54 protein-coding genes and 1 other annotated feature (2 of these 55 cut by a window edge) are annotated in these 57,671 nt (G+C 42.7%); of the genes, 8 read left to right on the top strand and 46 right to left on the bottom strand.

Going from position 1 to position 57,671, the window contains the following annotated elements; all coding sequences use genetic code 11:
* The 18 genes from ruvA to A5886_RS01765 all read right to left on the bottom strand — a co-directional run.
* Positions 1-22, bottom strand: partial view of a Holliday junction branch migration protein RuvA gene (gene ruvA, locus A5886_RS01845; protein WP_086273363.1) — the beginning only. It extends 569 nt beyond the left edge of the window; only the first 22 of its 591 coding nucleotides appear in the window; the start codon lies at positions 20-22; its stop codon lies off the left edge, out of view.
* 148 nt (positions 23-170) lie between these two features.
* Positions 171-608: a peptide-methionine (R)-S-oxide reductase MsrB gene (msrB, locus tag A5886_RS01840; RefSeq protein WP_086275955.1), complete on the bottom strand. Its 438-nt coding sequence runs from the start codon at positions 606-608 to the stop codon at positions 171-173.
* 80 nt (positions 609-688) lie between these two features.
* On the bottom strand, positions 689-1,249 hold the full coding sequence (locus tag A5886_RS01835; RefSeq protein WP_086273362.1) for a Maf family protein: 561 nt from the start codon (positions 1,247-1,249) through the stop codon (positions 689-691).
* Positions 1,246-3,366 carry a DNA mismatch repair endonuclease MutL gene (mutL, locus tag A5886_RS01830; protein WP_086273361.1) on the bottom strand — a complete coding sequence of 707 codons (2,121 nt, stop codon included), beginning with the start codon at positions 3,364-3,366 and terminating at the stop codon, positions 1,246-1,248. The genes A5886_RS01835 and mutL overlap by 4 nt, the downstream gene beginning before the upstream one ends.
* Positions 3,367-3,381: 15 nt before the next feature.
* Positions 3,382-5,934 (bottom strand): DNA mismatch repair protein MutS, encoded by a 2,553-nt coding sequence (gene mutS / locus A5886_RS01825; RefSeq protein WP_086273360.1) that lies wholly within the window; start codon positions 5,932-5,934, stop codon positions 3,382-3,384.
* Positions 5,918-6,304, bottom strand: a complete 387-nt coding sequence (locus tag A5886_RS01820; protein ID WP_373404586.1) for a YlbF family regulator — start codon at positions 6,302-6,304, stop codon at positions 5,918-5,920. Before A5886_RS01820 ends, mutS begins: the two co-directional genes overlap by 17 nt.
* 4 nt (positions 6,305-6,308) lie before the next feature.
* On the bottom strand, positions 6,309-7,106 hold the full coding sequence (locus tag A5886_RS01815; RefSeq protein ID WP_086273359.1) for a TIGR00282 family metallophosphoesterase: 798 nt from the start codon (positions 7,104-7,106) through the stop codon (positions 6,309-6,311).
* 178 nt (positions 7,107-7,284) lie between these two features.
* Positions 7,285-8,505 carry a peptidase T gene (gene pepT, locus A5886_RS01810; protein ID WP_086273358.1) on the bottom strand — a complete coding sequence of 407 codons (1,221 nt, stop codon included), beginning with the start codon at positions 8,503-8,505 and terminating at the stop codon, positions 7,285-7,287.
* A 49-nt stretch (positions 8,506-8,554) separates the two neighbouring features.
* Complete coding sequence (gene mgsA / locus A5886_RS01805) at positions 8,555-8,977, bottom strand: methylglyoxal synthase (protein WP_086273357.1); 423 nt, start codon at positions 8,975-8,977, stop codon at positions 8,555-8,557.
* A 141-nt stretch (positions 8,978-9,118) separates the two neighbouring features.
* A complete protein-coding gene (locus A5886_RS01800) occupies positions 9,119-9,895 on the bottom strand; it encodes a Cof-type HAD-IIB family hydrolase (RefSeq protein ID WP_086273356.1) in 777 nt (258 codons plus the stop codon).
* 139 nt (positions 9,896-10,034) lie between these two features.
* Positions 10,035-10,901, bottom strand: a complete 867-nt coding sequence (locus tag A5886_RS01795; RefSeq protein ID WP_086273355.1) for a MetQ/NlpA family ABC transporter substrate-binding protein — start codon at positions 10,899-10,901, stop codon at positions 10,035-10,037.
* Positions 10,902-10,950: 49 nt separating this feature from the next.
* Positions 10,951-11,721, bottom strand: coding sequence for an SDR family oxidoreductase (locus A5886_RS01790; RefSeq protein WP_086273354.1), 771 nt, complete (start codon positions 11,719-11,721; stop codon positions 10,951-10,953).
* A gap of 9 nt (positions 11,722-11,730) precedes the next feature.
* Positions 11,731-12,204 (bottom strand): S-ribosylhomocysteine lyase, encoded by a 474-nt coding sequence (locus A5886_RS01785; RefSeq protein WP_086273353.1) that lies wholly within the window; start codon positions 12,202-12,204, stop codon positions 11,731-11,733.
* A 135-nt stretch (positions 12,205-12,339) separates the two neighbouring features.
* Positions 12,340-12,592, bottom strand: a binding site (T-box leader).
* 99 nt (positions 12,593-12,691) lie between these two features.
* Complete coding sequence (locus A5886_RS01780) at positions 12,692-14,854, bottom strand: peptidase domain-containing ABC transporter (RefSeq protein WP_256926117.1); 2,163 nt, start codon at positions 14,852-14,854, stop codon at positions 12,692-12,694.
* 9 nt (positions 14,855-14,863) lie between these two features.
* On the bottom strand, positions 14,864-15,016 hold the full coding sequence (locus tag A5886_RS15710) for a hypothetical protein (RefSeq protein ID WP_179189950.1): 153 nt from the start codon (positions 15,014-15,016) through the stop codon (positions 14,864-14,866).
* Positions 15,017-15,142: 126 nt separating this feature from the next.
* Positions 15,143-15,484 (bottom strand): hypothetical protein, encoded by a 342-nt coding sequence (locus A5886_RS01775; RefSeq protein ID WP_086273352.1) that lies wholly within the window; start codon positions 15,482-15,484, stop codon positions 15,143-15,145.
* 86 nt (positions 15,485-15,570) lie between these two features.
* Positions 15,571-15,861, bottom strand: a complete 291-nt coding sequence (locus A5886_RS01770) for a hypothetical protein (protein WP_086273351.1) — start codon at positions 15,859-15,861, stop codon at positions 15,571-15,573.
* 28 nt (positions 15,862-15,889) lie between these two features.
* Positions 15,890-16,195 carry a hypothetical protein gene (locus tag A5886_RS01765; RefSeq protein ID WP_086273350.1) on the bottom strand — a complete coding sequence of 102 codons (306 nt, stop codon included), beginning with the start codon at positions 16,193-16,195 and terminating at the stop codon, positions 15,890-15,892.
* A gap of 374 nt (positions 16,196-16,569) precedes the next feature.
* Between A5886_RS01765 and A5886_RS01760 the strand changes: the two genes are divergently transcribed.
* Positions 16,570-17,331, top strand: coding sequence for a response regulator transcription factor (locus tag A5886_RS01760; RefSeq protein WP_086273349.1), 762 nt, complete (start codon positions 16,570-16,572; stop codon positions 17,329-17,331).
* 108 nt (positions 17,332-17,439) lie between these two features.
* On the opposite strand, the gene A5886_RS01755 is transcribed toward A5886_RS01760, so the two are convergent.
* Positions 17,440-18,237, bottom strand: coding sequence for a formate/nitrite transporter family protein (locus A5886_RS01755; RefSeq protein ID WP_086273348.1), 798 nt, complete (start codon positions 18,235-18,237; stop codon positions 17,440-17,442).
* A 368-nt stretch (positions 18,238-18,605) separates the two neighbouring features.
* Here A5886_RS01755 and rpsD point away from each other — a divergent pair, with 368 nt between their 5' ends.
* Positions 18,606-19,217 (top strand): 30S ribosomal protein S4, encoded by a 612-nt coding sequence (gene rpsD / locus A5886_RS01750; protein WP_054115764.1) that lies wholly within the window; start codon positions 18,606-18,608, stop codon positions 19,215-19,217.
* A gap of 84 nt (positions 19,218-19,301) precedes the next feature.
* On the opposite strand, the gene spx is transcribed toward rpsD, so the two are convergent.
* The 9 genes from spx to A5886_RS01705 all read right to left on the bottom strand — a co-directional run bounded on the left by spx (position 19,302) and on the right by A5886_RS01705 (position 29,859).
* Positions 19,302-19,751: a transcriptional regulator Spx gene (spx, locus tag A5886_RS01745; RefSeq protein ID WP_086273347.1), complete on the bottom strand. Its 450-nt coding sequence runs from the start codon at positions 19,749-19,751 to the stop codon at positions 19,302-19,304.
* Positions 19,752-19,769: 18 nt separating this feature from the next.
* A complete protein-coding gene (locus tag A5886_RS01740; RefSeq protein ID WP_086273346.1) occupies positions 19,770-20,195 on the bottom strand; it encodes an Asp23/Gls24 family envelope stress response protein in 426 nt (141 codons plus the stop codon).
* 272 nt (positions 20,196-20,467) lie between these two features.
* Complete coding sequence (locus A5886_RS01735) at positions 20,468-22,750, bottom strand: glycoside hydrolase family 65 protein (RefSeq protein ID WP_086273345.1); 2,283 nt, start codon at positions 22,748-22,750, stop codon at positions 20,468-20,470.
* Between the two features lie 13 nt (positions 22,751-22,763).
* Positions 22,764-23,777: a LacI family DNA-binding transcriptional regulator gene (locus A5886_RS01730; protein ID WP_086273344.1), complete on the bottom strand. Its 1,014-nt coding sequence runs from the start codon at positions 23,775-23,777 to the stop codon at positions 22,764-22,766.
* Positions 23,778-23,962: 185 nt separating this feature from the next.
* Entirely contained in the window at positions 23,963-24,607 is a 645-nt protein-coding gene (locus tag A5886_RS01725) for a DUF624 domain-containing protein (RefSeq protein WP_086273343.1), read from the bottom strand.
* A gap of 80 nt (positions 24,608-24,687) precedes the next feature.
* Positions 24,688-26,256 carry a type 2 periplasmic-binding domain-containing protein gene (locus A5886_RS01720; protein WP_086273342.1) on the bottom strand — a complete coding sequence of 523 codons (1,569 nt, stop codon included), beginning with the start codon at positions 26,254-26,256 and terminating at the stop codon, positions 24,688-24,690.
* A gap of 14 nt (positions 26,257-26,270) precedes the next feature.
* Complete coding sequence (locus tag A5886_RS01715) at positions 26,271-27,170, bottom strand: carbohydrate ABC transporter permease (RefSeq protein WP_086273341.1); 900 nt, start codon at positions 27,168-27,170, stop codon at positions 26,271-26,273.
* A 9-nt stretch (positions 27,171-27,179) separates the two neighbouring features.
* Entirely contained in the window at positions 27,180-28,100 is a 921-nt protein-coding gene (locus A5886_RS01710; RefSeq protein ID WP_086273340.1) for an ABC transporter permease, read from the bottom strand.
* Positions 28,101-28,497: 397 nt separating this feature from the next.
* Positions 28,498-29,859 (bottom strand): citrate/2-methylcitrate synthase, encoded by a 1,362-nt coding sequence (locus A5886_RS01705; RefSeq protein ID WP_179189949.1) that lies wholly within the window; start codon positions 29,857-29,859, stop codon positions 28,498-28,500.
* Positions 29,860-30,093: 234 nt separating this feature from the next.
* Between A5886_RS01705 and acnA the strand changes: the two genes are divergently transcribed.
* The 3 genes from acnA (at position 30,094) to A5886_RS01690 (ending at position 34,721) form a co-directional block, all read left to right on the top strand.
* Positions 30,094-32,790: an aconitate hydratase AcnA gene (gene acnA / locus A5886_RS01700; RefSeq protein ID WP_086273339.1), complete on the top strand. Its 2,697-nt coding sequence runs from the start codon at positions 30,094-30,096 to the stop codon at positions 32,788-32,790.
* Entirely contained in the window at positions 32,783-34,024 is a 1,242-nt protein-coding gene (gene icd, locus A5886_RS01695) for an NADP-dependent isocitrate dehydrogenase (RefSeq protein ID WP_086273338.1), read from the top strand. The genes acnA and icd overlap by 8 nt, the downstream gene beginning before the upstream one ends.
* 157 nt (positions 34,025-34,181) lie before the next feature.
* A complete protein-coding gene (locus A5886_RS01690; protein WP_086273337.1) occupies positions 34,182-34,721 on the top strand; it encodes a biotin transporter BioY in 540 nt (179 codons plus the stop codon).
* Between the two features lie 131 nt (positions 34,722-34,852).
* Here A5886_RS01690 and A5886_RS01685 read toward each other — a convergent pair whose 3' ends face one another.
* From A5886_RS01685 to A5886_RS01665, 5 genes are read right to left on the bottom strand one after another with little or no spacing between them, the layout of a single operon-like run.
* A complete protein-coding gene (locus A5886_RS01685; protein ID WP_086273336.1) occupies positions 34,853-35,602 on the bottom strand; it encodes a 3-oxoacyl-ACP reductase in 750 nt (249 codons plus the stop codon).
* Positions 35,599-35,820 (bottom strand): DUF2829 domain-containing protein, encoded by a 222-nt coding sequence (locus A5886_RS01680; RefSeq protein ID WP_086273335.1) that lies wholly within the window; start codon positions 35,818-35,820, stop codon positions 35,599-35,601. The genes A5886_RS01685 and A5886_RS01680 overlap by 4 nt, the downstream gene beginning before the upstream one ends.
* Before the next feature lie 19 nt (positions 35,821-35,839).
* Positions 35,840-36,733: a metallophosphoesterase gene (locus A5886_RS01675; protein ID WP_086273334.1), complete on the bottom strand. Its 894-nt coding sequence runs from the start codon at positions 36,731-36,733 to the stop codon at positions 35,840-35,842.
* Complete coding sequence (locus A5886_RS01670; RefSeq protein ID WP_086273333.1) at positions 36,721-37,104, bottom strand: iron-sulfur cluster biosynthesis family protein; 384 nt, start codon at positions 37,102-37,104, stop codon at positions 36,721-36,723. Before A5886_RS01670 ends, A5886_RS01675 begins: the two co-directional genes overlap by 13 nt.
* A 12-nt stretch (positions 37,105-37,116) precedes the next feature.
* Positions 37,117-37,686, bottom strand: coding sequence for a GNAT family N-acetyltransferase (locus tag A5886_RS01665; RefSeq protein ID WP_086273332.1), 570 nt, complete (start codon positions 37,684-37,686; stop codon positions 37,117-37,119).
* Between the two features lie 106 nt (positions 37,687-37,792).
* On the opposite strand from A5886_RS01665, the gene A5886_RS01660 reads away from it, so the two are divergent.
* Both A5886_RS01660 and A5886_RS01655 read left to right on the top strand, forming a co-directional pair.
* Entirely contained in the window at positions 37,793-38,236 is a 444-nt protein-coding gene (locus A5886_RS01660) for a YueI family protein (RefSeq protein ID WP_086273331.1), read from the top strand.
* 11 nt (positions 38,237-38,247) lie between these two features.
* Complete coding sequence (locus A5886_RS01655; RefSeq protein ID WP_086273330.1) at positions 38,248-38,664, top strand: hypothetical protein; 417 nt, start codon at positions 38,248-38,250, stop codon at positions 38,662-38,664.
* 95 nt (positions 38,665-38,759) lie between these two features.
* Here the strand turns inward: A5886_RS01655 and gshAB are convergent, their stop codons facing one another.
* Positions 38,760-41,030, bottom strand: coding sequence for a bifunctional glutamate--cysteine ligase GshA/glutathione synthetase GshB (gene gshAB, locus A5886_RS01650; protein WP_086273329.1), 2,271 nt, complete (start codon positions 41,028-41,030; stop codon positions 38,760-38,762).
* Between the two features lie 348 nt (positions 41,031-41,378).
* Here gshAB and A5886_RS01645 point away from each other — a divergent pair, with 348 nt between their 5' ends.
* Positions 41,379-41,747, top strand: a complete 369-nt coding sequence (locus tag A5886_RS01645) for a BlaI/MecI/CopY family transcriptional regulator (RefSeq protein ID WP_086273328.1) — start codon at positions 41,379-41,381, stop codon at positions 41,745-41,747.
* A 219-nt stretch (positions 41,748-41,966) separates the two neighbouring features.
* On the opposite strand, the gene ftsY is transcribed toward A5886_RS01645, so the two are convergent.
* From ftsY to recG, 12 genes are all read right to left on the bottom strand, one after another.
* Positions 41,967-43,247 (bottom strand): signal recognition particle-docking protein FtsY, encoded by a 1,281-nt coding sequence (gene ftsY, locus A5886_RS01640; RefSeq protein ID WP_086273327.1) that lies wholly within the window; start codon positions 43,245-43,247, stop codon positions 41,967-41,969.
* A 1-nt stretch (position 43,248) separates the two neighbouring features.
* Positions 43,249-44,067, bottom strand: a complete 819-nt coding sequence (locus A5886_RS01635; RefSeq protein WP_086273326.1) for a Cof-type HAD-IIB family hydrolase — start codon at positions 44,065-44,067, stop codon at positions 43,249-43,251.
* 13 nt (positions 44,068-44,080) lie between these two features.
* Entirely contained in the window at positions 44,081-47,659 is a 3,579-nt protein-coding gene (gene smc / locus A5886_RS01630) for a chromosome segregation protein SMC (RefSeq protein WP_086273325.1), read from the bottom strand.
* Between the two features lie 15 nt (positions 47,660-47,674).
* On the bottom strand, positions 47,675-48,367 hold the full coding sequence (gene rnc / locus A5886_RS01625) for a ribonuclease III (protein WP_086273324.1): 693 nt from the start codon (positions 48,365-48,367) through the stop codon (positions 47,675-47,677).
* A 186-nt stretch (positions 48,368-48,553) separates the two neighbouring features.
* On the bottom strand, positions 48,554-50,338 hold the full coding sequence (locus tag A5886_RS01620; protein ID WP_086273323.1) for an oligopeptide ABC transporter substrate-binding protein: 1,785 nt from the start codon (positions 50,336-50,338) through the stop codon (positions 48,554-48,556).
* 17 nt (positions 50,339-50,355) lie between these two features.
* On the bottom strand, positions 50,356-51,273 hold the full coding sequence (locus A5886_RS01615) for an ABC transporter permease (RefSeq protein ID WP_086273322.1): 918 nt from the start codon (positions 51,271-51,273) through the stop codon (positions 50,356-50,358).
* Positions 51,274-51,288: 15 nt separating this feature from the next.
* Positions 51,289-52,245, bottom strand: a complete 957-nt coding sequence (gene opp4B / locus A5886_RS01610; protein WP_086273321.1) for an oligopeptide ABC transporter permease — start codon at positions 52,243-52,245, stop codon at positions 51,289-51,291.
* Positions 52,245-53,189 carry an ABC transporter ATP-binding protein gene (locus A5886_RS01605; protein ID WP_086273320.1) on the bottom strand — a complete coding sequence of 315 codons (945 nt, stop codon included), beginning with the start codon at positions 53,187-53,189 and terminating at the stop codon, positions 52,245-52,247. The genes opp4B and A5886_RS01605 overlap by 1 nt, the downstream gene beginning before the upstream one ends.
* Positions 53,190-54,197 carry an ABC transporter ATP-binding protein gene (locus tag A5886_RS01600; RefSeq protein WP_086273319.1) on the bottom strand — a complete coding sequence of 336 codons (1,008 nt, stop codon included), beginning with the start codon at positions 54,195-54,197 and terminating at the stop codon, positions 53,190-53,192.
* A gap of 319 nt (positions 54,198-54,516) precedes the next feature.
* On the bottom strand, positions 54,517-54,759 hold the full coding sequence (gene acpP / locus A5886_RS01595; RefSeq protein ID WP_005227129.1) for an acyl carrier protein: 243 nt from the start codon (positions 54,757-54,759) through the stop codon (positions 54,517-54,519).
* Positions 54,760-54,866: 107 nt separating this feature from the next.
* Entirely contained in the window at positions 54,867-55,886 is a 1,020-nt protein-coding gene (plsX, locus tag A5886_RS01590; protein WP_086273318.1) for a phosphate acyltransferase PlsX, read from the bottom strand.
* 46 nt (positions 55,887-55,932) lie between these two features.
* Positions 55,933-57,671 carry the 3' portion of an ATP-dependent DNA helicase RecG gene (gene recG, locus A5886_RS01585; protein WP_086273317.1) on the bottom strand. 292 nt of this gene lie beyond the right edge of the window, so only the last 1,739 of its 2,031 coding nucleotides appear in the window; its start codon lies off the right edge, out of view; the stop codon is at positions 55,933-55,935.

Here is a 57,671-nt window from a genome sequence, read left to right as displayed (position 1 = left end):
TGCCTATAATATATTCGTACATGTGCTTTCCTTTCTGTACATACGTTCCCTTTATTGTAGCATAGACTGAGGGTCAAAAAAAGGACTGCCCACAAAGACAGTCCTAAAGCTGCATGTTCCATTGCTGTCAAAACAATGGTACATCCTGCTGATTTCTCAAGTGAATGTTGTTATTCGACGACTGATTTGAATTCGCCGTAGCCTTTTTCATCCATGTCGGCCAGCGGGATGAATGTGAGCGCTGCTGAATTGATGCAATAGCGCAAACCACCTTTGTCTTGCGGACCGTCTGAAAAGACATGACCCAAATGGGAATCCGCTTCTTTGCTGCGCACTTCTACGCGATGCATCCCGTGGGAGAAATCGGCTTTCTCTTGGATATCTTGACGACTGATTGGTTTGGAGAAAGACGGCCAGCCGCAGCCTGCATCAAATTTATCTGTTGATGCAAATAATGGCGCGCCGCTGACGATATCAACATAGATACCTTTTTCATAGAAGTCATCGTATTCCCCAGTAAATGGGCGTTCTGTCGCATTTTCTTGCGTGACAGCATACTCGATCGGTGAAAGAGTTTCTTTCAATGTTTCTTTATTTTCTTTTGTCATGATGTCACCTGCTTTCAAATTTTGACTCATCCTGTTGCATTTATTCTGCCTCTTTTTGGCAGGATTGTAAACTGACATGCTTAGGGCTTATCCGAAAATTCAGCCAGCAAACGGCCTACAGTATTGACTGGAAAACCAACGATTGTATAAAAATCGCCATGGATCGATTCGACGAATACTTTTGCTGCTCCTTGGATACCATAGGCACCTGCTTTGTCCGCATATTCTTCTAAATCAAGATACTGTTGGATCATTTCATCTGTCAAGGGACTGAAGCTGACTTCCGCAGAGACAACTGCTTGCCGCTGTTGCTCGCCTTTTTGCAAATAGACAGCTGTATGGACCCAGTGCTTTCTGCCGCTCATGCGTTGCAGCATGTGCTGCGCATCTTGTCGATCGAGTGGCTTCCCGAAAATCTCATCATCAATGGCCACCGTTGTGTCGCTGGCGATCACTAAATCATCGGGGTAGATTGCCGCCACGACAGCCGCTTTTTCAGCCGCCATGCGTTTGACATAGGGAATGGGTGATTCCCCTGCATGGACACGCTCATCAATGTCTGCTGGTTGGATCGTAAATGCAGGCACCAATTCCGCCAGTAGTGCTTTTCTTCTAGGTGATTGTGATGCCAGAATAATCATTCGATTGCACTCCTTGCGCCATGAGGATCTTGGATTCGTTTGAACATCCGCTCCATATCACTATTGGTGAAATGAATCAGTACCGGACGACCATGGGGGCAATTAAAGGGATTTTCACACTGCGCCAAATCAATCAGCAACCTGCGGGCTTGCGCTTCGTTCAAGTAATGATTGGCTTTGATCGATCGTTTGCAACTCATCATGATCGCCACCGCTTCTCGGAACTTTTTGACACTGACACTGCCAGTAGTCAAAAGCATATCGATCATTTCTCGTACGATCGATTCTTCTTCTCCACTTGGATACCACGTCGGATGTGCCCGTAAAATAAAACTATTGGCCCCAAATGGCGCTAAATGGATACCCACTTCTGCCAGCTGCGGACTTTTTTCTTGAATCTGTAAGGCATCACTATTGGGATAATCCAAGACGATCGGTACCAGCAAGTTTTGGAGATCATTGGTGACATCACCGATTTTTTCACGAAAATATTCATATTTGATCCGCTCTTGCGCGGCATGTTGATCGACGATATAGAGACCTTGTTCACTCTGCGCAAATAAATACGTACCGTGCATTTGACCAAAATAATCTAAACGAGGAAAGCGCTCCTTGGCCGGTGCCTCTTCTAATAGACGATCCACCGTCTTCAAGTAGTTTTTGTCCCCACCATGGATTTCTGGATGCAAGTGGCTGATTGCAGCCTTTTCAACGGAAGTGTCTGTGATTGGCACCGATTGCGACTCATCCCTTTGCTCGATGGCTGGTTCATCAGGAAAAGATTCCTCAATAAAAGCTGGTTTAATGGGCTTATTCGGTAAAGATGCTGCTACATTCGTAAAGTCGTCAGGACGTTGTCCATTGCGTTCCATACTGTTTTCAACATTACTTTCAGTATAGCGCGTTTCGTCTTCAGGAAGTTTTCCACCTTCCTCCACAGGTTTTTCCACAGACTTATCCACAGTCTGTTGATAAGTCTGATCGAGTTCGAATTTCCCCGTTTGCCGATTGAAGTACAACCCGGCATTTTCTTGGGGATTTTCTAGCGCTAACCCCATCTGCTCTGCTTTGGGCTGGTCTGTGACTTTCTTTTTGAAGCGCAGATTATCCGCTGCATTGGGGATCAAATTGATTTCCCGTAGCGCTTCGTTGATTGCTGCACTAATCAATTTGGTCAATTCCGCTTCTTTAGATAAACGCACTTCCTGTTTGGTTGGATGTACATTGACATCTACCAATAAGGGATCCATTTGGATCTCAAGAACAGCAATCGGAAAACGACCGATCATCAATTTGGAGCCATAGCCCGCCACAATCGCTTTGTTCAAGGCAAAGTTGCGGATATAACGGCCATTGATGATCGTGGATAGGTAATTCCGGCTGGCACGTGTCACCTCCGGCAATGAAACAAAACCGGTGACTTTGAAATCTAAATCAGCAGTATCGATGGCCACCATTTTTTTGGCGGTGTCGACGCCGTAAATACCAGCAATCGTCTGCTTTAAGATGCCATTTCCTGTGGTTCTCAGCATTGGATTGCCTTCATGGATCAGACGAAAAGCAATTTCTGGATGACTAAGGGCGATGCGGTTCACGATGTCGCCAATATTTGCCAATTCAGTCTGCAGCGTTTTGACATATTTCAAGCGAGCCGGTGTATTGAAAAACAAGTTTTCAACAGTGATTTTGGTTCCTTGCCGTAAATTGGCTGGTTTGTGTTCTTCTACAGTTCCGCCTTTTAACCGGACAAAGGTCCCTTGCTCAGCTTCTTTAACTGCCGTTTCGATACTCAAGACAGATACAGAGGCAATACTCGGTAAAGCTTCCCCGCGAAATCCCAGCGTTCGAATACGAAACAGGTCATCACGGTTATGGATCTTGCTGGTGGCATGCCGTTTGAAGGCTGTTAACACGTCTTCTTCAACAATACCTTCCCCATTATCGATGACTTGAATCTTCCGCAATCCAGCTTCTTCTATAAAAATATCGATTTGTGTGCTGCCAGCATCGACGGCATTTTCGACTAATTCTTTGACCACCGATGCAGGGCGTTCCACCACTTCACCGGCAGCGATTTGGTTGGCAAGACGTTCGGATAATTCTTGGATCTTTCCCATCTGCTGCCCTTCTTTCTAGATTCGTTTTTGCAATGCGTATAACGTATTCAAGGCATCCATCGGCGTCATTTCTAATAGATTCAACTTTTTCAATTGATCGATGACACCAATTTCTTCTGTCGAGATTTCACTAAATAAAGACAGTTGCTGATTTTCTTCGATCTGGGGTTTCGGTTGGACTGTTGGTTCATGTTCTTCCAAGGCTTTCAGGATCGTTGCCGCTCTTTGCAGCAGCGGACTTGGTAGACCAGCGATTTTGGCAACATGGATCCCATAACTTTTGTCTGCCGCGCCTTCCATCATTTTGTGTAAGAACACGACTTCTCCATCTTTTTCAACAGCGCCTACATGAATGTTGCGTAACTTAGTGAGTGATTCATCTAAGACGGTCAATTCATGGTAGTGGGTAGAAAACAAAGTCTTGGCACGAACTTCTTTGTGGATATACTCAATGATCGCTTGTGCCAAGGCCATGCCATCATATGTTGCGGTCCCTCTTCCTAATTCATCAAAGAGAATCAAACTATTCGGTGTCGCATGACGAAGGGCTTGATTGGCTTCCATCATTTCTACCATAAAGGTACTTTGACCCGCAATCAGATCGTCACTGGCTCCAATCCGAGTGAAGATCCGATCAAATATCGGCATTTCCGCAGATTGCGCTGGTACAAAGCAGCCGATTTGGGCCATGATCACCAATAATGCAAACTGACGCATATAAGTACTTTTACCAGACATATTAGGCCCGGTGATCAACAATATCTCCGTATCCTCATTCATCACGATACTATTGGGGATATATTCTTGGTGACCCAAGACTTTTTCTACCACCGGATGCCGACCTTCAATGATTGATACCGCACGTTTTGCGGCAATCGTTGGCCGAACATACTGATACCGCTCTGAGATCGTCGCAAAGCTTTGCAAGACATCTACAGCACTGACCGCTTTGGCTAACTTTTGTAGGCGGGCGATGCTTTTTTTGACCTCTTCTCGCACTTCTAAAAACAAGCGGTATTCTAAATCAACCGATTTTTCTTCGGCTTCTAAAATCAACGTTTCTAGCCGTTTCAATTCAGGCGATATAAACCGTTCCGCATTGGCTAAGGTTTGTTTGCGTTCATAGCGAGAGGTATCAAGATTGACCAAATTGGCTTTGGTGATCTCAATATAATAGCCGAATACGCGGTTGAAGCCGACTTTCAATGTTTTGACACCCGTCGCTTGCCGCTCTTGGGCTTCCAGTTCAGCTAGCCATTGTTTGCCATCACGCATGGCGGTCCGATATTCATCCAATTGGGGATGAAAACCATCTTTGATGATATTGCCTTCCGTGATCAGCAATGGTGCATCTTCATCGATCGCTGCCTCAATCAACGCAACCAGATCATCCATCGGGGTCAATTCTAATAATAGATCATTCCATTCCCCACGATTGATACCTTCTAATAGATTGGCAATCAATGGTACTTGCATCAAGGAAGATTTCAATTGCAGCAGGTCACGTCCATTGACATTGCCAAACGCCACTCGACCAACCAAACGCTCCATATCATAAACTTTCGTCAACGCGTCTTGCAGATCCCCTCGTTCAAAGAAACTATCTAATAAAGATTGAACCATTTCTTGGCGGGCAACGATTTTCTTCGGCTGGATCAGCGGACGATCCAACCATTGTTTCAATAGTCGTCCACCCATAGCTGTATTGGTTTCATCCAGCAGCCACAACAAGGTGCCTTGCTTCTTCCCTGTCCGAATCGATTGGCTCAGTTCTAAATTAAATTTAGAATAATGGTCCATTTTCAATGCGTGGTCGGGCTGATAAGCGACTGCTTGTTGAATATGAGCCAAACTACGCTTTTGCGTCACGGATAAATAGGTCAGTAGTCGTCCGGTGACTTCTTTTGCAGCAGAATCCGTCAATTGACTTGTGAGAAATTGAAATTCAGCATTGTCATCATTGGTTTCTTGTGTAGAAAAAACAACTGCTAATCGAGTCGCCAACAAGTTATGTAGCGTCTCTGGAATTTCACTGCACAAGACGACTTCCTTTGTTTGCAACGCAGCTGCTTCGTTCAAAACTGCCTCCTCATCTTCTAAGAGAGCAGCTTTCAACTCACCAGTACTTAAATCAACATAGGCAAAGCCATATTGTTGATTTATTTGGGCGACAGCTGTTAAAAAGTTGTTTTCTTTTGCTGCCAACCCCTTGGTGTCCATGACCGTTCCCGGCGTGATCAATTGGACGACTTCCCGTTTGACCATCCCTTTGGTGGTCTTCGGATCTTCTACTTGCTCGCAAATGGCTACTTTATAGCCTTGATTAATCAAGGTATCGATATAATTGCTGGCCGCATGATAGGGAACACCACACATTGGAATCGGATCATCCGCGTTCTTGTTGCGGCTGGTCAATGTCAGTTCTAAAATTTGGGCTGCTTTGATCGCATCTTCATTGAATAACTCATAGAAATCTCCTAAACGATAGAACAAAAAAGCATCTTGGTATTGTGCCTTGATGCTTAAATACTGTTCCATCATCGGAGTGTTTTTAGTCTTCTGAGGCATGTTGTTCCTCCTCCTGAATGGTCATATTCACTTGCTTTTGGATTTCAATGGTCACATAGTGTAACAGGTCGTCTGCTTCTTGTAAAGCCACCCGATAGGCAACCACGATCGGGTGAGCATCATATTCTTTTGTCAATGTTTCATAGGTAAGACGGGCAGCATGAGCGGCCTCGGGTTTTTCGTAATGCTCGTATTGGACCATCTCTTTTTGTGCCTGTTTGATTGCTTCTTCCAACGCTTGCAGCTTTGGGTTCTCCAAAGCACGCTGTTGGATTTCTTGAAAGTCTCGGACGACAGAATGATCCGCCAAAAGCTGTTTGAGTGTCGCTAATGCACTGGCGATTTTTGGTTCTTTCTCTAGTTGGTCCATAATATTACTCCGTAAATGGTCGATCTTCGCTGATTTGGATTGGTTTGATCGATTTGGCTTTTCCAGTTGTTTCATCGATCTCGATCAAGCATGCGGATAGAATACTGCGCCCTTTTTCTACCACTTCAAAGCGCTGCGGCAATGCGGTCAAGAACTTTTCGATGACAGCTTCTCTTTTCATGCCCAAAATGCCATCGTATGGTCCAGTCATGCCGACATCTGATAAATACGCTGTCCCTTGAGGCAGGATACGAGCATCATTGGTTTGGACATGGGTATGTGTACCGACAACAGCCGAGACCCGGCCATCTAAATACCACCCCATTGCTTGTTTTTCACTGGTGGTTTCACCGTGGAAATCAACAAAGATATAGGGTGTCCGCTTGCGTGCGATAGCCAACAATTCATCCATTTTCCGAAACGGATCATCTAAATCGACCATAAATGAGCGGGCTTGCATATTGATCACCGCCAACTCGATCGTATTGACTTTGACAAACACCATTCCCACACCCGGCGTACCTTCTGGAAAATTGGCAGGTCTGATCATTTTTTTGGCATCGCCAATAAAGTCAAAAATATCTCGATTGTCCCACGTATGGTTCCCCAACGTAACTACATCGATACCATCTTGTAAAAACTTCTTATAAATTTTCCCAGTAATCCCGCGACCAGCTGCCGCATTCTCACCATTGGCGATCGTCACTTGCGGACGATACGCTTTCTTTAGCTTAGGCAAATACTCTGTAATCGTTTCTCTACCCAATGATCCAACAACATCTCCAATAAATAATACCCGCACTCGATTTCCTCTTCTCTTTTCACTTCTTTTCTATTATAAGGGTTTTGATCCAGAAAAAAAAGGTGCATTCCTCGATCAACGCTTGCACCTTTTTGACAAAAACACTTCATTCTGGGACAAACCGCAAAAAAGACGCGTCCTTTTTTTAGGTACGCGTCGCTATTTTACGCATCAAGATTTATTTGGTGCCCACATACGCTACGATTGCCACGATCAAATCGCGTGCCGTTTCCATTGCTTCCACTGTGATGAATTCATACTGTCCATGGAAGTTTTCACCACCGGTAAATAAATTTGGCGTTGGAATGCCTTTATACGTGATTTTGGAACCATCTGTCCCACCACGGAAAGGTTCTTCGATCGGTGTGATCCCGATCGCTTTCATCCCTGCTCTGGCGGCATCGATACTGCGGGGATCTTCTTTGATCAAATCACCCATATTATAGTATTGATCATATAGCTTATAGGTGATGCGTTCTTGCCCATACTGGCGGTTCAAGTCATCGATGATCGCTACAATGGTTGCTTTGCGTTGTTCAAATTGCTGATGATCATGATCACGTATGATATAGGAAACTTCGGCTTGCCCGATATGACCACTCAAATTGTGCAGCAAATAAAAGCCTTGATATGCTTTCGTTTGCTCAGGCACTTCATCTGCTGGCAGCGCAGCATCGATTTGCCCAGCGATTCTCAAGGCATTGACCAAGCGGCCATACGCCGTACCCGGGTGAACACTGGTCCCATGGATCGTGATATCGATGCGCGCAGCATTAAAGGTCTCAAACTCCATGTGGCCAATCCGTCCACTATCCATCGTATACGCGAAAGCGACAGGAAAGTCTGCCGGATCAAATCGATCTGCCCCAAGACCAATCTCCTCGTCCGGACCAAAGGCCACCCAGACATCTCCTCGCTGCTGCGGATCTTGTTCTTGCAATACACGAAGCGCATCAATGATTTCAGCGATACCTGCTTTATCATCTGCACCCAACAAGGTAGTCCCATCAGTGGTGATCAGTGTTTGTCCAATATAATCAGTTAAATTAGGAAATTCAACTACCCGCATCATCAACTGTTGTTCACGATTAAGCAGAACATCTTTGCCATCATAGTTTTCGTGGATCTGGGGTTGGATGTTCTCGGCCGCAAAGTCAGCGGTATCGACATGGGCGATAAACCCAATTGCTTCTTTCTCAGGGTTACCCGGCAATCGGCCAATCACAAAGCTATTTTTTTCGTGATAGGCGACATCCGACAACCCCATCGCCACGAGTTGCTCTTTCAACAGCAGCGCAAGTTCGACTTGTCCGGGTGTTGTTGGAATCGTTTGGCTAGTTGCATCAGAGCGGGTGTTCATTTTGGCATAGGTCAAAAAATCGTTCAAAATCTGTTTCATTTAGACACTTCTTTCTTGTTTCAATCATTCTTTACAGTGTTCTTTCTGGTTAAAAAGACAACGGACGATGATCCGTTTCATGGATGATCTCGCGAAAATCAGCAAACCCCGCTGCCAGTCCCCTCAGCAAGATTTCTGCGGTGCCCATATTGGTAGCTAAGGGAATCTCATAGACATCCGACAAGCGAATCAAGGCAGTCACATCGGGTTCATGGGGTTGCGCTGCTAAAGGATCTCGCAAAAAAATCACGAGGTCCAGGTCATCTTGGGAAATCATCGCCCCAATTTGCTGGTCTCCTCCTAGCGGTCCTGAGTTGAAACGGTGTACCGGCAATTTGGTTGCTTCTTGAATTTTTTGTCCAGTCGTCCCCGTCGCGAACAATTCATGTTGCGCCAAAATCTCGCGATACGCGGTGACCAGTTTGACCATGACCTCTTTTTTCCGATCATGGGCAATCAATGCAATTTTCATCTTAGCATCCTCCTTTTTTTCTATTGTACCAATAATCTGGCGTGATTGTCGCAAAAACAACGGCTGTTTACTGGTTCTCTTTCTTGGCTGGGTATGCAAAAAAACATAGCAGCGCCCGCAAAAGCCCCACTATGTTCTCAATCAAATCAGTTTTAATTCTTTCAATGCCAACCAAATACCATCTTCATCATTGCTGGCAGTCACTAGATCTGCGGCTTCAAGACTCGCTGGCACAGCATTGCCCATTGCAACACCCACACCGGCCGCCGCCAACATTTCCCGGTCATTTTGACCATCGCCAAAACAGATAACATCTGCTTGCCGAATACCTAATTGTTCTGCAACGTATAAAATCGTAGCCGCTTTGGACCCTTCTTTTGGTACCACATCAACACTGTTTTCATGCCAACGGACAAACCGCAGTTTGCTGTATTTGTCGTCAAAATAATGCTCATATGCTTGGTCATAAAACGCCAAAGCTTGGTAAACTTCTTTTTCTTCTGGAAAATCCATATCCAACTCAGGCAATTGTGCACCAAAGGAATGCATCGCTGCTTCCATCTTTTCAATATTCAAAGAAGACGCACGTTTGGCCGTATCCATACCCACAAAGGCCGTATCGATCCCTAAATCATGGGCTTCAGCGACAAAGGCATGCAATTGTTCTTCATCCAACAAATTCTTATATACTTGCTGATGGGCCAAAAAGGCGGCCGCACCGTTACATAAGATATAGTTGTCAAAGGCCAAGGAGCGAATCACATCTTGGGCGTGAAAACGACTGCGCCCAGTCGCAACAGTCACAAAATGACCTGCATCACGTAAGGTTTGCAACGCCTCCACTGTACTGTCCAAAGGCTGTTTGTTCGAGTCAAGCAGTGTTCCGTCAATATCAAAGGCAAAGAATTTCCGATTCATAAAAGGTTAAGGCTCTCTTTCTATAAGAAGTATCCATTTTTTTAGACATATTTTAGATATATATCGTTGAACAATGGGTTCATTCAACATCAATCTTATTTATATTCTTACATAAAAGAGGCTTGTTTTCAATCTATGATTATTGAACTTCTTGCCACAACGTCGTGATATCCTCTTGCACATCTACTTTGGTGCCGCCAAAGTTTTCGTCAATATAGTCTTTCACTTCATCACTATGATAAAGATCAGCTAGTTTTTGCAAGGCAGGATCATCTGCATTCTCTTCAGTCGTCACCAGCACATTGATACTCGTTTTGGTGTTTTGATCGATCTCTTCTTTGTACAGGGAATCAGTCAAGACATTCAATCCCCCTTCAAAAGCAACCGTATTACTGATTAATGCCAAATCGACATCTTGCAAGATTCTTGGGCCTGTTGTGTCATCGATCAGTTTGAACGACAGATTTTTGGGATTGTCCACGATATCAGAGGGCGTGCCTGTCCCATTGTCAAAATCATCTGCTAGTGTGATCAATCCCGCGGCTTCTAACAACCGCAACCCTCGTGCCGTGTTTGCTGGGTTATCTGCTAAAGCGACCACTGCGCCATCAGGAACATCTGCAATAGCGTCGATCGAGTCCGAATAGATACCCATTGGCTCCATATAGGTCGTCGCAATTGGGACTAAGTCTTTATCACTATCACTATTGAAACTCAATAAATAACCTAACGATTGAAAGGCATTGACATCCACTTCTCCATCAACTGTTGCCGTGTTCAACTGCGGACCACTATCGATTTCTTTGACTTCGATCGACAACCCTGCCTCTTTCGTTTCATCCAATCCGGCAATATAGTTCCAGATTTCTGCATCACTGCCGACAGAACCAATGATCACTTTTTCCGGCTCATCGGACTCGCCACTGGCCGCAGTATCTGTTTGCTGTCCACAACCTGCAAATAATAAAGCTGAAAATAATAAACCTGCACCTACATATTTTTTCATTCTCATCCATCCTTCTTTTTGACTTACTTCAACCTTTAATAAACGTGGCTTAGTGCATTGTCATCCCACCGGTCACATTGATTGCTTGACCGGTCAAATAGGCCGCTAAAGAACTGGCCAAGAACAAGACAACATTCGCCACATCTTGTGGTGTTCCTGTGCGCCCCAAAGGAACTTGAGATGCATCTTCCGCTTCAATATCCGTCACTGAAAGACCACGCAATCGAGCCCCATCGACTCTTTCCCGCTGCTTCATTGTTGTTTCGATGATCCCCGGACATACAGCATTCACAAGAATACCATCTGAGGCAACTTCTAAGGCTAAATTCTTGGTTAAGCCTATGACCGCATGCTTCGAAGCGACATAGGCACTCATACCGCGGTACGGATTCTTCCCGGCTTGAGAGGCAATGACGATGACTCGCCCCAACGTTTGCTCTTGTTTCATCGCTGAGACGATTTTTCTTAATACCAGATAAGCGCCTCTTGTATTGATTGCAAAGACATAGTCGAAATCTTCTGTGCGACTTGTTAAAAAAGCATCCATGATCGATAACCCAGCAACATGCACCAAGACATCAGGAACCAACTGATGTCTTTTTAACGTATCGACCAAATGATCAATTGATGCTTCTTGGCTAATATCGACATGGATTTGATAGGCACCATCTTCTGCTTGATCCCAGTCATTGCCATACTGAATATCTGCATCAACGATGCGTGCCCCTTCAGACAAAAATGTCTGGCGAACAGCCGCACCGATTCCTTGGGCACCACCAATAATTAGGACGACTTTTTGTTGCAGCTCAGAAAAAACCATTGGTCACCTCTACACGACTTGACGTACAAATGCGTCGTCACTAATGCCTTGTTCCAACACCAATTTTGCCCATTCTTTAGCAGAAAATAAGGAATGATCCTTGTAGTTGCCGCAACTTTTGGCGTCGGTGCCTTGAACATCCGACCACTCGATGTCTTCGACAATTTGCGTCAAGGTAGCTTTCAAAGCTGTCGCTACTTCAGCTGCTTCATATTTGCCCCAAACAATCAAATGGAAACCAGTTCGACAACCGAAGGGCGATACATCGATAATACCGTCTAGCCGATCCCTTAGTAACGCCGCCAACAAATGTTCCAATGTATGGATTGCGCCAGTTGGGATTTCGGCTTTGTTTGGTTGCGCAAACCGCAGATCATAATTGGTGATCGTGTCCCCTTTTGGACCAGTTTCTGTTGTGATGACTCTGACGTATGGTGCGATTACTTTGTTGTGATCAAGGGTAAAGCTTTCTACTTCTGCCATATGCTATTCCTGCTTTCTATGATTGATTGCCCTCTTTACGGGTAGGTGTTCTTCCTCTAATCTACATGCCCACATTATCAAGCATCTGTGCGCTATGCTTTTCGAGGTAAAAAAAAATCCTTAAGAGAGTATTCTCCTAAGGATGTAATAACTTACATGGTACCACCTTTGTGCGCATTCTTCTTGCAAAGAATGCCTCTGCGCCAATACAGCTACTGCGATATTGGGATCCATGATAACGGGGACAGTCGTGCACCTCTAAAAAAAAATTCTCGAAGTACCCACTCAAAAGCCATTTTCAGATTCGTTTTCTTCCACCCATTTTCAGCTGACAGGGCTCTCTGTTAGGAATACCACACAATCTTACTTTCTTCATCAACGTGTTTGTTGCTTGATTTTTATCAAGGATAGCAGATAGACCAATGACTGTCAATCAGATTTTTTGCGAAAATCAGCGTTCCTTTTTTTCATGTTCTATATTGTGATTTCACGTCGAGCCAGCTGCCCAGTCCACAAGATCCGTATTTCCCGAATAAATATAACTGTACAGTCCGTTTTGGGCCATAAGCGCTTCATGGGTACCGTCTTCTACAATTTCTCCTTTATCCATGACGAGAATGCGATCGAAGTGCTGGATCGTGTTCAGTCGATGAGAAACGATTACACAGGGACAATCATATGTTTTCAAACGCTTCATGATATAGTTTTCAGAGATATTGTCTAAGGCACTGGTCGGTTCATCCATTAACAACAGCTGTGGCTGTTTGACCAATGCGCGAGCTATGGCAATCCGCTGCAGTTGCCCACCGGATAGATTCATACCGCCTTCGGATATCAATGTATCCAGTCCCATAGGCAAGAGGCGAGTCATCTCATCTACACGGGCATCGGTGATTGCCTGCAATAACACTTCTTGTGTAGAATCAGGCGTATTGATCAACACATTGGCTTTTAAACTGCGTTGGAAAATCGTCGGATTTTGATTGACGACACTGATCATCTGCCGTAAAGAAGCCTGTGGGATCGTTGTCATATCTTTGCCATTGAGTAAGACCTCACCTTCAGTCGGCAAGTACAGACCCGAAATGACTTTTAACAACGTCGTTTTTCCCGATCCGCTGGGGCCAACGATGGCGATTTTCTCCGTCTTATCGATTTTCAAATCAATATTTTTTAATACTGGTTCTTCAAACTTGCTAAAATAAAACGCTACTTGTTTTAACTCGATCGATTCATAGGTGTCTATATGTTGTGCCGTCGCTTCCGCTCGCCGATTCTTTTGATCCAATATTTCCGCCAACTTTCCGAAATAGGAACGTAAGATCAAAAACTGCGTTGCTGAATTCATCACAGTCACGATCGGCACCACGAATGACAAAGAAATGGCATTGAAACTGATCAGCTCACCCATCGTGAAAGTTCCCTCATTCACACCGAACAAACCAACACCCGTGATCAATAAAGGCAGCACAAATTGCATACTGCTGGGAATCGTACCGATCCAGCCGGAAACCCGGCTTTTTTTCTTTCTTAGTGCTTGTTGCCGCATAAAGGCCGTTTCCCAATCTTGATAAAACGCTTCTTCAGCACCGATCGATTTGATTGTTTCGATTCCTTCGAAAAGCTCAACCAACGTTTGATGCACTTGGCCGTTTAATTGGATGTCTAGATCCGTACTGGAACGATAAGCTTTAGAGTAAATATAGGTCGATCCAACAATAATCATGATGCCCGTCATACTAATCACCGTTAGCTCAATAGAATAACTGATCATCAATGAGAAATAAGCAATCACCAGCACCAGATCAATGATTGTTGTAAGTAGCTGGGTACTGAGAATTTGCTGGATATAGGTCGTTAAGTTGCCCCGGAAAATCAAATCTCCCGTGGAACGATTGACAAAAAAATTCAGTGGCAATGACAACATCTTCTTCATGAATACGACCATCAGCTTTTCTTCAAAGTGGAGTTGAAACTTTGTGATCACAGTATTTCTCATCCCTTGCAGTAAGTAATAACAGAAGAAAACAATACACACACTGACAATCATCGATTGTGGGGTAAAGTCTACAGCAATCGCCAAATAATTATCAACGGCCCGCTGCGTCATCACAGGGATCCCCACGCCTAAGAATTGGATCACAACCGTCAACAGCACCAAACCCATAATCAGAAATCTCTCTTTGTATAACGTCTTCCATAATGTATCGTGACTTTTCTCCGAACGAACAGGCCCTTCCTTGGTTTCATCTATTGCACTGATCAACAAAGCGACATCCGAAAAATGTGCGCTGAACGCTTGGAGCGAATAACTTTTTCTGCCCAGTGCAGGATCGACGATCGTTATCTTGTTTCCTACGATTTTTTCAAATACAACATAATGCCTATGCTCCCAAAATAACAAACAAGGTGCATTGTTTTCGCGAAAGAAGCCAACAGTATCTGTAATCTTTACACCCACTGTCTCAAACCCGAAATCAGAGAAAATCTCCTTCAAGTGATACATGGTATTTCCGCCTTTAGGTACCCCATAATGATCCCGGACATCGTTCAACTTTACGGGCACACCATAATAATTAAGGAGCATAGTGACCGCTGCGATGCCGCATTCACTATGCTCACTTTGCTCAATAAATGCTACTTTTGCCACACAGCCCACCTACTTTACATATTTTGTGATGCGAGATGCTTTTGTCAGTGTTTTCGGGGGAATTCTTTTGGCATGCAGCTGGCCATGACCGATCAATTGCTGCAGCTCTTCTTTGTGCAGCAACCTGTATTTTGGTGTCTTTTGCACGTTGCTTGTCTTCATTTTCCTAGTCCTTCCTTGAGTGGTTGTCCCTGGTTAAACCCATTTGGCGTATAGCGGGTCTGCTGATTGCCGCTGCCATAGGTCTGCTTTAATTCATGGGTCTCCAAAATGGCGCATTGGGATGCTTTAAGAACGGGTGTCTTTCTTCGTTTTGTCTTCATGCTTGTTTGTCCTTTCTATGATTGGATCCAGATGTTGCGTGGCCATAGAAACAGTGGGTCTGCTATCTAGCCCTGCCCCACGAATCTGCCGCAAAAGCTGTTCATCCAGTTCTTCAAATTTTTTGTTGATCGTCTGATTGGTGTGGGTCGCCTGAACTTTCTCGTTGATTGCTTTGTAGCGCTCCGGCTGAGTGCGTTTAAAGCGCTTTAACTCATCGGTTGTACAAATCATTTCCCCTGTTTGCTGCTTTATCTCATCGATCAACTGGAAATAAAGCAAACGTTGCATCTGATAGATTGGATGCATCGATCATCACCTTTTGTTATGACGTTGTGGGCGTTCCCCTGATTATCTGCCGTAGCAATAGCATCCTCCCAGCAGAAATAAATAGCCTAAGACATAAGTTTTTCGTAAAACATAATACCAAAAAAGACAATACCGCCTAAAAGGTTTAAAAAAGACCAGTAGTAAAGACTCGTTTTCTCTTTATTGATTCTATTAAAGAGTTTCGCATTTGAAATCAACCAGAAAAAAGAAAAACCGACGATTGATTCAATGACCGCTACCCAGCCACTGTCATAGATATATCTTAATATGAACCCTGCAATGAGCAGTGTCGTTTGTACGATAAGTATCAATAAAACCCGTTTGTTTTCTTGCGTGATTGTTAATTGTTTTTCCATGTTCGATCCCCTCCTGTTGATTTAGTTATTACATCAGTTGATCAACTATAAACAAAATAAACCAAATAATTACCGCCCCTAATATAGCGCCACAAAGAATACTCACCCACAAAGGCGTATTCTTAGCCTTAAACAACGATTCAATCTTACTCGCTATAAATGCAAAGGAACCTATTAGTATGGCATGACAAATGACCTCGACTTTGTCATTTAAAAAGTAATATTTGGCTGAAAATCCAACGATCAATGTCACTACTTGAATGGCAAGTATTACATAGGTGAGTGTGCTTATCTTTTCATTTTTAGACGTAACGATTTCTTGTCTCGTATACATGCTCCCTCCTTTTGTTCTGCAAATAGTTAGTATTTGCTCTTCAAGTGTATGGCATTCCTGCAACAAAATGTTCCTAATGCAGTAAATGGTTCGATTTTGGCACTAATTGGTCACTTTGTGCAGCTGACACGCAGATTTTTACGGCTAAGTTTTTAGTTTTTTCACTTTCCACTTAGATAAACCATTTATCACTAAAATAATCACAATTACATAATTAAAATTGAAATAGTCAGATTATTTGGTATAATTAATCGAAAAAGAGGTGGGAATGATGATTACGCCGACCAACATTTCCGTCAAATGATCCTCATCCATGACCAGTAAGTTGCTGCTAGTGTCCAACCAATCCTCGTTAGTGATAGGAGTCGCGCCGAATGAATATCTTTATCTTAGAAGACGTATTGCCGCAGCAAATTCGTTTGGAATCTGCGGTAAGACACATATTGATCCAGAAGAACTGGGTACCCAAAAAAATCATTATCGAGAGCAAACCGCTGCCTTTTATTGAAGAAGTCAGCCGCTCCGTCGGCAACAACTTATATTTCCTTGATATTGAATTGGGTGCGCAAGAAAAACGCGGTCTTGAAGTGGCACAAGAAGTCCGTCAATTGGATCCATTTGGCTTGATCGTTTTTGTCACCAGTCACACTGAATTTGCTCGTTTGACCTTTGAATACAAAGTATCTGCCTATGATTTTATTGACAAGACCCTCGCCAAAGACGCTTTCGAAACCAAAGTCGCCGCTTGTTTGCAGGCTCATTTCAAAGCAGCAGAAGCGTTCCATAAGGAAGATACCTTTATTTTTGACAATGCCCAAAGCTATTTTGTTGTTCCCTTTCGTGATATTTTATTTTTCGAGACCACCGAAATTTCACGAAAAATCCAACTTGTAGCAAAAAACCGCACCATTCTTTTTTCTGCCACTTTGGATGAATTAACGGCGCTGGATGACCGTCTCTTCAAATGCCATCGCTCCTATGTGATCAACGTGACGAATATCCTCTCCATCGACAAAAAACAAAAACTGATCCATTTCTCTGATGATCTGACATGTCTGATCGCGCGCCGCAAGATCGGCGAATTGACCCGTAGAATCCGTAACTATCATTTCGCATTTGAGAAAAGAGTGAGGTGATATGCAGTTCAGTCAAGGTGTATTGGATACAAAAAAAGCGTTAGACTCCACCAAAAGGTAAAGTCCAACGCTCGTTTTTGCTTGATTTAATCAATGATCAGCAGATGATTAATCCACATAAGTTGATTTAGAATTATTCAACCATGCATAGCCTAAGCCCATCACAAGTCCGCCACCGATGTAGTTACCGATAAATGCAAAGACCAAGTTATGGATCACACTGCCGACAGTCATACCAGCTAAGTGACCGCCTGAAGCCCAGAATGCCAATGTGAAGGCTGGGAAGTTTGCGATAACGTGTTCGAAGCCTAAGAAGGCAAAGATGAAAATAATGAAAATGATTGCTGCCACTTTACCAGCATCATCTTTCATCCGCATGCTGACTAAAACAGCTGTGTTCACGACAATATTGGCAAACATCGCTTCAACTAAAATTTGGATCGTTGATTTATCCAATTTTGCAGTGATCGATGTCAGCATGAAGTTATCTGCCGTCAATCCTTGGAAAGGACCTGTCAAAGCTACGATCGAACCGAAAATCACGCCGCCGATCAAATTAAATAGGACACAGGTAAACAAAATCTTCAATGCCAAAGGAATACTTAGACGTTTGCGGTATACCCCGACAGTCATATACAACATGTTCGATGTACCAAGTTCAGCGTTCATATACAAAATCATCACCAACGACCAGCTAAACATAAAGGCGTACAAAATTTTCCCAAGACCATGGATCATTGCTTCACCTTTCATGGCAATTGCAAAGGCGATTGCTGTACCTAAAGTCAAGAATAGACAAGCCATCATGGCACGGACAGCGTAACGCAAATAACTACTTTTGATCAAATCGATTTTCTTTTCAATAGAGGAATCGATTTTCTCAAATAACGGGGATACTGGATTCATTTTTCTGCTCCTTTTTTTGTTGATTATCTTTATTCGTTATAAATTGCACAATACTTCCATATTTTAATGACGAAACACTGATTTGTAAAGTGATAATTGAAAATATAAGGAATTTATGAAAAATTTCAATGATAGCTTTCATTTTCACGCACAAGAGTGAGCCTTGACTTATCGTGCAATATTTCGTATACTATTCTTTGTGTAAAATAATGCAGCAGAAGAATAATAGCTCGTCCCCAGTTCGTTGCCCACAGGGTTCAATTGTGTAACCACGGCTGCAAAGGTGAAGATTGAAGAACGAACTGTACGAATATGAATTGTTCAACGGATTATTTTACTCCAAACTAATTTATTGGAGGAACCAAATTATGTCACGTTATACTGGACCATCATGGAAAATTTCTCGTCGTTTAGGTATTTCATTATCAGAAACTGGAAAAGAATTGGCACGTCGCCCTTACGCTCCAGGTCAACACGGACCAAACAGCCGTGGAAAGAAATCTGAATACGGCATGCAATTAACTGAAAAACAAAAACTACGTCATATGTACGGCGTCAACGAACGTCAATTCCGTACGTTGTTCGTGAAAGCTAGCAAAATCAAAGAAGGCAAACACGGTGTTAACTTCATGATCTTACTAGAACAACGCTTAGATAACGTTGTTTACCGTCTAGGCTTAGCAACTACACGTCGTCAAGCACGCCAATTGGTCAACCATGGCCACGTATTGGTAGACGGCAAACGTGTTGATATCCCTTCATACCACGTTGAAGTGGGTCAAGTGATCAGCGTTCGCGAAAAATCACAAAACATTTCTACAATCAAAGAAGCTGTTGAAGCAACAGCTGGCCGTTCTTCATTCGTCAGCTTTGACAGCGAAAAATTAGAAGGTTCATTGACTCGTTTACCTGAGCGTGATGAATTGACTGCAGAAGTTGACGAAGCATTAGTCGTTGAATTCTACAACCAAGTACTTTAATTTTTCAACCAACACGATCCTTTATTGGATCGTGTTTTTTTGTGCAAAAAAAGAGAAGCTGATCGCTTCTCTTGATCGACTTATTCATATGATATTCACGACTGACTTGCCTTCTGTTTTCTTTTGACGGTAATTGAACATCAATAGTTCCCGTTGCCGTCTTTTGAAAATGATTTTGCGCAGATTGCGAGGCACGAATTTACGAATATCTTCTTCGTTGTAACCCACTTGCAATTTATTATTATCTATGATGATCGGCCGTTTTAACAAATTCGGATACGTTTCGATCAACGAGAGCAGTTCCTCAAGTTTCAATTCTTCTAAATCAATAGCTAATTTTTGATAAACCTTAGAACGCGTAGAAATAATATCTTCCGTTCCATTTTTTGTCAAAGAAAGAATTTGCATTAATTCCTCACTATTCAATGGATCGCTAAACATGTTTCTTTCTTCAAAAGGCAACTCATTTTCAGTCAGCCACGCCCGTGCTTTGCGGCATGAGGTACAGCTGGGTGTTGTATATAGTGAGATCATGTGATCATTCTTCCTTTCTTACTGATTTTGATTGGACCCTTGATTTGCAGATAGATCTTCCATTTGTTCAAAGGTGTCTTGAGTCACAACATCTGCGATACGGATATTGATTTCTTTGACTGTTAATGTTGTCAAACGACTGACTTCTTGCAGGACGATTTCTTGGACCTGGCCAAATAGTTGGGGGATATCTTTCCCATAGAGAACCACGACTTCCAAATCGATGGCGACTTCTTCTTTCCCAATCTCAACATTGATGCCAGAAGCTACTTGTTCCTGTTTTTCAAGCACTTCTGTTTCATCGCGGATGAATCGCCCATTCACGCTGATTAAACCGTCAACAGCCGCCAATGCAGTACCAATCATCGTTTCAATGACTTTTTCTTCAAAGGACAATGGACTTGTTGTTTCTTGCTGATTTTCTGTTTGTTGATCGTATGTCATTTTTCTCACTCCTTGATTTGACGAATAAAGAATACGCCAGCAGCAAATCGAACCTTTTACACAACCTTGTTTAATCAACCTTTTTTCTAGGAAAAATACCCTACCCCATAAGCATAGTTTTTTTTCGCTTTTTTTACAAAGAAAAACACTTGTTACCGAAAAAATATTCTCCAGTTGCACAAAATAGGGAGGTTAAAAAAACAACAGTGATTTGTTCACTGTTGTTTTTAAGGCTATTGATCGTTTACATTTGACCATTCTCTCTTAGTATCCTATTTTCGCGTATCAATCACTAGTGGTATATTTGTGATTTCTTTTACTTCATGATAAATCTGCACCTTGATTGTATCCCCTCTCAAAAGGGAAATCTTAACCGCTTTCCGGTCAACTGTCACTTGGATCAATCGTTCTTGATAGGTGATTTTAAAAGTATAGCTCTCCCATTTTTCCGGAATCGTCGGCGAAAGCATTAGCTCCTTGCCATCAGTTCTTACACCACCAAATCCATAAACTATATTCATCCATGCGGAAGCAATTGACGTTGTATGAAGTCCCTCTCTGGTATTACGATTAAAGTTATCTAGGTCCATTCTTGTCGCAAATTCAAAAAATTGATAGGCTTCTTGATCTTTTCCTAGCTCAGAGGCCAATATAGAATGGATTGAAGGAGAGAGAGACGATTCATGAATCGTTTTTGGTTCATAAAACTCGTAGTTTACTTGTTTTTCAGCAAGTCCAAAAGATTGGTTGTATAAAAACAAAAACATTAACACATCAGGCTGCTTAATCATGTTGTTCCGGTAGATACGGTCATAAGACCAGTGATCATATAATGGAAATTCATCAATTGGAATCGAATGAATGTCAAGTTGCGGCAACTTAAAAAATCCATCATGTTGCTCGATCAAACCATTCTCATCTTTGAGTACGACCATCTTCTCCGCACACACTTGCCAACTTTGATATTCCTTTTCTAAGAGTCCACACTTTTCCAAAGCAGAATGAAAGTTTGTTCTATCTATAGCTTTCATTTCTTCTAACACTTCTATTGTATACTCAAGGGTTCTCTTAGCCATATAGTTCGTATACGCATTGTGATTGACCATCATTTGAAATTCATCTGGTCCCATCACCCCAAAAAAACCAAATTCTCCATTTGCAGACCATGCACCACGAGAAACTAAAAATCTTGAAATTTCAATTAACACTTCAATTCCGTGGGAATACAAAAACTCTTTATCATGTGACACATTTACGTAATGCCAAATGCCATAAGCAACGCCTGTACTCGGTTGGAATTGTAAGCTAGCATGTTGCCACAAATCACATGCTTCGTGACCATTTAAAGTAGCAATTGGATAACAGGCACCTTCACAGTCTAGTTGTTTTGCTCGTTCTTTCGCCTGAGACAATGTATAGTATCGAAACTCAAGTAAATTTTTTGCTGCTGCTAAATTTGTTAAAAGATAGAAAGGTAAACAACAAGTTTCAGTATCCCAAAAAGCAAGTCCTCCGTATGCTTCGCCGGTTAATCCTTTCGCACCAATATTGTGATTAGGATCTTGTCCATGATAGGTTTGGTGTAATTGAAAGATACAATATCGTATACCTTGTTGGTTTCGCGTATCTCCCTCAATTTGAATATCTTCCTTACTCCATACGTTTTCCCAATATTTCCTATTTCTTTCAAAAACTATATTGAAGGATACCTGTGATTTCAACGCTTGAGAACCTGTTTGATTTAGATTTTCTTCATTGATTCCTGTTTTGTTCACAATCATAGTTGCCTTACGCTCTACGCTAAATACTTCGCTCTCCTTAAGTTTAACGTTAAACTTAAGGCCGATAAATTTGTCCCTCTCCACAATTCGAGTGTCTAGGGACTTTGAAGCCACAATAGAAAAACCTGCATAAATTTTCTGTTTAGTAGTAATTGTTTCTGCAATCATTGTAGCACTATCATGATTGGCGCTTTTTACTTGCTCTTGCCAAAAATTTTGACCTTCGCCTTTGTGAAGCATGTTAAAATCTACACCCATTAGAATCGTTAGATTTGCTTCTCCTTCAAGAGCTTCTATCGAGATAGTTTGGTATCCTTGGGTCACTTCTTCCATGTTTAACATACGCTTAAAAATAAGTTTTACTTTTGTTTCTTTATTTGGTTTCCAATGAAAGCTGCGTATTAATATTCCAGTTCTTAAATCCAAATGTCGTTCAAAATTATCTATCTCCGCATTAGCAAGATCTAATGGAGTATTATCACACCAGATTCTAGTATACAACCAATCTACTGCGTTAACCATAAAATGACTTCTAGCAACAATCCCTTTGTATTTCACATGATTTTCTTTGGGACTGTTCTCATAAACCCCGTTGAAATAGCTTCCGATTAATGTTTCACCTGAATAACCTTCCTCAAAGTATCCTCGAATGCCCATATATTCATTTGCTAGCGAAAAAATAGATTCTGATACTTCGCTTCGACTCTTTTCAAAGCCCTTTTCCGAAACAATCCAGGGATTGACCATATAATACATATCTGCAATTTTCCCCATAGCACTAACCTTTCTAAAATGTTGTTTTTCTTACGATCAAAGTTCCATTCAATAAAGTAATTTGGTTTTCTTTCATGTGTTCATCAACAATATTAACTAACGTTTTCATTGCTATCTCGCCTTTTTTTGTTTGGTCTAACCTAATAGTTGTTAATGGTGGATCATTCAAGGCCGCATATCGAATATCATCAAAACTAATGATGGATAGTTTTCTTTCATAAAATGACTTTTCCTGTTTCAATTTGTGAATGAATTTTATTGCCAAATAATCGGCCGTTACAAGAATACCTTGGAAATCATCTAGATGATTCAGTATTTCTGATTGCTGCTCTTCTGTATATTCTAAATCTGTATCTGGTTTTATATGAAAGTCTTTAAGTGCATTATGATAACCAACATAGCGTTGTTGGATAACTGATGTTTTATTTTTGTCAAATTCATAAGAGTAAAAACCAATTTTGGTTAATCCTTTTTTTAGTAAATAAGTGGTGGCTTTGTAGCTTGCATCTTGATCATTTGTGTTAATAAAATAACTATTGGGATAATCTTCGATATGACTGTAGACTTCATCTTTCAAATGAGTATCAATGAAAATGATTGGTACTTGAATGATTTTATGAACTTCTTCAAATAGTTCCTGACTAAATCCAACAGCAATAAAACCATCGAATCGCCAATTCTTCTGGACTTCTTCTATATCTTCTGTTTTTGTGACACTATGAACTAAAGTAAAAAAATTATGTTCCTTTGCTACTCGTTGGATACCTTGCAGGATTTCATTCACAAAAGGATCCGCAAAGTCTAAATTCTTCTGATCTGAAAAATACAATAGTCCGATCAAACGTGAGGATGATTTCACTAGGGCTCGAGCATTCATATTTGGCGAGTAATTATATTTTTTTATAATTTCCTCGATCATATCGATTTTATCTTGGGACACGCGATGCGCTTTTTTATTAATAACATTTGAAACTGTTGTTACACTGACACCTGCTTCTTCAGCAATTTTTTTGATTGTGATTTTCATGCGCTTGGTCCTTTCGAACGTACTCATTTTCCCTTATTATACCGTATTCTATCTTTCCAGCAATTAGTTAGTCATTCTCTTGATAACACTTACGAATTCACATCCACTGGAAGGGGGATGTTTTGTTCATATCCTCATTCACTTTAATAGGTAATTTCTTCTAAATACTCTATGCTTTTATCCTTTCAGCCCTGCAATTGAAAAAAATTTTTTTCAACTTTAAGATAGATTTTTCTAAAGGTTAAATTATTGATTAATGATATGACAGAAAAACCGCCGAAAGTATAAAAATAAATCGATGTTAATAAACGTTCCGGACTACTCAAACTAAAATAGATGACAGCGATGTTAAAGGAAAGCAGAAAAAGTATTTGTTTTCCATTTTGGACAGCTATCAAAAAACAATTTTTCACGCTTCTTGCTATCGTATCTTCATATCGCCCTAAATAAGAGAATAGGAGCAGAAACAATAGTAAAAGCGCCAAGACAAATGGAAATAAGACACCTAATCCTATTGCCCTTATTTGCGCTGTCTGTTGTTCAAATAGATAGAAATCTATCAAAAAAAGAACAGTCATAAGGAGTATAACAAGCCAACTGATCGTGGCTTGAACAAAATTTTTTTTGAAGCAAGTAAAATAACTTCTTACAATCCCTTCATCATTGTCTTTCAAAATTTTTTGCCAGCTTGTATTCAAACTGACTAAAGATGCACCAATCGTGATAATAGGAATACTTGTAACCAAAAATAATATATTTAGCAAAAACAAATCCGTTGTTCTCCCAAGAATCTTGATTATTGGACTATTTAGATTCATTAATTCTTTCATTCTATCTCCTTCTATTTTCTTTCTGAAGAAAATTCATTTGATAAAGCTGAAGTAGTTGTTACTCCAGCTTTACCTATTTGCTAATTTAATGCTGCATTGTATCTATCAAAGGCCTCCTGTTGAATTTGCATAAATTCATCGATTCCCATTGCCTCAAGCTGTTTCAAATAGCCATCCCATTCTTCTTCCACACCACCTTCTACGATCCATTTAGCAGCTGTTTGAGAAGCATATGAACTAATATCCACGTACAATGCTGACAAACGCGTCAGCTCTTCTTGTGAATACATAACATTCGGAAATGCGGGCAAAGCGTATTCATTGATTTCACTATCCAGCGCCAATTTCAACCCGTCTCCTTGTGTTTCATCAATTGTTACTCGATCATTAAATCCTTCTTCCACATATTTAGGTCCAAAATCACGCAAAGAATTGATCCATGCCCACTCATCAGCAGAGGTGTCACCTTGAGGTGGCAACACAGTATATTGATCACCGTCTTTTTCAACGCCTATACCAAAAGATCCATAAAATGTCTGGATACTTGCATCATCAGTATAAAACTGGTCAGCCCACTTCAATAACTCAGCTGGATTTTCGCAGCTAGTCGTTACCATAAATTCGTTCCGACCATAATTGTAATGATCAGGATCAGAAATGACATAACGGTTGCCATCCGGTCCGACAAGGGGCGGCAAAGCCACGTATTCTTCAGCATGTAGTCCGAACGTAGCGTCTGCTGTCCATCCAGCAGCTACACCAACCAGAGAAACATCCTTGTTCATTCGTTTTGCATCACTCATAGAAGTATCAGCTGTAAACAATTCTGGGTCAATCAATCCTTTTTGATAAGCTTCACTCATCCACGCAATACCATCGCGATAGGACTCTTCGGTACGAAGATAAACGGGTTGCTCATCTTTCAAACTCATTTCATAGGTATTGTCTGCACCAAGACGATTATCAAATGGTAAAATAAAAGAAAAAGTTTCACTAAAATTCCCAACCCCATAAGGGATTTCATCATTCAAATTACCATTTCCATTAGCATCACCTTCATTAAATGCAACTAAAACATCTATAAATTCTTCATAAGTATCCGGCATATCTAGCCCAAGATTGTCTAACCAAGTCTGATTGATAAACATCTGGTTTGCTATCAATGGCCGCATTGGCAATTTTTTTGGCAAACTGTATATGTGTCCATCAGGTGAAGTAATCATAGCTTTGAGTTTGGGATCACTCTCCATGATTTTTGATAAATTCGGCATATTTTCTTCTATCAAATCTTCTAACGGAATAAAGACATCTTGATTTTGTGCAATTTCTGCATCTGTAAAGGTGATTGAGCCTAAAAAAGCATCCGGTAAATCGCCCCCGGCCATGAGCACAGATTTTCGATCTCCCCAATCAGCTGATAAGTGAATATCCCAATCGATTTGAATACCTGCGTTTTCCTCTGCCTCTTCTAGAAATCCTTTGGTAAAATCATCTCCCCAATCAGCCCAACGGACAGTCGAAATTTTGAAACTTGTATTATCACTTTCATTACTACTCTGGTCAGCATCTGGCTCTTCATTACCGCAAGCAGCTAATATTCCAAGTAACCCAACAGATAAAAGTAGTTTTGACCATTTTTTCTCTAACATTTTTATTCCCCCATTCATTCTTTTAAAGCGCCAATCATAACGCCTTGATTAAAGTATTTTTGTAACAGCGGATATAACATCATAATCGGTGCTGTTGACACAACAATTGCTGCATATTTCATCATATCAGCGGTTGCTCTTAACTCAGAAGCCAACTCTCCGGTTGCTTGTGTTTGCAGTAGTTGATTACTAATGAGTAATCTGCGGAGAATCAATTGCAATGGTTGGAGATTTTCATTTGTCAAATAAATCAACGCATTAAACCATGAATTCCAGATTCCTACTGCTGTCCATAAACCAATAACCGCCAATATCGCTTTGGACAGAGGTAAAACTATACTAATAAAATATCGAATCGTTCCGCATCCATCAATTTGAGCAGCTTCCCACAATCCTGCGGGAATACTATTATTAAAAAAAGTTCTAGCAACAATGATATTGTAGCTTGATACAGCAAATGGAATGACCATTACCCAAAAAGTATCCAAGAGACCTACATTTTTTATCGTTAAGTACGTAGGAATCAAACCACCAGAAACAAACATAGGAATAATGAATACGATCGCCACCCACTTTCGGCCGAACAAATCTTTTCTAGATAATGCATATCCTGCTGGGATATTCACCAATAACGCGACTAAAGTTCCAACAACGGTATACATGACAGTGTTCAAATAACTACGCCAAAAAAGTGATTGTTCGAACAATTTTACATATCCATCTAGTCGCCAATCATTAGGTAATAACCAAACTTGACCACTACCAACATCTGCTGGGTCACTAAATGACGCAATGATGACAAACCATAAAGGATAAATGATTAGGAGAATTAAAATGATTGCTACGCCATAGACAAAAAAATTAAAAACTTTTTCCGAACTATTCATATGTCTTCCTCTTTTTTTTGTTTTCATATTCCCCTCCTAAAATAAACCTGTTTTTGTGAGTCGACGGGACAATGAATTAACCATTATCAATATAATGACATTAACTACAGTATTAAATAGGCCAATAGCAGTAGAATAGCTGTATTGGAAATTAATCAACCCTACTTTGTAAACATAAGTAGATATAATTTCGCTTCCTGCTAAATTCAATGGATTTTGAAGCAAGAGTACTTTCTCAAACCCTACACTCAACAGTCCACCCGCGCGTAGAATAAGTAAAATCATTGCAGTTGGCAGAATCAGGGGTAAATCAATATGCCTAATTTTTTGTAGTTTAGAAGCACCATCCATCGTAGCCGCTTCGTAATAAGTTGGATCGATTGCTGAAAGTGCGGCCAAGAAGATAATACTGTCCCAACCGACGTGTTGCCAAACATCACTCCATACATATACACTTGCAAAGCTTGCAGGTTGCGATAGCAGAGCTGGTATATCAATGCCAAATAAACCCAGAAAATTTACAATCAATCCATTATTTGGTGAAAGAAATAAAATCAGCATGCCACACATAACCATAGTCGAAATAAAATGTGGTAGATATGTTGTAACTTGGAAAAACTTCTTGAATTTTTCTACTCGAATTTGATTACATAAAATTGCCAATGCTATGGGTAATGGAAATCCCACTACAATGCTGTAAATCGAAATTTTTAGTGTATTTCTAATTGTTACGCCAAACTGATATGAACTAAAAAACTGAGAAAAATGCTTAAATCCAACCCAAGGACTTCCAAATATCCCGGAAGAAGGTGTATAGTCTTTGAACGCAATCACTAATCCTGACATTGGTATATACGTAAATATCAGTAATAAGATAATCGCTGGTGCTAATAAAATATACAAAGAAAGACTGTTTTTTACTCTACTACTGTACAAACCTTTCGTGCTTTTCCCCACACTTGAATCCTCCCTTTTCACCAATCTGTTTGATTAAAACTGATTTCTATTACATTTGCCCTTCCATTCAAACTTTCAAATGAATGTCGCCTGAATCATCTGAGAAAATCTGGCACTAATAATTCCTATTAGCATATTAAAAGGTAAACATCATATAGCATTCAAAAGGCACCTCTTTCCTTAAACGGTTTAACGTTAAACCTAAAATTCACTTTCAGTTTAACGTTAAACTTTAAATATGTCAACGCTTTCATTAAATTAATTTATTTTCATTTTTCGCTTTCTAAAATTGGGTAAACTAAACAGATTCGTGTAACTTATCGTTATCTATTCTATTTAAATTCGATTTCTCATATTTACACACAAAAAAATAGCAGTGATTACTCACTGCTACATTTCACCTCAAATCCAAATCAACATACCCTCGATCCACTGACACCTCTTTATAAGCCGGGCGCATGATCTTTTGTGCATTCACCAACTCTTCGATCCGGTGCGCAGACCAGCCGACGATGCGGGCTACCGCAAACATTGGTGTGTAGAGTTCTTCGGGTAGATCAAGCATGTTATATACAAAGCCGCTGAAGAAATCAATGTTGGCACTCACGCCTTTATACATTTTCCGTTTTTCCTTGATGACTTCAGGAGCGATCCTTTCCACCATGGTGTAAAGTTGATATTCTTCCCACGCTTGGCTGCCTTTTTCTTTTGCCAATTTAGCCACATAGTTTTTAAAGATTGCTGCACGGGGATCATTGTCACTATATACCGCATGACCCATTCCGTAGATCAAGCCTTTTTGATCAAAGGCTTTTTTGTCCAAGACTTGTTCCAAATACCCCCGAACTGCTGCTTCATCAGTAGTATCTAACACGTGTTGTTTCAAGTCAGTCATCATCTCTGTCACTTTGATATTTGCCCCGCCGTGCTTTGGACCTTTTAATGAACCCAATGCTGCCGCGATTGTCGAATACGTATCGGTGCCACTGGATGTCACGACTCGGGTAGTAAAAGTGGAGTTATTCCCGCCACCATGTTCCATGTGCAACACCAATGCCATATCCAGCGTTTGGGCCTCTTGGAAACTATATTCTTTTGTTGGCCGTAGCATGGTCAAGATCGTTTCTGCAGTACTCAGATCTGCAGGTGGACGGTGAATGTACATGCTCTCGCCTTGACTATAGTGATTATAGGCATGATAGGCATAGATTGCCAGTAATGGAAAGACACTAATCAACATAAGACTTTGTTCCAACACATTTTCAATACTGATATCATCCGCTTTTGGATCATAACTTGCCAATGTCAGAATACTACGGGAAAGACTGTTCATAATATCTGAAGAAGAAGCTTTCATAATCACATCGCGGACAAAATTTGTCGGCAGCGTGCGTTTCTCTGCTAATAACAAACGAAACTCAGCTAATTCGCTTGCAGTTGGCAGTTCGCCAAATAGTAATAAATATGCAATTTCTTCAAAACCAAAACGGTCTTCATGGACAAACCCTGCCACCAATTCATTGATATCAATCCCGCGATAGCGCAATTCGCCGCATGCTGCAACTGGTTTTCCGTCGATAATTTTTTCGGGATAGATGGTTGAGATTGTCGTCAATCCAGCAACGACACCTGTCCCATTGACATCTCTTAGCCCTCGTTTGACATCATATTCTGTATAAAAATTCACATCGATTTGATTTGCATGCTGACATTGCGATGCAAGAAAGGACATCTTCTTACTCTTCTCTAATTTTTCCACAGCTATTTCTCCTCCAATCCAACTTGCTATATCCAACTGATTTGTTATTTAATCCTATAATCACGCACTTATATCAAGCTCACATTATTGTGCATGCTATTTTCCAAACTTTTACACATTATAGCACGATGATTTGAAAATGAAATATTTTTCATAATTTTAATTGATTTTTTAAATTATCATCGTATAATTATTCCTAATAAGTATCTATATTTCGTTATAAGGAGGATCTCTATGAAGTGGCAAACAAAAATTACGGTCAATCAATCTGAATACACGTACATTGACCTCGTGAAACTCGCTGCGCAATTTTCAGCTGACCTTCACCGCTTGCCGTACACCATCCGGGTATTACTTGAAAGTGTCGCACGTCATCAAGACGATGAAATTACCGAGGCGTATTTGCCTTATCTAGCCAATTGGTCCCCTGTTGCACCTGAAGGCGTAGTGCCTTTCAAGCCTGAACGGGTCGTATTGCAAGATTTTACTGGCGTACCAGCTGTGGTTGATTTGGCAGCAATGAGAGATGCCATCGTGTCTTTAGGCGGCGATGCAGCAGCCATCAATCCAGAAATCCCCGTGACGTTGGTTGTCGACCACTCCGTCCAAGTCGATTGCGCAGGTACCCCGCAAGCAGTGGCCTTCAATACGGAACGAGAATTTGAACGCAATCAAGAGCGCTATCAGTTCTTGAAGTGGGCGCAACAATCTTTTGCTAATTTTGAAGTCGTACCGCCAGAAACAGGCATCATTCATCAAGTAAATATTGAGTCTCTTTCAGATGTGATTTTACAGAAGCAAATTGGTGAGGATATCTATCTTTTTCCCGATACGCTCCAAGGAACCGATTCTCACACGACCATGATCAATGGTTTGGGTGTCCTAGGATGGGGTGTGGGCGGTATCGAAGCCGAAGCCGCTATTTTGGGGGAACCTTCTTTCTTTCCGACACCCGAAGTGATCGGCGTGCGCTTTGTTCATGAGATGCCGGCTGGCACAACTGCGACTGACTTGGCACTAAAAGTGACAGAAGTCTTGCGTTTGGAAAAAGTTGTCGGTAAATTCGTTGAGTATTTCGGCCCTGGTTATAGTCAATTGTCCCTTGCTGATCGGGCCACGTTGGCCAATATGGCGCCTGAATATGGTGCCACTTGCGGCTTTTGCCCAATTGATCAGGAAACACTAAATTATCTAGCAACTACTGGACGCCCTGCGGCATTGATCACATTGGTCGAAGCCTATGCAAAGGCCAATCATCTGTTTTATGATGCGCAGCAGTCTCCTGAATACAGCAAAGTAATCACCATTGACTTGGCGGAGATCCAACCTGCCCTTGCAGGACCAAAAAGACCGCAAGATCGCATCTTACTGCCAGCAGTCGGTACCGATTTTGACGACTCTGTAACAGCTGCAGTTGGACCGAAAGGATTTGGCTTAACAGCTGATGAATGGGATAAAGAAGCTCTGGTTCTCTGGCCAGATACAACGGAACGCTTAACGACTGGTGATCTGGTGTTGGCGGCGATTACCAGCTGCACCAATACCAGCAATCCTTTTGTCATGTTATCCGCGGGACTTTTAGCCAAAAACGCCGTAGAAAAAGGTTTAGTGGTCCCGAAATATGTCAAAACCTCATTGGCGCCCGGTTCACAGATTGTTACGACCTATTTGCAAAATAGTGGCCTGATGCCTTACCTGGAGAAGCTCGGCTTCTACTTGGTTGGGTATGGTTGTACAACTTGTATCGGCAATTCTGGACCGTTGGAAACACCGGTTGCTGAAGCCATCGAGGCAGAAAACTTACTGGTTGCATCTGTTTTGTCCGGCAACCGTAACTTTGAGGGACGGATCCATCCCCAGATCAAAGCCAACTACTTGGCTTCGCCACCTTTAGTTGTCGCTTATGCCATCGCCGGTACGATTCGTAAAGACTTGACGACGGAACCTTTAGCAATCGTTGATGGCGCCCCCGTTTATCTAGCGGATATTTGGCCGACAAATGAAGAAGTCAATGCCTATGTCCAAACATATGTGGGACCAGAAGCCTTCAGGGCTGCTTATGCCCATTTGTTCGATGCAAATGAACGTTGGAATGCGATTGATACTACAGCCAGCGCTGTCTATGACTGGCAAGAAGAATCGACGTATATTGCACACCCGCCCTACTTCCACACTTTGAGCAAAGAATTACCTCAGCAAGGGGCACTCAATGACTTGAAAGTATTGGCTAAACTAGGTGATTCAGTCACAACTGATCATATTTCACCTGCTGGCAGCATTGGTCTTGATTCTTCTGCTGGAAAATTTTTGACAGACCGCGGGGTTGCTTATCGAGAATTCAACTCATTTGGTTCCAGACGGGGCAATCATCATATTATGATGCGGGGCACATTCGGCAATATTCGCTTGCAAAATCAGCTGGTTCCTGGCAGCACAGGCAGCGTCACTCACTATTTCCCAACTGGGGAAACCTTATCGATCTTCGATGCCTCCATGCAGTACCAAGAAGCCGGAGACAGTTGTATTATCCTTGCCGGCAAAGACTACGGCATGGGTTCATCGAGAGACTGGGCCGCAAAAGGCACACAACTTTTGGGGATCAAAGTAGTATTAGCAGAAAGCTTCGAGCGAATCCATCGCAGCAATTTGGTGATGATGGGCGTGATTCCACTGGAATATGTATCTGGGCAAACTGCCGCCTCACTTGGCTTGGATGGAAGTGAATCCTTCTTTGTGGCTTTGCCCGAAGAACCACAAGTGGGGCAACGCATTGAGGTTACTGCCAAACGCAGTGACGGCACAGCGCTAACCTTCCCAACCCGTTTGCGCTTTGATGCCCCAGCAGATATCCGCTACTGGAAGAACCAAGGTATCCTACCTATGGTGATCCGCAAAAAAATCGCTGAAACAGGAGGAGCTCTACATGTCTAATCAACCACACACAACAACCACTATCCCTTACATCGCAGGGGATGGGATCGGGCCAGAAATTTGGCAAGCGGCGAGACCGGTGATTGACGCCGCTATCACCAAAGCGTACGGTCAATCAAAGCGGATTGACTGGGTTGAAGTTCTTGCCGGCGAAGCGGCCTATACACAAGCAGGTACGTGGTTGCCCGAAGCAACGATTGAGGCCATCAAGACCCACAAACTGGCTTTGAAGGGACCATTAACGACACCGATCGGCGAAGGGTTTCGCTCCCTGAACGTGACATTAAGACAAACACTAGATTTATATGCTTGTGTGCGCCCTGTTCGTTACTTCTCAGGGGTACCCTCCCCTTTAAAAGCACCTGAAAAAACCGATATGGTTATTTTTCGAGAAAACACGGAAGATGTTTATGCTGGCATCGAGTTTGCGGTAGATGATCCGCAGACAAAAACATTGGTCGAGCTATTGGCCAATCAATTTCAAGTGCACAACATCCGCTTTCCGGAAGATACTGCTTTAGGGATCAAACCGATCTCTATCTCAGGTAGCCAACGCTTGGTCAAAGCAGCCATCGATTATGCTTTGGCCCAAGGCCGACAAACCGTAACACTGGTGCATAAAGGCAACATCATGAAGTTTACTGAAGGGGGCTTCAAGAATTGGGGCTATCAGTTGGCAGAAAGTGCGTATGCAGATCAATGCTTTACCATGAATCAGTATGCACGTTTGCAGCAATCGGCTGGTGAAGCAGCTGCCCAAGCGGCCTTAACAAAAGCCAAGACGGCTGGCAAACTGATCATCAATGATGTGATTGCAGATAACTTTTTGCAGCAAATCTTGCTTTATCCTGAAAAATACGATGTCATCGCCACTTGTAATTTAAACGGCGACTACATCTCAGATGCCTTAGCGGCACAAGTCGGCGGTATCGGCATTGCCCCTGGTGCAAATATCAATTACAGCACAGGCGCAGCGATTTTCGAAGCCACTCACGGAACAGCGCCAGACATCGCAGGTCTAGGCAAAGCCAATCCTTGTTCTATGCTCTTATCAGCCGGAATGCTCTTGGAATACTTAGGTTGGCAAGAAGCAGCTGATTTGATCACAGGCGCCATCGAAGCAGCACTGACTGCGCAACAAGTAACGGCTGACTTTGCTGATTTGCTTCCTGAGGCTACCTGCTTATCTACACAAGCATTTGGTCAATGGTTAACGGACTCAATCTTAGATTAATAAACAAGCCTTGACCACGACGCATGACTATTCCGTGATCAAGGCTCTTTTTCAACTACAAAATATAAAAAAAGAGGCTTTACTTTTCGTTCACCCTGCTATATAATTTCGTTAACCAAATTAAACAAAAAAAGGTTAACGAAAGAAGAGGGATACCATGAAATTAACACTACGAGAACAAATCCAAGCAGCACTTTTTGCCATTATTATTGCCGGGCTCTCACAATTGACGATTCCTTTGGGTTTGATTCCCCTCACAGGACAAACATTTGCCGTTGGTTTGGCTGTTACTTTTCTAGGTATGCGTACGGGTACAATGGCTATTATCATCTATTTATTGTTAGGTTTGATTGGCTTGCCTGTATTTGCGGGATTCACCAGTGGTATCGGAATTTTACTTGGACCTACTGGCGGTTATCTCGTTGGGTTTATTTTTAATGGGTTGCTTACAGGCGCTATGATGTCCTACAAACCAACAAACTATTGGTGGGGAATCATCGCAAACATCGCGGGTGCGTTGGCTACTTTGGCTTTTGGTACATTGTGGTTGAAATGGAGTGCTGGAATGACTTGGTCAGCGGCTTTTAATGGCGGCTTTGTCTTGTTCATTCTGCCAGGCATCATCAAAGCCGTAGCAGCGGCAGTATTGGGGATTTTCTTACGCAAACGGTTAGGACGCAGATTGGCTTTGAACTAACCCATGTCAAATAACCAAAAAGCACGGCACTGCAGTCGTACTTTTTGGTTATTTATTTGTGTTCGCTCAAACATGTATTTTCTTCAGGCAGTGTCACCTTGTCAGTTCCTCTGCACGCTTTTCTTCGCTCGTTACTTCAACGTCCAACCACCATCGATCGGTACAATGGCCCCTTGCAGATAGCTTGCTTGCGGGCTGGCAAGAAAGAGTGTCAATGCAGCGACTTCTTCGGGTAATGCCCAGCGTTTGACAGGCGTCTCTTCTGCTACCCATCGCGCCATGGCCCCATCGCTGTCAAAGTCGGCTTGGTTCATCGGTGTTTTGATAGCTCCCGGTGCAATGGCTTTGACTGAGATACCTTGCCCTGCATGATCCAATGCCAATTGTTTAGTAAAGCCGACAATGGCATGTTTCGTCGCCGTATAGGCAATCCCGCCTCCACCAGCAACCATGCCGGCAATCGATGCCATGTTGATGATCGTCCCTTTTTCGGCAGCAAGCATTCCCGGTAAAATTGCTTTGGTCAGATAGAACATACTAGAAAGATTGGTGTTGATGATATCCAGCCACTGTGTAGTATCTGTCTCTAAAATCGTTTGATAGCTGTCTAGTTTGCCAGCGGTATTCAACAAAATGTCAATGCCGCCAAATTGCTCTTCACAAGCTGACACTGCTGCCGTACAATCCGTGTCTTGTGACACATCCCCCTTGTAACCGCAAAAAAGCGGCGCATTCATCAGAGCCGTTGGAAAAGGTTGGACATCGACACCAAACACCCGCGCCCCGTGCTGAAGAAATAACTGCGCTTGTGCAAGACCAATGCCTGAAGCAGCCCCAGTCACAAACACGCGGGTGTCCTCAGTGACCCATGTGTCCGTCATTCAACAATCTTCCAGTCATTAGCCAAAATGTCGCAAACAGTGGGTGCGAAACTTGAGAAACCTTCATCCGCAGTCTTGATCAAAAAATAAGGGGTCACAGGGCTGCCATCATACACTTCATCAGCAACCAACGTCACATATAATTCATAGCCGCCCCAACCTGCGCGAATAATTTTCGCACCAGCTTTTAGTTTTGGTAAAATTTCTTCAAATGTCATTTTCTTTCCTTCTTTCTATTTAATAGTCAATCAACGTGATACCTTGCTGCAGTTCTTCAATCAAGTGGGCTTGCTTATACGCCGCAAATGCGGCATCATGTTGGCGCAGCAAGCCTCTGATTTTTGTTGGCTGATACGCATCCGCCAACTGCTCTTCTTGCACGAAACGTCGCGTCATCCCCCATTCATAATAATAACCGAAAGGGCGACAATGATACAAAGTCCCTGCAATCAGTTTGGGCGCAAACCGACGATGCGTGTGTCCAAAAACGACATGCTTCACTTGGGGATATTCAGCGATTACCTGCCCGAAATTCGGTGAGCCCAAAAAAGCGTTCAAATGATTCCAGCGGGCATATTTTCCTGTATGATGAAGGATAAAATCCGGCTGCGGCACAAAATGTGTCGACAAGATCACTTGCTTGTCTGCTGGGATCGTTGCTAACACGCCTTGCAACCGCTGGTTAATGGCCTGGCTGATGGCAGGATCAGTACCCTGCCGCTGGATCATCCGATCATACCAAAATAGCCGTTTCAATCGCAGAATCTCTTTTTCACTCGTTATATCTGAATATTGATAATCATACCAGCCATTCACGCCTAATAACAGCTGCGTGTCAGAGAGGGGATATAGGCGGAAATTAAGAAAGGCTGGATCAGTAAAGGCCTCGATTTCCTCCTCTGTCAAATCGACCATCTCATGGTTGCCCCAGTGAAAGGTCACTGATAACCCTTGCGCTTGAAAAAAGTGAATGACAGCCATAGCTCGTTCTTTTTTGTTGGCGATGTCCCCAGCCAGATGCAAATGATGGACTTGCTGCTGTGTTAAATATTCGGTGATTTGTTGTAGATGCACATCTGATAAATGATTGATGTCCACGTGCAGGTCACTGATAATGGCTAATTTCCCCATGAAGCACCCCTCGCTGTGTGCTGTTCGATTCGCAGTAATTGCACGTCTTTCGTTGCTTGACCCGCTGTTTTCAGCTGCAGTCTGCCTTGTTCAGCAAGTGTTAACTGAATGGTCTTCGAATAAGTCTGATTCATTTCATCCGTTGTCCAGACTACACCAATCGACGTCTGACACTTGACTGTATAAGGTGACTTGTCGGATAACGGATAAGTGTCCGGTGCAACGATCAAGCGCAGATCCACATCCACCGATGCCGTCGTTGTCGCTGGAAAAGGATCCCAACCTTCTTCTCCTGCAAAATACAAGCGATCCGTTGCTTGCATCACCGCCTTGATTTTTTCACCAGCCTGTTGTGCTATCAAGATCTCCATAGGTTCACTCCCTTACATCACACGCTTGGTCCATTCTTCTTTGGTCATGCCCCGCATCACTTCATCTATTAATTGTCCCCGTAATAGCCGAGCAGACGGAATCGTGGCTTCAACTTTCATACCGATCTTTTCCATGACCCGACCTGACTGTGGGTTTCGGGCATCATGCAACGCATAGATCCGAACCAAGTCCAGTGTTTCAAATCCAAGATGCAGCAATGCCATAGCGGCTTCTGGCATCAGTCCTTGTCCCCAAAACATACGGCTGAGGGTATAACCGATCTCCGCAGTTTCTTTTGCCGATTCTACCCGCAAATCAATGGTACCGATCATTTGTCCGGATGTCTTATCTTGAATGGCAAATTTCCCTAATGGATCAGCCATAAAGTAAGTGGCAATACTGACCATCGTATCCTCGATGGATTGATGCTGCGGAAAAACAAATTTTGTCGTTTCCGCATCGCTTGCATAGGCATACATATCTGTTGCATCTGCCAGTGTCACTGGTCGCAACAGCAAACGGGGGGTGTCGATTATTTGATGCTTGGCCAACAACAGCTGATGCCGTTCATTGTTTTCCATACCTTTCCCTACTTTCTTTGATGATTTGTTTGCAGAAATCCTGTACCTTACACAATTTGTACTTGTGCTATAATAGTAATAAAGAAAACGCTTGAGGAGGCTATTTATGGCTGATGAACTAGAAAAACGCCTTGATACAGGGATGTATGGCACCCCTCGAATCAATCCCGATGAACAGCGCAAATACTTAGGTACATTTCGCGAACGTTGTTATCTTAGTATGACAGTAGCAGAAATGAAGAAGAAGGACAACCAAGAAATACTTATTTCTGCATTGCCCAACTATCCACAGCAATTGGTCTTGCTGAATGGCAAATTGCCCGAATCGATCCAAACAGCTTATCTCGCACTGCTGACGAAACATCAAATGGATTTTCGCGTGGTCTCTGATGCCCAAGATGCTGCGCCTGATAGCATTGGTTTGTTGATTGCAGCCAAAGAGGCGGTCAATGAAGCAGAGATCGATATCGAAAAAAAATATCCGAAAGCACCTGTTGCAGAGACCAAAGACACACCAAAAAAATCATTTTGGCACAATATTTTTCATTAGGAGGATACACAATGTCTACGACTGAACCTACCTTTTCCGAATTGAAACAAGAATTATTGAACGTGTTGGATCGTCATATCGATTTGCTGAAGACGGTGCCGTCAATCGAAATCGATCATTTAGACGGCGTGCTTTTCATGATGCGCAGTCTCGGTTTTATGTTGGATCGGGCACCCAAAGTATTGGCATTAGATGATCTGACTGAGATGCATTTCATGATGTTTCAATATTACAGCCTGCTCTCGGAATTAAAATACAATCTAGTATTGAATTTCCCTTATGCCTCTTTAGAAGGTGTTCCTCTATTAACGATCATGGAGGGGTTCCCAACGACCTACGAAGCAGCCATGAAACAATGGTGGGAAGACAGAACCGGGCTGGCTGTTGAAGAAACAAAGCAAACAATTGAGATTGCTGCTTTTCAGTAACCTCACACCATAGGCAATTTTCTATGCCTAATAGCTGAAAACGACCCACTGATCAAGCAACCATTGCCAGATCAGCGGGTCTTTTGTCATGGTTCCTATTTTGATGAAACAAATACTTCTGGGAACAATAAGCGTAAGACTGACATCGTCAGGCGTTGGCCAGCACCGCTATAAGGATAGACGTGCATGTGCATCGCAGGATTGAAATTGGCTTCAATGATTCCATATGCCCCTTCACTATCAGCAGGCTTTGTCTTATCAGGAATAATCAAATCAATACCGCAAATCGCTGCCCCTAATGCTTCGACCGCTGCTGCTGCAATGGCTTTATAATCCTCATTGAAATCATCTGTGACATCGATTGAATCACCGCCAGTACTGATGTTTGAATTTTCTCGCAAGTAGACGATTTGTCCTTCTGCTGGGATCGAAGCAATCGTATAGCCTTGTTCTTTGAGCATCAATTGTTCCAGATTGCCTAATTGGATCCATTCCAACGGCGACCGGTGATGAGACCCTCGCAAAGGATCCAGATTTTTTTCGTTGACCAATTCTTCAATCGTTTGTCGTCCATTCCCGACAACATTGGCGGGGATCCGCAATAAGATGGCATCCACACGACCATCAATGACGAAGAAGCGGTATTCCGTTCCTGCCAAGAAAGATTCCACGAGGATCGATTGATCTTCCGCAAAAGCAATCGCTACAGCCTCTTGGTAGTCAGCCAAAGATGCCCCCTCTTTAAAAATAGAGATACCCAAGCCATAATTGGTAGTTTTGGGTTTCACAACAAAGCCGCTTTTGGCAATGTGGGGGTAATAATCGATTGCATCAGCAGTCGTTGCAAATTCAGCGCCGCTGGGCACATGAAAGCCGTGATCAGCCAATACTTTCTTGGTCACTGTCTTATTGGCCATGATCAAAGGCACGACATATTGATCCTTGCTTGTCATATTGGCATTCTTGACATACTCTACATGGTCCCCTACTTGCAAGCGCAAGAATTGATCTGATTCATCTAACACTTCTACTTTGATTCCTTTTTGAATGGCATCAAACATCAAAATCTGCGTCGACAATTCCAGTCCGCGAAACCCGGCTAATTGATAGGGTCTGGCCCAAGCAGCGTGGTGGTAAGCCAACCCTAGGTCTTTAGCGACCGCAGCTTGATTTTCTGCTTGGCTTGCTTGAAAGAGTTTGCCGGCAAATGTCATTGCCGGATCAGCCAACATATCGGCTAATTGGGCCAAATAAGGGACCTCCGGCAATTGTAATTCAGCGGCAAAACGATGCAGCTCATCCACCAAATCGTTGGCTTCTTGAAGATAGGCGGTTTGAGCCAAAGGATGTTCTAATGCCACTTCGTCATTCAGTCGATCGCCTGTCTTGACCCAATCGTCTAGATCTGTGCCTTCTTCTTTGGTACTTAAAAATAACAAAAAGAAATGCAAGAACGCTACTTGTTCTTTTGAAATACCATATTCCGCATACGGATCAATGTCGATATTGCGCATTTCAATGTAGCGGATCCCGGCTTCAGCTAGATCTGCTACACGACGGCCGCCACGTAAACGAACAGGGGCATAAAATTCTTTCTCCTCAGAAAGTTTGCCAGTTTCCACAAGATGGGCAATATCCCCAAGATAATCCTGTAACGAGGCATAAGAAACTGTCACATCAGGATGATTGGTGTAGCCATAGCGGCTATTCCTGATACTGCGTACAGGTTCGGAAGGCCGTTGGTCATCTGTGAAATAATTGGCTTCTGAAACAGGTGTTGCACCAAAGAAATAGGTCAAAAACCAACGATAATGCAAATAATTGCGGGTCACTTTCAAGTATAACTCTGTCTTGAATCCTTGATAGTCGATCCCTTGCTCACTTTCTTCATACAACCGCTGAATAAAACTATCCGCAAATTCAAAATTAAAATGGATACCACTGACCATTTGCTTACGTTTGCCATAAGTCTTTGCCAAATAACGGCGATATAACACATCCTCAAATTGATCCAGTTTGGCAATCACGATCGCCGATTCTTCTTTAGGCAAAGCTGGCGGCATGCTTAATGGCCACAGCATTTCTTCCGGCGCCATTGAACGATAGGCCACATCATGGATCGCACTCAAATAGCGAAACAACTCATCCACAGAATCAGCGACCGGTGTGATCAATTCCAATTGGTTTTCAGCAAAATCGGTTTGGATATAAGGATGAAAACTGCGATTCCCTAATGATGCAGGATGATCGGTCCCTGCGAAATCTCCGCTTAACGTGACCCGTTGCGCCTCACGTTCGATTCCATAACGTCCCTTTAATAAATAGGGAAAAAGTGCTTTTTGCTTTAACATTGTTTTTATCTTCATTTGGTTACCCTCTAAATTCTCTGACTTGTTTTTTATTTTTTTCATATTCTCTTTTTCATTATAGACAAAAAATGCGAGAAGTGAACAAAATCGGCTCTTTTTTTACATTAAGTGCTGTCTCTTATACACATCTAGATGTGTATAAGAGACTTCTCTTTTTCATTATAGACAAAAAATGCGAGAAGTGAACAAAATCGGCTCTTTTTTTACATTAAGTGTTAACAAAATTACCAAGATTTCATAAAATACTTGAATAAATTTGATATTTACCTACAAAATAAAGTATACTGATTATATAACAGTAAATTATTATGTCTATATTACTCTTTTTGAAAGGAAGAATAGTGAATGAAACCACTTAACCTTACCAAACGCGAACGCCAAATCATGAATATTTTCTGGAATGCAGATAAACCTTTGTCTGCAAATGACATTGCTGTCCAACAGCAAGATCTAAGCAAGAATACGATTCAAGCTGTGGTACGCAAATTAAAAAACCATGATTTATTGAAAGTAGCCGATATCGGATACAGCGGTACCGTCTTGACGCGCCTGTATGCGCCAAACGTGACGCAAGAAGATTTTCTTGCTGCTGAATTATCTGAACAGTCGTTACTGAACTTGATCACCAACTTTATCGAGACCAATAAAGAGATCGATACATTGAACGAATTAGAAAAATTGATCAAAGACCGTCAAGGAGAACTAACAAAGTAATCGACTGGCCCTTGTCGCACTTGCAATCCACGTCTATCAAAGACCGCTTCCCGAAATACTCGGTCTGCATACACTTGCTTGTAAGGCATCTTTTATCTTCGCTGCACCAAACAATTTGTTGTCTGCAGTAGCGATGCGCTATTCTTCAATCAACCGTCACTGGTTTAAAGCAACAAATGAGAGCCATGTATTGGGAATTTCCCGACACACGGCTCTTTTTTAGTCCTTGATCAACCCTTTAAACAGCCCAACAACAAACTCATTCGGATCAAATGGTTCTAGGTCATCTATTCCTTCTCCTAGTCCAACCAATTTGACTGGCAAACGCAACTCGTTGCGGATCGCTAACACGATCCCACCTTTAGCCGTACCATCTAGCTTCGTTAAGACAAGACCGGAGACATCGGTTGTTTCTTTGAATTGTTTGGCTTGGTTCATGGCATTTTGGCCTGTTGTTGCATCCAATACCAACAAGACTTCGTGGGGTGCACTTGGATCGACCCGTTGAATGATTCGTTTGATTTTTTCCAATTCATTCATCAAATTGACTTTGTTTTGCAAGCGGCCAGCTGTATCTACCAGCAAAACATCTGCATCTTCGGCTTTGGCACGTTCCATCGCATCAAATACAACTGCAGCGGGATCACCGCCGGCATTGCCTCGTACCACTTCCACGCCAGCTCGTTCGCCCCAGACGACCAACTGATCAATGGCACCGGCCCGAAATGTATCGGCTGCAGCCAATAAGACTTTCTTGCCTTCTGCTTTGAATTGGTGGGCCAATTTGCCGATGCTTGTGGTTTTACCCACACCATTGACACCTACAAACAAGATCACCGTCAGATTCGGTTGCATATTCAATGTATTGACTTCATCGATACCCGCTTCTCCATATAGATCCACTAGTTTTTCAATGATCACATTTTGCACATCTGCAGTTTTTTTGACATTGCGCAATTTCACTTCTTGTCTTAATGCATCAGCGATTTTCATCGCTGCATCAAACCCAACATCAGCGCCGATCAATGTCTCTTCCACTTCTTCAAAGAAATCTTCATCTACTGTTCGGAAATTCGCAAATAATTCATTCATTCGTTGTCCAAAGGTTTTGCGAGATTTGCTCAACCCTTTGGTGTATTTGTCTTGCACAGTTTCTTTTGCTGTGTCCGTTGCAGTTGCTTCAGCACTTGGCACAGACGGCTGGGTCTTGACGAATGTAGTGCTGTCTGTGTCTGTCGGCGTCATAGATGCTTGTTTGGTTGTTCCATCCTCTGCGGGCTCTTGCGGCTCTATTGGTTCTTGGGTCGGTACAACAGTAGCATGAGTCTCGACATCGGACAAATCTGCGGCGGCATCATTGGCTTTGTGCACAGGTTCAGTTGAAGAGCCTTCGTTATCGGACGTTGCGGGGGTATCTACTGTTTCTGACGTTTCTGTTGTTTCTGTTGTTTCCGTCGTTTCTCCAATCAACGCTTTTTTGATTTTGTCAAAAAATCCCATATCAAGCACCTCCTGTTAGGACATATTTTTCAATCACTTTGGCTACGCCATCAGCTTCATTTGAATCAGTGACTACATCGGCGGCTTCTTTGATCATTGGCACTGCATTTTCCATCGCCACACCAATGCCTGCGTAACGAATCATTGGCAAATCATTTTCTTCGTCGCCGATCGCCATCACTTCAGATTGGTCAATTCCTAAGTCTTGGGCCAATAAACTGATGCCATAGGCTTTGGTGATCCCTTTCGGCATAAATTCCAACAAATTGTTGCGGCTTTTGATGATCTCAAACTTTTCACTGACTTCCGCTGGGATCTCTGGGATTTTGGGATCCAAAACCTCTTGGTGATAAGCAATCACAGCTTTATTATATAACTTCGTCTCATCTAATGCATCAATGGCAAATGGTCGGCAATCCAGTAATGGATTCAATGAACCATAGATCGACAAATGATCAGCCGAAGTCGGCAAAGTTAAGACGATTTCTTCTGATACGATGTCTAAAGGCATGTTCAACCCTTCAGCCACGGCAATCAATTCATGGACATCAGCCAACTGCAGCGCTGCTTTTTCGATGATTTCGCCAGTTTCGTTTTTTTGCACTAAACCGCCATTGAAGGTGATACTATAATCCCCTGCATCTTTAAGGGACAGTTCATCCAAATAAGGTCTGATGGCCCGCAATGGACGACCGGTACAAATGACGACTTTAACACCTTGGGCTTTTGCTTGGGCCAATGCTTGTTTGTTGCGGCTCGTCACTTCTTTTTTGCTATTCAATAATGTTCCATCTAGATCAATGGCAATCAATTTAATCATTGTTTTTACTCCTCTACTCTTGCACGGCTGCGAAACTCCCGCCTTCTCGGACCTCTTCTAAACGTACTGAGACGGTTTTGGACACGCCGGATTCTTGCATGGTCACGCCATATAGAACATCGGCTGCTTCCATGGTGCCTTTACGGTGGGTCACAACGATAAATTGGGTATCGTTTTGGAATGCGCTGAGGTAATGGCCAAATCTAGAGACATTGGCTTCATCCAAAGCTGCTTCTACTTCATCCAGCACACAAAATGGCACAGGGCGTACTTGAATAATCGAAAACAATAGCGCAATGGCTGTCAACGCCCGTTCTCCACCAGAAAGCAGACTTAAATTCTGCAATTTTTTGCCTGGCGGTTGTGCTTCGATCTCGATACCGGTATTCAACAGATCAGTTGGATCCGTCAACACGAGTTCTGCATGACCGCCTCCGAACATGTTCGGAAAGACTTGTTTGAATTGCAAACGGATAGCATCAAACACTTCGCCGAATCGCGTCTTGACTTCCTCATCCATTTCGGACATGGTATCAAAAAGCTGTGCCTTGGCCGTCAATAAGTCATCCCGCTGTCCTGTCAGGAACAGGTGCCGTTGATTGACTTGTTCAAATTGCTCGATGGCATTCAAGTTGACCGGTCCAATCTCATCGATGGCCGTTTTTAATGTCTGGATTTCTTCTTTTGCTGCCACAGCATCTGTGATCGCATTGAAATCTTGCGCAGCTTTTTCATAGGTCATATTGTATTCTTCTTGCAGATATAACAGACGATTGTCCATGACCAATTCACTACGATTTTTTTCGATTTCAACTGCTGTTTTTTGCGACAACTGCTCTTTTTGTTCTAGATTGGCACTGCTCAATGCTTCATCCAACGATCCGATTTTCAATTGGACCGCTTGCCGTTTGGTACGGATATCCGTCAATTCTGCCGTCAAAGAATCTTTTGCTGCTGCATATTCTTTGATTTGTTGCACAAGGGCTTCTTCGGAGAATTCATGGTGACTGACATTGCTGGAAAGTGCTTGTATCTGGCGGGTCAAGACGCCTTGACGCTCTTCATTTTCTGCAACAGCTTGTGCGTTGGTAGCGATTTTTTGCTGCAAGTGCGCTGTTTGTTCTTTTTGAACAGCAAAATCTGCTTGCAATCGCGCCAGTGATTCTGCCACTTGCTGTCGTTTTTCTTCAATTAAATCTTCTTCGACATTCATTTGACGAATGTCTTGGTCGATTTTGGTTAATTGAGCAGCAATCCGTTGCTGTTGTTCTTCTAAATCTTGTTTCTTTTCGGCATATTCTTCAAAGAAGGCTTGTACTTCCCGATGCTCGAAGGCAAACACTTGCTGTTCTTTTCGCAGACGGTCAAGTTCTTGCTGCAGATGATCCAAGCGATTTTGTAATTCGTGTTCTGTCATCCGATCTTGCTCACCTTGCGTGCGCAACGTATCTAAAGCAGCACGGGCTTCTTTCGCAGCCGCTTCAAACTGCTGCACCTGTTTTTCGGTGGTTTGCAGCCGCTCATCTAATTGCGTCGCTTGTGCAGTCAGCTGTTGTAATTCATTGCTTTGCGTGAATAGGCTGCCCGCATTCTTTTTGGTCGCTCCACCTGTCATGGAACCCCCAGCATTCATGACGTCTCCTTCTAAAGAGACGACCCGATAACTGTAATTCAAGGCTCTAGCCAGCGCATTGGCGCTTTGCAGATCTTCAGCAATCAAGATACTGCCTAAAAGATTGTCAGTGATCGTCCGAATCGATTCAGGGGAATCCACCAGTTCACTGGCAACACCGATAAACCCATTGACTTGTTGTGCTTGATGGCGGGCATATTCAGGTAAATGACGGGCTTTAATGGTTGTCAATGGTAAAAAGGTGGCACGACCGCCACGATTGTCCTTCAGATAGGTAATTGCATTGCGGGCATCTCGTTCGTTCTCCACGATCACATGTTGTGCTGAAGCACCCAATGCTGTTTCGATTGCAACCGTGTAGGCTTGCGGGACCTCGATCAACTCTGCTACAGCCCCTACGATACCTTGCAAGTGCTGTTTGTTTTTTAGGACCAGCCGGACACCTTGATAAAAGCCGCTGTAATTCTCTTGGATATCTTGCAAACTCCGCTGTTTCGCTCGGACTTGCTGGACTTGATTCATCAGCGCATACATTTTTTTCTGCGCTTCTTCAAAACGTGTTTGATTGTGTTGGGCCTTTTCTTGTACTTGAATATATTGATTGCGCTGCGCTTCTAAAGTTGTTTTGGCCGTTGTTAACTGTTCGGTCACTAGCGCGGCTTCTGTTTCTTTCGCTTGCAGCGTTGTATTCATTTGCGTTTGTCTTGTCAGAGCGGATTGGTTTTTGGCTGTTTCTTGCTGGTATTGACGCTCCAGATATTTCAATTCATTGCCAACTGTAGCCTGTTCTTGCATTGTCTCTACATACTGACTGCGCAACTCTTCAATGATTTCTTTGGCAGAGCGTTGGTACTTCTCTTGTTCTTTACGCGCTGCTGTAATTTGGGCTTCCACTTCTTGGATGCTGCGGTTCTTTTGTGAAAGTGCAGCAATCAAGTCGCTTTTTTCCTCATTTAAAAGATTGCCTCTTTCAATGACTTCCTCTAAATTCTCTTGGTATTCTTCTGTACTTTTTTGGGTATGCTTTGAGCGCTCATTCAACAGTTCTTTTTGGCCTTCTGCTTGTGTTAAGCCTTCTGTGGCAGCCAGGAGTTTTTGATTGATTTCCTCAAGGGTCTCATCAAAGGTGCTGCGCTGTTGACGCAGATCATGTAATGAAAGTTCCCCTTGATTGATGCGGGCGGCAATGTGCTCAAGCCGTTGATTACAAGCTGCTAACTCTGTTTTGGCCAATTCCCAAGTTGCTTTTGCCTCAGCAATCTCCATGGCCGTATATGCCACATCGATAGTGGTCAATTGTTCTTTTAAAGCCAAGAATTTTTTGGCCGCTTCACTTTGCGCCGATAACGGCAGCAGCTGATCTTCCAATTCATAAATGATATCTTGCAGACGGCTCAGATTATCCTCTGTTTCAAATAATTTCTGTTCCGCCTTTTTCTTGCGTTGTTTGTATTTCAACACACCAGCCGCTTCCTCGAAAATCCCACGGCGGTCTTCTGGTTTGCTGCTGAATATCGCTTCTACTTTTCCTTGAGAGATAATAGAAAATGATTCTTTTCCTAATCCAGAATCCATAAACAATTCTTGAATATCTTTCAAACGACAAGATTGTTTGTTCAAAAAGAAGTCACTTTCGCCCGTTCTTCTTAAACGTCTGGATACACTGATTTCATTGTAATCTAAAGGCAAGTAATGATCGCTATTGTCTAATACGATCGTCACTTCCGCTATATTTAGCGCCTTACGGGAGTCGGAACCCGCGAAAATAACATCTGGCATTTTCCCGCCCCGCAGATTTTTGGCAGATTGTTCTCCTAAAACCCAACGAATTGCTTCGGTAATGTTGCTCTTGCCGCTGCCGTTTGGTCCGACAACAGCAGTCACTCGGTGTTCAAAATCGATGACTGTGCGGTCGGCAAAGGATTTAAAGCCGGCAATCTCTATTCGTTTTAAATACACTCCGCCATTCCTCTCTTATTGATCCAGTGATGCGAGCGCATTTGCTGCTGCATCTTGTTCTGATAATTTTTTTGATTTGCCTTGTCCTTTTCCGATCAAAGCATCGTCACAATAGACTTCTGTCCAAAAAATCCGTTCGTGCGCCGGACCAGCTTCTTTGATCAAACGATAGTTGATCGCTACATCGCCGCCTTTTTGCAGCACTTCTTGTAACCGTGTTTTGTGATCCATCTCATGGGAAAAAGCACCTGCTTTGACTTTCGGAAAGACAACTTGTTTCAAGAAGCCATCGACACTTTCAAGTCCTTGGTCTAAGTACAACGCCCCTAAGAAAGCCTCAAATAGATCGCATAACAAAGAAGGACGTTTGCGTCCGCCGGAATTTTCTTCCCCTTTGCCTAAACGAATCGATTCATCAAAGCGGCAATCTTTGGCAAACATCGACAAACTGTCTTCTCTGACGATCGCAGCTCTTAGCTTCGTTAACTTGCCTTCGGGCAGATCCGGTAATTCTCGATATAAATAGCGAGAAACGAGCAGTTCTAAAACTGCATCACCAAGGAATTCCAACCGTTCATTGTCTGACAAGTGTAAGTTGCGGTGCTCATTCACATAAGATGAATGGGTAAACGCCTGTTCTAATAAATCAACATCATGGAACACGATACCAAACTTTTCTTTCAGTTCTTTCGTTAGCTGTGTATTCATCTGCCACATTCCTTTATTCTTTAGTTGACACTTCCCTATTATACTGGTTTTTGCTGAATTATGAAATGTTTCGTCTAAAATCTTGTATTGGTTGTAAGAAAAATTTATGCAGCCCTACGGATAACCAATCAATCCAGTAAAAATAGCAAAAAAGACGTTCCCAAAGGAACGTCTTTTCATCAATGACTAACGAGATTCTGCAGTAAGAGAAACAGTTGCCCATGGGTTATGGTCAACATCGTATGCCCAGTCAAAATCTTTCACGCGGTCAGAAATAGGTAATACTTCATTACGGTAAAGTGTTGGGATAACGAATGCTTCGTCAAATGCATATTCTTGCCATGCATCAAATGCTTCTTTACGTTTTGTATCATCAAATGAATCTGTTGAATCGATTGCTTCTAACAATTTAGTGTTTTCATCTGAAGAGAAACGTGTATAGTTGTAAGCTGCAGTTGCACCATACAAACCTGAAGGTGATGGATCTGAACCAGTTCCCCAAGCGCCTTGGTAAACGTCGATTTCAGGATCATCATTTTCTAATTTGTCATAGAATGCTTGGAAGTCGATCAAACGGCCAGTTGTGTATTGTACATCTAGTCCGATTTCGTTCCATTGTTGGATGTAATAATCAGCTAATGGTTGAGCTGTTTCGCCACCTGACATTGAAGCAAAGTTGATGGTTAATTTTTCGCCATCTTTGTCTTCACGCATGCCGTCGCCATCCACATCTTCGTAACCAGCGTCATCAAGTAATTGATTTGCTTTGTCGATGTTGTAAGTATAACCTTCAACTTCAGTGTCATGCAATGTACCAAATACTGGTGGGATCAATGTTGTTGCATTTGTACGCAAACCATTGTAGAAACGGCTGCCGACAGCGTCGTTGTCTAACGCATATCCCATTGCTTGACGCAATGATTTGTCAGCCATTTTAGCATCTGGATTTGTTACAACTTTATTTGCTTCTGAATCCCATGTACCTAATTTGAAACCGATATAGGTATACGCTTGTTCTGGACGACCTAAGATTTGGTAGCCATCTGTGTCTTTATATGTTGGATAAGTATCCGTAGGCATTGATAGTGCGATGTCATATTGTTTCGCATTCAAACCTTCTACGATTGAAGCAGATGGTACTGCTTTGAATGATAATTTATCTAGTTTTGGTGCGCCACCGTAGTAGTATTCATTTGGTGTATACTCTACTGACTCACCAGCAACGATGTTAGACATCACATATGGACCAAATACAACTGGGGTTTTACGTACTGGATCACTTGATTCCATATCTTTGATGGCAATGCCGTCAAAGGTATGTTTCGGTAATGCAGAAGCCCATACACCGCCACCTGCTTGAAGCATACCTGGGTGTACTTGTTTGTATTCGATGGTTACGACTTTGTCGCTTTCTTTTGTGATCCCTGAAATGGTATCAGATTTGCCATCGTGGTAATCTTCCATTCCTACGATATTGGTAAAGTTGCTGTCATAACGTACGCCTGTGTAGTCTTTGTTTCCGATGACTTCGTATGAGAAAATCACGTCGTCTGCAGTCACATCTTCTCCATCAGACCATGTTAAGTTATCACGCAATGTGATTGTTGCTGTATTATTGTCTTGATCGATTTCTAAGTTTGCTGCCCCGCCATCCACGATTTTGAAATCTGCATCTGTTAAGAATAGACTTTCGTTACTTGGTGACATGAATTGTGCATCATACGCATCTTGATAGAATTCTGTTTGGAACAATCCTTGGAACTGTGTATCCATTACGACTGCTACGTCCAATGTACCGCCGTCCACTGCGTCTGCGTCGTTTGTCACTGAAGTCGGGAAGCTGCTTACATCTTCTGTTTCAGTAGCTGAATTGCTACCGTCAGATGAATCAGTTCCACCACCATTACTGCCACAAGCTGCCAATGCTAACACTGACAAAAGCGTGACCATACCAAAAATATTTTTCTTCATCCTGTATCCTCCTTAAATTATCCTAACCGCTGACGCGCATCTGCTGAACGCTTAAATGCTTGACCAACGTAATTTATACTCAACATCAAGACCAAAATCAGAATTGACGCGGGTAACCAAATCCATTGTCTATTGACCAGCACATCACCGCTGCTGGCGTATCCAATCAACGTACCTAAACTAGGTACATTGGTCGGTAGACCAAAACCTAAGAACGTTAGTGTCGTTTCAATACCGATATTGGCTGCAAAGTTCATTGTTAAGTTGGTGATGATCAATGAGCTCAAGTTCGGCATGATTTCGCGGAACATAATGACAAAGTCATTGGTTCCTAAGGTTTTCGACGCACTAACATAATCTCTACGGCCTTCTGACAAGGTCTTACTTCGGAAGAGCCGCGCTTTTCCGACCCAGTAAAAGGCACTCATGACCCATATAAAGGTCCAAACATCATAGCGAGGTACGATCGACACGATAACGATAATGATCAACATGATCGGCAAAATCATCACGAAATCGACGATTCGCATCAGAATATTATCGATCATTCCGCCATAGTAACCAGAAATGATCCCTAGGCCAACCCCAACGATCGATGTAATGATCGTAATGGAGAACCCAATCAATATCGAATTACGGGCACCAATCACTAACTGTCCCCAAACATCACGGCCACCTTCATCCGCCCCTAAAAGGTAGGTGCCGCCGTTTGGCGAAACAGCGCCAGGCACTGCATATTTATCAAGGATGCTGACACGCATCACTTGGGTTTGATCCATCATAGCCGAACCAATAAACACGAATAGTAAAACAGCGACTAAAAATACCAATGAGAAAATGGCAATTTTGTCTTTTAAAAATTCGCGAAAAATCATTTTTAATCCCATAGGCGGGATACTTTCTTGTTTTAAATCTTTTTCTTTCTTTTCAGACATGCTTATCCCCTCCTATTACTGGATTCTGATTCTTGGATCGACAATACTCATAATGATATCAGATAACAACGTACCGATCAGCGTAGCCAACCCTAAGATCAACGTCAACGATGTAATCACGGCGTAATCCCGCTGTACGATACTATCAATAAACAACTTACCTACACCTGGATAGGCGAAGATTTTTTCGATAACCACTGATCCAGCAATCAAGGAAGTAATCTCATACCCCATTTGTGAGGCAATCGGTAATGATGCATTCCGAAAGACGTGACGTGAGAAGACTTTATTTGTTGGTACGCCTTTTGAACGGGCTGTACGAACAAAATCAAGTGATTTCGAATCAATCACTTCACTACGCAAGTACTGGATCGTTACTGCCGTCCCCAATAATGCCGACGTAATGGAAGGCAAGATCAAATGATACAAGCGACTCCAAAACTCAGCCATGCCGCTGACACCTGGCACAACAGAACCGCTCGTTGGGAACCAACCTAGACGATAGCCAAAAATGAACAATGCCAACAAAGCAAAGATAAACAATGGAACAGCAAAACTAAAAAAGTTATAGATGACTACTACTTTATCGATGAATGAATCTTGGTAACGACCAGCCCACATACCTAAAGGAATTGCAATCAAGTATGTCAAAATAACTGTTAGTAATGATAACCATAATGTGTTTGTGATCCGGCCTGACAACAAGGTTGCGACAGGCAGCTTATAAATGAAGCTTTGTCCGAAGTCCCCTTGGACTGCATTGCCGATCCAGCGGAAATATTGGGTATACCACGGATCATTTAATCCGGCTGCTTCCCGCATTTTTTCAATTACGGCTGGATCTTGGTTTGGGTTGATCAACCCGGTAAACGGATCCCCTGGCATTGCTTGTGCAATCAAGAAAATCAAAATACTCAAAATAATGACTTGAGGGATCATCAACAACAAACGACGTAGAATTGTTTTCCACATTATTCAGCACCCCCATTTTTCAATGCGACTTGATGTGATGCGGTAATCGTCCGCAAATCATACACCCGGCCAGTTTCGTCATAATAATCTTTTTGATGCGTCACATAGTCTAATTCCACCCGACGGCGGTTGTCTTTGTGGGCTTCACGATTTTTTACGTCGATTTGAGGGATGGCTGATAACAACCGTTTGGTATAGATATGGCGTGGATCTTGATAAATATCTTCCCGGGTGCCGATTTCAACGAAGCGCCCTTTATACATGATGGCGATATTGTCACACATATGTTTCACGACACCTAAGTCATGAGAGATAAACAAGAAACTTAAGCCGAATTCTTGCTGGATTCGTTTCATGAAGTTCAATACTTGTGCTTGCACAGAAAGGTCCAAAGCAGATACAGGTTCATCCGCGATGATCAATTTAGGGTTTGTGGCAACTGCCCGAGCAACACCCAAACGTTGTCTTTGTCCACCAGAAAACTCATGGGGATATTTGTACAATGCATCTTCTGGCATCCCTACGATATCCAGCAGACTTTTCACACGTTGCTTTTCTTCTTGGTCACTAAGACGGTCGAAGTTCCGCAGCGGTTCAGCGATGATGTCAATCACCCGTTTTTTGGGGTTCAAACTAGACATTGAATCTTGGAAAATCATTTGGACGTCTTTGTTATAGTTCATTTTTTTGCGAACAGAACGTTTGGTCACGTCTTGCCCTTCATAAATGATGCCGCCGCTGGTCACTTTTTCTAGTCCAACAATGGCTTTACCGGTCGTTGATTTCCCTGAACCAGATTCACCAACTAACCCATAGGTCTTGCCTTTTTCGATCACAAAGTCGACACCGTCTACCGCGTAAACAAAGTCAGTCACACGGTTGAAAAACCCGCTGCGAATCGGATAGTGGACTTTCAGATCTTTGATTGTAATTAATTCTGTCATCTACACTTCTCCTTCTTCGTCTCTAAAATGGAAATGCTTGTAGCATGTACAGCGAACCAAATGGTCAGGCGCCACTTCATGCAATACTGGGTTTTCTTCGTGATCACTTTCAGGTATCCAAGGAATCCGCGCTGCAAAACGGCAGCCTGTCCGAGGCATATTTTTCAATGAAGGCACGACGCCTTCGATCACATGCAGTTCACTGTCTTGCGAATTTTCTTGTGGGATCGAGTTTAATAATGAACGTGTGTAAGGATGTTTTGGATTTGAAAATAGTTCTTCAGCAGTTGCAACTTCGACGAATTGTCCGCCGTACATAACAGCCACGCGATCAGCCATTTCGGCTACGACACCAAGGTCATGGGTGATTAAAATGATCCCCGTTTGCGTTTCTTCTTGCAGATCTTTCAATAAATCCAAAATTTGTGCTTGGATCGTCACGTCAAGAGCTGTTGTTGGCTCATCAGCGATGATGATTGGCGGTTTACATGCAATCGCAATAGCGATGATGACCCGTTGGCGCATCCCCCCTGATAATTCATGAGGATATTGACGCCCCACTCGTGGCGGATTAGGAATACCCACTTGTTCTAATAACTCTAATGCCCGTGCTTGACGTTGCTCAGCGGACATGTCTGTATGATAGGACAAACCTTCTTTGATTTGATCTTCAATACGCATCAATGGGTTCAATGCAGACAATGGATCTTGGAAAATCATACCAATATCATTGCCACGGATCTTGTTGTACAATGTTTCATTTAAATTTGATAAATTTAGATCTTTATATAAGATCTCACCAGTGATTTTGGTGTTGTTGTGATCATGCAAGCCCATGATCGTGGTCGCTAATGTACTTTTTCCGCAGCCGGATTCTCCAACGATCGCTAATATCTCATTGCGATCTAATGTGAAAGAAATGCCATCTACTGCATCATAGTAATCATCTTTAATACGGAAACCTGTATGAAGGTTTTGAACATCTAGTAACTGATTATCTCTGGACAATCGAATACCCCTCTCTACTTTCTAAGATGACGTGCAAGTGCTAATAAAAAACTAGGAATAAACGAATGAATTCCGAAAGCTTTCTTAACATTGTATAATATATTCTTAATAATTATATAGAAATGATTCTAATAATGCAAGCCCCACAAAAACAAAAACACTGAATTTTCAGAATACTTACAATAGACTTACATCATTGCCATGTCAGCTTTTTCCGCATGGTTGAAATGGCTTGCAAAAATCGATTAAAGGAACCCTTATTGAAGAACAGGATAAAGAAAGAGCCAAGTCATCTAGGACTTAGCTCTTTTACACTGTCTTAAGCAAGATGGCTTGAAATATAATCAACCGCTCCACCGACTGTTTCGATCTGCTCGGCATCTTCATCTGAAATCTCGGTACCAAATTCATCTTCTAGTTCTAGGACGAATTCCATCACACTGATCGAATCAGCGTTCAAGTCGTCTTTAATGCTCATTGTATCTGTCACGTTCTCGGCATCAATCTCAAAATGATTGGCGATCACGACTGCTACTTTCTTGAATACTTCATCTCGTGTCAACTGGCTTCACCTCCACGCGTTTGCACAAAACATAGAATGGCTAAGAAACATTGTACTGCTTTCACAGGTATTTGTCTAGGTTTTTTTGCATTTTTGTTACAACGATGTCATTCCGATTGCGAAACTTCCGTTGCGGTGGTTGTTTCATAATGCGCAACCAACTGAGCGACGACATCTGTTTCAAGCATCGTATGGATTTGTTTGATCGTGTAAGCAACTGCTTCTGGACCGGTAGAGCCATGGGTTTTGATGACTGGTGCTTTTAGGCCGAAAAGAACGGCGCCGCCATGTTTCGCGTAATCCATCTCATTTTTAACGTTTCGCAACGCATCTTTCAATAGCACTGCGCCTAGTTTCCCTTTGACACCAGCATCCATAATAGATGACTTCAGCAAGCCCATCAAATTCAACGCGGTGCCTTCAATTGATTTCAAGACAGCATTCCCAGTAAAGCCATCCGTCACCACAACATCTGCCGCCCCATTCAATAATTCTCTGGCTTCAACATTGCCAATAAAATGGATCGATGGCTCTGCAGATAACAATTCAAAGGCTTTCTTCGTCAATTCACTGCCTTTGGTTTCTTCGGTCCCATTGTTCAAAAGACCGACACGAGGTGTGTTGATTCCCCGGACTTTTTGGGCATAGAAAGTTCCCAATACGGCGTAATTGACCAAGTGTTCCGGTTTGTTGTCTGCATTGGCGCCTAAGTCTAACATATCAAACCCAGCATCTTTGCCAATCACAGGCATTGTAGACATCAAGCCTGGTCGGTCAATTCCTTTGATCCGTCCGACAATAAACAGCCCAGCTGCCAACAAAGCGCCGGTATTGCCGGCAGAAAAGATGGCGTCTGCACGACCTTCTTTGACCGCTTGTGCGGCTAACACCATGGAGGCAGTTTTCTTGCGGCGGATGGCCTTGACAGGTTCATCATCACTATTGATTTTTTCATCGGTATGAATAATTGTGATCTGACTTTCATCGGTCACATATTTTTTGATTTCATTTTCTTTTCCATATAATTGAAACGCAATATCTGGAAATTCTTTTTTTGCCAGCATGACACCTTCCACGATAGCTTTCGGGGCGTTGTCTCCACCCATTGCATCAACGGCAATTCGCATGTCGTTGCCACTCCCTTCATTTTCCTCATTAGTATAGCATAATTTCTCAATCAAAAAACTGTTTATCGGCTTTTTGGGCGGCCAAATATGCGGCCAACGGCTGATATTCTGGCAGTACTTCCCACTGTTGTTTTTGCCACAGCTCAGTTGCCTCCACTTGCGCTACTTCTAAAATATGGGCATCCGCCACCAAATCGGCTGCCGCAAACTCTGGCAATCCTGATTGTCGATTTCCGAAAACTTCTCCTGGTCCGCGCAAGGCCAAATCTTTTTCGCTGACAATAAAGCCATTGGTGGTTTCAGTCATAACGGTCATTCTCGCAACCCCTGTTTCATTCTTAGGGTTGGCAATCAAAATACAGTAAGACGCATCTGCACCACGCCCCACACGTCCTCTTAATTGATGTAATTGAGCCAACCCAAAGCGATCGGCATCAATGATCAGCATAACCGTTGCATTCGGCACGTTGACACCGACTTCGATGACTGTCGTTGAAACCAAGACCTGCAGTTTATTTTCTTTGAAAGAAGCCATGATTGCATCTTTTTCAGTGTTTTTCATTTTGCCATGCAGCATGCCGACTTGATAGGTCGGTGCAAAATAGCTTTGCAATTGTTCAAAGATTTCCGTCGCATTTTTGACATCCAACATTTCGGATTCTTCGATCAAAGGACAAATCACATACATTTGATGCCCCGCGGATAACTCTCTTTGCGCCCATTCCAAAATCGATTCGAACTGAGGCGGGCGCACCCACCGTGTTTCGACTGGAATCCGTCCGGCAGGCATTTCATCGATGATGGATACATCCATCTCGCCGTAAGCCGTGATCGCCAATGTCCGGGGAATGGGCGTAGCTGTCATAAATAAGACATCTGGTGCGTAGCCTTTCTCCCGTAAAACTTTGCGTTGATTGACACCAAAGCGGTGCTGCTCGTCTGTGATCACTAGGCCCAAATGGGCAAATTCTACCCCTTCTTGGATCAGCGCATGGGTACCGACGACAATATCGATTTCACCGGCCGCTAATGATGCGAGGATCGCGCGCCGTTCTTTGGTCTTGGTCGACCCTGTCAAAAGTGCCGTGCGAACCTCTAACGGATCAAACAGCTGATTCAAACTTTCCAGATGCTGCTGCGCCAAGATTTCGGTCGGTACCATCAATGCACCTTGAAAGCCCGCTGTCATCGTGGCATATAAAGCAATCGCTGCAACGACTGTTTTGCCACTCCCCACATCCCCTTGCAACAGGCGCTGCATATGCAGGGGGCTCTTTAAGTCATGACAGATTTCATTGGTGACCCGTTTCTGGGCATTCGTCAGTTCAAAGGGCAACTGGCGGGTAAAGCGTTTCAGCCGCTGCACATCATAATCGATCACCAGCCCATTTTTCGCATCCTTTTCCCTACGTTTCAATCCTTGTATTTGCATTTGAAACAAGAAAAACTCTTCGAAAATGACCCGGCGCTTCGCTTGATGACTCTCTTGGGGTTGTTTGGGAAAATGCATCGCAAACATCGCAGCCCCTCGATCCATTAAGCGGTATTTATCGATCAAACTTTGTGGTAAGATTTCTGGAATTTGATCGCCAAAATCAGTGAATGCCTGTTTGATTAGCTCGATCAAGACACTTTGTCGCACCGATTTGTTGACGTGATAGATTGGCGCAAACTCTTCACTGCTTTTGCTGCCAATGATTTTCATACCGGTCAGTGCTTTGCGTTTGGCATCCCATTTGCCGTATACAGCAATCTCTTCTGAGAGTTCGACTTTGTCTTTTAGAT

This window comes from Candidatus Enterococcus testudinis (assembly GCF_002140915.1).
GTDB lineage: Bacteria > Bacillota > Bacilli > Lactobacillales > Enterococcaceae > Enterococcus_D > Enterococcus_D testudinis.
Note: the sequence above shows the minus strand (reverse complement) of the source record. Positions and strands in the feature narration are given on the sequence as shown.

Bases quoted from the DNA above. Each gene is read 5' to 3' on its own strand.
- A5886_RS15710 (WP_179189950.1), bottom strand. From the start codon at position 15,016: ATGAAGACAAGCAACGTGCAAAAGACACCAAAATACAGGTTGCTGCAC.
- A5886_RS01725 (WP_086273343.1), bottom strand. From the start codon at position 24,607: ATGAAAGAATTAATGAATCTAAATAGTCCAATAATCAAGATTCTTGGG.
- A5886_RS01675 (WP_086273334.1), bottom strand. From the start codon at position 36,733: ATGGGGAAATTAGCCATTATCAGTGACCTGCACGTGGACATCAATCAT.
- icd (WP_086273338.1), top strand. From the start codon at position 32,783: ATGTCTAATCAACCACACACAACAACCACTATCCCTTACATCGCAGGG.
- mutS (WP_086273360.1), bottom strand. From the start codon at position 5,934: ATGCCTCAGAAGACTAAAAACACTCCGATGATGGAACAGTATTTAAGC.
- A5886_RS01645 (WP_086273328.1), top strand. From the start codon at position 41,379: ATGAAACCACTTAACCTTACCAAACGCGAACGCCAAATCATGAATATT.
- plsX (WP_086273318.1), bottom strand. From the start codon at position 55,886: ATGCGAATTGCCGTTGATGCAATGGGTGGAGACAACGCCCCGAAAGCT.
- A5886_RS01730 (WP_086273344.1), bottom strand. From the start codon at position 23,777: ATGAAAATCACAATCAAAAAAATTGCTGAAGAAGCAGGTGTCAGTGTA.
- A5886_RS01785 (WP_086273353.1), bottom strand. From the start codon at position 12,204: ATGGCAGAAGTAGAAAGCTTTACCCTTGATCACAACAAAGTAATCGCA.
- A5886_RS01790 (WP_086273354.1), bottom strand. From the start codon at position 11,721: ATGGTTTTTTCTGAGCTGCAACAAAAAGTCGTCCTAATTATTGGTGGT.
- pepT (WP_086273358.1), bottom strand. From the start codon at position 8,505: ATGAAACAGATTTTGAACGATTTTTTGACCTATGCCAAAATGAACACC.
- A5886_RS01670 (WP_086273333.1), bottom strand. From the start codon at position 37,104: ATGGAGATCTTGATAGCACAACAGGCTGGTGAAAAAATCAAGGCGGTG.
- mutL (WP_086273361.1), bottom strand. From the start codon at position 3,366: ATGGGAAAGATCCAAGAATTATCCGAACGTCTTGCCAACCAAATCGCT.
- rpsD (WP_054115764.1), top strand. From the start codon at position 18,606: ATGTCACGTTATACTGGACCATCATGGAAAATTTCTCGTCGTTTAGGT.
- spx (WP_086273347.1), bottom strand. From the start codon at position 19,751: ATGATCTCACTATATACAACACCCAGCTGTACCTCATGCCGCAAAGCA.
- A5886_RS01795 (WP_086273355.1), bottom strand. From the start codon at position 10,901: ATGAAAAAATATGTAGGTGCAGGTTTATTATTTTCAGCTTTATTATTT.
- A5886_RS01665 (WP_086273332.1), bottom strand. From the start codon at position 37,686: ATGGAAAACAATGAACGGCATCAGCTGTTGTTGGCCAAGCATCAAATA.
- A5886_RS01770 (WP_086273351.1), bottom strand. From the start codon at position 15,861: ATGGAAAAACAATTAACAATCACGCAAGAAAACAAACGGGTTTTATTG.
- A5886_RS01680 (WP_086273335.1), bottom strand. From the start codon at position 35,820: ATGACATTTGAAGAAATTTTACCAAAACTAAAAGCTGGTGCGAAAATT.
- opp4B (WP_086273321.1), bottom strand. From the start codon at position 52,245: ATGTGGAAAACAATTCTACGTCGTTTGTTGTTGATGATCCCTCAAGTC.
- A5886_RS01655 (WP_086273330.1), top strand. From the start codon at position 38,248: ATGTCTACGACTGAACCTACCTTTTCCGAATTGAAACAAGAATTATTG.
- ftsY (WP_086273327.1), bottom strand. From the start codon at position 43,247: ATGGGATTTTTTGACAAAATCAAAAAAGCGTTGATTGGAGAAACGACG.
- A5886_RS01620 (WP_086273323.1), bottom strand. From the start codon at position 50,338: ATGAAGAAAAATATTTTTGGTATGGTCACGCTTTTGTCAGTGTTAGCA.
- rnc (WP_086273324.1), bottom strand. From the start codon at position 48,367: ATGAATACACAGCTAACGAAAGAACTGAAAGAAAAGTTTGGTATCGTG.
- A5886_RS01765 (WP_086273350.1), bottom strand. From the start codon at position 16,195: ATGTATACGAGACAAGAAATCGTTACGTCTAAAAATGAAAAGATAAGC.
- A5886_RS01605 (WP_086273320.1), bottom strand. From the start codon at position 53,189: ATGACAGAATTAATTACAATCAAAGATCTGAAAGTCCACTATCCGATT.
- A5886_RS01820 (WP_373404586.1), bottom strand. From the start codon at position 6,304: ATGGACCAACTAGAGAAAGAACCAAAAATCGCCAGTGCATTAGCGACA.
- A5886_RS01720 (WP_086273342.1), bottom strand. From the start codon at position 26,256: ATGTTAGAGAAAAAATGGTCAAAACTACTTTTATCTGTTGGGTTACTT.
- A5886_RS01735 (WP_086273345.1), bottom strand. From the start codon at position 22,750: ATGGGGAAAATTGCAGATATGTATTATATGGTCAATCCCTGGATTGTT.
- acnA (WP_086273339.1), top strand. From the start codon at position 30,094: ATGAAGTGGCAAACAAAAATTACGGTCAATCAATCTGAATACACGTAC.
- A5886_RS01615 (WP_086273322.1), bottom strand. From the start codon at position 51,273: ATGTCTGAAAAGAAAGAAAAAGATTTAAAACAAGAAAGTATCCCGCCT.
- A5886_RS01715 (WP_086273341.1), bottom strand. From the start codon at position 27,170: ATGAAAACAAAAAAAAGAGGAAGACATATGAATAGTTCGGAAAAAGTT.
- mgsA (WP_086273357.1), bottom strand. From the start codon at position 8,977: ATGAAAATTGCATTGATTGCCCATGATCGGAAAAAAGAGGTCATGGTC.
- msrB (WP_086275955.1), bottom strand. From the start codon at position 608: ATGACAAAAGAAAATAAAGAAACATTGAAAGAAACTCTTTCACCGATC.
- gshAB (WP_086273329.1), bottom strand. From the start codon at position 41,030: ATGAAGATAAAAACAATGTTAAAGCAAAAAGCACTTTTTCCCTATTTA.
- A5886_RS01690 (WP_086273337.1), top strand. From the start codon at position 34,182: ATGAAATTAACACTACGAGAACAAATCCAAGCAGCACTTTTTGCCATT.
- A5886_RS01775 (WP_086273352.1), bottom strand. From the start codon at position 15,484: ATGCATCCAATCTATCAGATGCAACGTTTGCTTTATTTCCAGTTGATC.
- A5886_RS01660 (WP_086273331.1), top strand. From the start codon at position 37,793: ATGGCTGATGAACTAGAAAAACGCCTTGATACAGGGATGTATGGCACC.
- A5886_RS01755 (WP_086273348.1), bottom strand. From the start codon at position 18,237: ATGAATCCAGTATCCCCGTTATTTGAGAAAATCGATTCCTCTATTGAA.
- A5886_RS01835 (WP_086273362.1), bottom strand. From the start codon at position 1,249: ATGATTATTCTGGCATCACAATCACCTAGAAGAAAAGCACTACTGGCG.
- A5886_RS01740 (WP_086273346.1), bottom strand. From the start codon at position 20,195: ATGACATACGATCAACAAACAGAAAATCAGCAAGAAACAACAAGTCCA.
- A5886_RS01685 (WP_086273336.1), bottom strand. From the start codon at position 35,602: ATGACGGACACATGGGTCACTGAGGACACCCGCGTGTTTGTGACTGGG.
- A5886_RS01800 (WP_086273356.1), bottom strand. From the start codon at position 9,895: ATGAATCGGAAATTCTTTGCCTTTGATATTGACGGAACACTGCTTGAC.
- A5886_RS01760 (WP_086273349.1), top strand. From the start codon at position 16,570: ATGAATATCTTTATCTTAGAAGACGTATTGCCGCAGCAAATTCGTTTG.
- A5886_RS01635 (WP_086273326.1), bottom strand. From the start codon at position 44,067: ATGATTAAATTGATTGCCATTGATCTAGATGGAACATTATTGAATAGC.